At 53.6% G+C, this 57671-nt stretch carries 44 protein-coding genes (2 of these 44 cut by a window edge); 16 read left to right on the plus strand and 28 right to left on the minus strand.

Annotated elements, in window-relative coordinates; all coding sequences use genetic code 11:
* From dnaE to rpsB, 16 genes are all read right to left on the minus strand, one after another.
* Window positions 1-1494, minus strand: partial view of a DNA polymerase III subunit alpha gene (gene dnaE / locus AC07P6_RS24635; protein ID WP_182236460.1) — the 5' end (the start) only. 1989 nt of this gene lie to the left of the window's left edge; only the first 1494 of its 3483 coding nucleotides appear in the window; the start codon lies at window positions 1492-1494; its stop codon lies beyond the left edge, outside the window.
* A 38-nt stretch (window positions 1495-1532) separates the two neighbouring features.
* A complete protein-coding gene (gene rnhB, locus AC07P6_RS24640) occupies window positions 1533-2129 on the minus strand; it encodes a ribonuclease HII (protein WP_478314907.1) in 597 nt (198 codons plus the stop codon).
* Window positions 2126-3274, minus strand: a complete 1149-nt coding sequence (gene lpxB / locus AC07P6_RS24645; RefSeq protein WP_434660062.1) for a lipid-A-disaccharide synthase — start codon at window positions 3272-3274, stop codon at window positions 2126-2128. Before lpxB ends, rnhB begins: the two co-directional genes overlap by 4 nt.
* Window positions 3274-4062, minus strand: coding sequence for an acyl-ACP--UDP-N-acetylglucosamine O-acyltransferase (lpxA, locus tag AC07P6_RS24650; protein WP_434660063.1), 789 nt, complete (start codon window positions 4060-4062; stop codon window positions 3274-3276). The genes lpxB and lpxA overlap by 1 nt, the downstream gene beginning before the upstream one ends.
* A 3-nt stretch (window positions 4063-4065) precedes the next feature.
* On the minus strand, window positions 4066-4521 hold the full coding sequence (gene fabZ, locus AC07P6_RS24655; RefSeq protein ID WP_004145858.1) for a 3-hydroxyacyl-ACP dehydratase FabZ: 456 nt from the start codon (window positions 4519-4521) through the stop codon (window positions 4066-4068).
* A 101-nt stretch (window positions 4522-4622) separates the two neighbouring features.
* A complete protein-coding gene (gene lpxD, locus AC07P6_RS24660; RefSeq protein ID WP_112215833.1) occupies window positions 4623-5648 on the minus strand; it encodes a UDP-3-O-(3-hydroxymyristoyl)glucosamine N-acyltransferase in 1026 nt (341 codons plus the stop codon).
* A gap of 3 nt (window positions 5649-5651) precedes the next feature.
* Window positions 5652-6137, minus strand: coding sequence for a molecular chaperone Skp (gene skp / locus AC07P6_RS24665; protein WP_110272461.1), 486 nt, complete (start codon window positions 6135-6137; stop codon window positions 5652-5654).
* Between the two features lie 124 nt (window positions 6138-6261).
* Entirely contained in the window at window positions 6262-8679 is a 2418-nt protein-coding gene (gene bamA / locus AC07P6_RS24670; RefSeq protein ID WP_182236454.1) for an outer membrane protein assembly factor BamA, read from the minus strand.
* A gap of 31 nt (window positions 8680-8710) precedes the next feature.
* A complete protein-coding gene (rseP, locus tag AC07P6_RS24675) occupies window positions 8711-10063 on the minus strand; it encodes a sigma E protease regulator RseP (protein ID WP_181483502.1) in 1353 nt (450 codons plus the stop codon).
* An 11-nt stretch (window positions 10064-10074) separates the two neighbouring features.
* Window positions 10075-10932: a phosphatidate cytidylyltransferase gene (gene cdsA / locus AC07P6_RS24680; protein ID WP_434660065.1), complete on the minus strand. Its 858-nt coding sequence runs from the start codon at window positions 10930-10932 to the stop codon at window positions 10075-10077.
* Between the two features lie 12 nt (window positions 10933-10944).
* Entirely contained in the window at window positions 10945-11703 is a 759-nt protein-coding gene (ispU, locus tag AC07P6_RS24685) for a (2E,6E)-farnesyl-diphosphate-specific ditrans,polycis-undecaprenyl-diphosphate synthase (RefSeq protein WP_181483504.1), read from the minus strand.
* Between the two features lie 242 nt (window positions 11704-11945).
* On the minus strand, window positions 11946-13145 hold the full coding sequence (gene ispC / locus AC07P6_RS24690; RefSeq protein ID WP_478314908.1) for a 1-deoxy-D-xylulose-5-phosphate reductoisomerase: 1200 nt from the start codon (window positions 13143-13145) through the stop codon (window positions 11946-11948).
* Between the two features lie 227 nt (window positions 13146-13372).
* Window positions 13373-13930 carry a ribosome recycling factor gene (gene frr, locus AC07P6_RS24695; protein ID WP_110272467.1) on the minus strand — a complete coding sequence of 186 codons (558 nt, stop codon included), beginning with the start codon at window positions 13928-13930 and terminating at the stop codon, window positions 13373-13375.
* A 203-nt stretch (window positions 13931-14133) separates the two neighbouring features.
* Window positions 14134-14859, minus strand: a complete 726-nt coding sequence (gene pyrH, locus AC07P6_RS24700) for a UMP kinase (RefSeq protein ID WP_110272468.1) — start codon at window positions 14857-14859, stop codon at window positions 14134-14136.
* 148 nt (window positions 14860-15007) lie between these two features.
* Window positions 15008-15859, minus strand: a complete 852-nt coding sequence (gene tsf, locus AC07P6_RS24705) for a translation elongation factor Ts (protein WP_110272469.1) — start codon at window positions 15857-15859, stop codon at window positions 15008-15010.
* 120 nt (window positions 15860-15979) lie between these two features.
* Window positions 15980-16705, minus strand: coding sequence for a 30S ribosomal protein S2 (gene rpsB / locus AC07P6_RS24710; protein WP_110272470.1), 726 nt, complete (start codon window positions 16703-16705; stop codon window positions 15980-15982).
* Between the two features lie 349 nt (window positions 16706-17054).
* On the opposite strand from rpsB, the gene AC07P6_RS24715 reads away from it, so the two are divergent.
* From AC07P6_RS24715 to AC07P6_RS24740, 6 genes are all read left to right on the plus strand, one after another.
* Complete coding sequence (locus AC07P6_RS24715) at window positions 17055-18782, plus strand: hypothetical protein (RefSeq protein WP_478314909.1); 1728 nt, start codon at window positions 17055-17057, stop codon at window positions 18780-18782.
* Window positions 18783-18914: 132 nt separating this feature from the next.
* Entirely contained in the window at window positions 18915-19709 is a 795-nt protein-coding gene (gene map / locus AC07P6_RS24720; RefSeq protein WP_110272472.1) for a type I methionyl aminopeptidase, read from the plus strand.
* Between the two features lie 62 nt (window positions 19710-19771).
* Window positions 19772-22435, plus strand: coding sequence for a bifunctional uridylyltransferase/uridylyl-removing protein GlnD (gene glnD, locus AC07P6_RS24725; protein WP_478314910.1), 2664 nt, complete (start codon window positions 19772-19774; stop codon window positions 22433-22435).
* Between the two features lie 156 nt (window positions 22436-22591).
* Window positions 22592-23416: a 2,3,4,5-tetrahydropyridine-2,6-dicarboxylate N-succinyltransferase gene (gene dapD, locus AC07P6_RS24730; RefSeq protein ID WP_110272474.1), complete on the plus strand. Its 825-nt coding sequence runs from the start codon at window positions 22592-22594 to the stop codon at window positions 23414-23416.
* 107 nt (window positions 23417-23523) lie between these two features.
* Window positions 23524-23913, plus strand: a complete 390-nt coding sequence (locus AC07P6_RS24735; RefSeq protein ID WP_110272475.1) for a DUF3461 family protein — start codon at window positions 23524-23526, stop codon at window positions 23911-23913.
* Between the two features lie 182 nt (window positions 23914-24095).
* Entirely contained in the window at window positions 24096-27080 is a 2985-nt protein-coding gene (locus AC07P6_RS24740) for a putative mucin/carbohydrate-binding domain-containing protein (RefSeq protein ID WP_478314911.1), read from the plus strand.
* 32 nt (window positions 27081-27112) lie between these two features.
* Here the strand turns inward: AC07P6_RS24740 and cdaR are convergent, their stop codons facing one another.
* The 3 genes from cdaR to dgt form a co-directional block, all read right to left on the minus strand.
* Window positions 27113-28270: a DNA-binding transcriptional regulator CdaR gene (gene cdaR, locus AC07P6_RS24745; RefSeq protein ID WP_110272476.1), complete on the minus strand. Its 1158-nt coding sequence runs from the start codon at window positions 28268-28270 to the stop codon at window positions 27113-27115.
* 190 nt (window positions 28271-28460) lie between these two features.
* A complete protein-coding gene (gene degP, locus AC07P6_RS24750; protein WP_182236443.1) occupies window positions 28461-29900 on the minus strand; it encodes a serine endoprotease DegP in 1440 nt (479 codons plus the stop codon).
* 134 nt (window positions 29901-30034) lie between these two features.
* Window positions 30035-31549: a dGTPase gene (dgt, locus tag AC07P6_RS24755; RefSeq protein WP_478314912.1), complete on the minus strand. Its 1515-nt coding sequence runs from the start codon at window positions 31547-31549 to the stop codon at window positions 30035-30037.
* An 84-nt stretch (window positions 31550-31633) separates the two neighbouring features.
* Here dgt and mtnN point away from each other — a divergent pair, with 84 nt between their 5' ends.
* The 3 genes from mtnN to AC07P6_RS24770 are packed head-to-tail and all read left to right on the plus strand — an operon-like array spanning window position 31634 to window position 33775.
* On the plus strand, window positions 31634-32332 hold the full coding sequence (gene mtnN, locus AC07P6_RS24760) for a 5'-methylthioadenosine/S-adenosylhomocysteine nucleosidase (protein ID WP_478314913.1): 699 nt from the start codon (window positions 31634-31636) through the stop codon (window positions 32330-32332).
* Window positions 32325-33125 (plus strand): vitamin B12 ABC transporter substrate-binding protein BtuF, encoded by an 801-nt coding sequence (gene btuF, locus AC07P6_RS24765; RefSeq protein WP_478314914.1) that lies wholly within the window; start codon window positions 32325-32327, stop codon window positions 33123-33125. Before mtnN ends, btuF begins: the two co-directional genes overlap by 8 nt.
* Window positions 33126-33151: 26 nt before the next feature.
* Window positions 33152-33775 (plus strand): TRIC cation channel family protein, encoded by a 624-nt coding sequence (locus tag AC07P6_RS24770; protein WP_110272481.1) that lies wholly within the window; start codon window positions 33152-33154, stop codon window positions 33773-33775.
* An 87-nt stretch (window positions 33776-33862) separates the two neighbouring features.
* On the opposite strand, the gene erpA is transcribed toward AC07P6_RS24770, so the two are convergent.
* Together erpA and clcA are read right to left on the minus strand one after the other, a co-directional pair.
* Window positions 33863-34207 (minus strand): iron-sulfur cluster insertion protein ErpA, encoded by a 345-nt coding sequence (gene erpA / locus AC07P6_RS24775; protein ID WP_110272482.1) that lies wholly within the window; start codon window positions 34205-34207, stop codon window positions 33863-33865.
* A gap of 81 nt (window positions 34208-34288) precedes the next feature.
* A complete protein-coding gene (gene clcA, locus AC07P6_RS24780; RefSeq protein WP_110272483.1) occupies window positions 34289-35707 on the minus strand; it encodes a H(+)/Cl(-) exchange transporter ClcA in 1419 nt (472 codons plus the stop codon).
* A gap of 305 nt (window positions 35708-36012) precedes the next feature.
* On the opposite strand from clcA, the gene hemL reads away from it, so the two are divergent.
* A complete protein-coding gene (gene hemL, locus AC07P6_RS24785) occupies window positions 36013-37293 on the plus strand; it encodes a glutamate-1-semialdehyde 2,1-aminomutase (RefSeq protein ID WP_478314915.1) in 1281 nt (426 codons plus the stop codon).
* Window positions 37294-37619: 326 nt separating this feature from the next.
* Here the strand turns inward: hemL and fhuB are convergent, their stop codons facing one another.
* The 5 genes from fhuB to mrcB all read right to left on the minus strand — a co-directional run bounded on the left by fhuB (window position 37620) and on the right by mrcB (window position 46561).
* Window positions 37620-39602 carry a Fe(3+)-hydroxamate ABC transporter permease FhuB gene (fhuB, locus tag AC07P6_RS24790; RefSeq protein WP_478314916.1) on the minus strand — a complete coding sequence of 661 codons (1983 nt, stop codon included), beginning with the start codon at window positions 39600-39602 and terminating at the stop codon, window positions 37620-37622.
* Window positions 39599-40489: a Fe(3+)-hydroxamate ABC transporter substrate-binding protein FhuD gene (gene fhuD, locus AC07P6_RS24795; RefSeq protein ID WP_478314917.1), complete on the minus strand. Its 891-nt coding sequence runs from the start codon at window positions 40487-40489 to the stop codon at window positions 39599-39601. Before fhuD ends, fhuB begins: the two co-directional genes overlap by 4 nt.
* Window positions 40489-41286, minus strand: a complete 798-nt coding sequence (fhuC, locus tag AC07P6_RS24800; RefSeq protein WP_478314918.1) for a Fe3+-hydroxamate ABC transporter ATP-binding protein FhuC — start codon at window positions 41284-41286, stop codon at window positions 40489-40491. The genes fhuD and fhuC overlap by 1 nt, the downstream gene beginning before the upstream one ends.
* A 45-nt stretch (window positions 41287-41331) precedes the next feature.
* The gene (gene fhuA, locus AC07P6_RS24805) at window positions 41332-43575 is read right to left on the minus strand and encodes a ferrichrome porin FhuA (RefSeq protein WP_478314919.1); all 2244 of its coding nucleotides are present in this window, start codon (window positions 43573-43575) and stop codon (window positions 41332-41334) included.
* Between the two features lie 430 nt (window positions 43576-44005).
* Entirely contained in the window at window positions 44006-46561 is a 2556-nt protein-coding gene (mrcB, locus tag AC07P6_RS24810; protein WP_478314920.1) for a bifunctional glycosyl transferase/transpeptidase, read from the minus strand.
* Between the two features lie 582 nt (window positions 46562-47143).
* Here mrcB and pulS point away from each other — a divergent pair.
* Entirely contained in the window at window positions 47144-47518 is a 375-nt protein-coding gene (pulS, locus tag AC07P6_RS24815) for a GspS family T2SS pilot lipoprotein variant PulS (RefSeq protein ID WP_304256270.1), read from the plus strand.
* Between the two features lie 29 nt (window positions 47519-47547).
* Here the strand turns inward: pulS and gspB are convergent, their stop codons facing one another.
* Window positions 47548-48087, minus strand: a complete 540-nt coding sequence (gspB, locus tag AC07P6_RS24820; RefSeq protein ID WP_478314921.1) for a type II secretion system assembly factor GspB — start codon at window positions 48085-48087, stop codon at window positions 47548-47550.
* Window positions 48088-48168: 81 nt separating this feature from the next.
* Window positions 48169-51441: a pullulanase-type alpha-1,6-glucosidase gene (pulA, locus tag AC07P6_RS24825; protein WP_478314922.1), complete on the minus strand. Its 3273-nt coding sequence runs from the start codon at window positions 51439-51441 to the stop codon at window positions 48169-48171.
* A 474-nt stretch (window positions 51442-51915) separates the two neighbouring features.
* Here pulA and gspC point away from each other — a divergent pair, with 474 nt between their 5' ends.
* The 5 genes in view from gspC to gspG are tightly spaced (at most 20 nt apart) and all read left to right on the plus strand, a layout consistent with a single transcriptional unit that may run on beyond the window.
* Complete coding sequence (gene gspC / locus AC07P6_RS24830) at window positions 51916-52755, plus strand: type II secretion system protein GspC (RefSeq protein ID WP_478314923.1); 840 nt, start codon at window positions 51916-51918, stop codon at window positions 52753-52755.
* Window positions 52756-54738: a GspD family T2SS secretin variant PulD gene (gene pulD / locus AC07P6_RS24835; protein ID WP_478314924.1), complete on the plus strand. Its 1983-nt coding sequence runs from the start codon at window positions 52756-52758 to the stop codon at window positions 54736-54738. It abuts the gene before it with no gap.
* Entirely contained in the window at window positions 54735-56228 is a 1494-nt protein-coding gene (gspE, locus tag AC07P6_RS24840; RefSeq protein WP_182236415.1) for a type II secretion system ATPase GspE, read from the plus strand. The genes pulD and gspE overlap by 4 nt, the downstream gene beginning before the upstream one ends.
* A gap of 1 nt (window position 56229) precedes the next feature.
* Window positions 56230-57438 carry a type II secretion system inner membrane protein GspF gene (gene gspF / locus AC07P6_RS24845; RefSeq protein ID WP_478314925.1) on the plus strand — a complete coding sequence of 403 codons (1209 nt, stop codon included), beginning with the start codon at window positions 56230-56232 and terminating at the stop codon, window positions 57436-57438.
* A gap of 20 nt (window positions 57439-57458) precedes the next feature.
* Window positions 57459-57671: the 5' portion of a type II secretion system major pseudopilin GspG gene (gene gspG / locus AC07P6_RS24850; protein ID WP_478314926.1), read on the plus strand. Its footprint extends 210 nt past the window's final position; the window shows 213 of its 423 coding nt (coding positions 1-213); its start codon is at window positions 57459-57461; its stop codon lies off the right edge, out of view.

Genomic DNA, 57671 nt, shown 5'->3' on the forward strand with positions numbered 1-57671 from the left:
CGCCATATCGATCAGTGCTTTGACTTCTTCATCGGCTTCGTAAATTTCCGGAAGCTGTGGTTCAGCCTCAAAAGCTTTTGCCAGGGTCATACCCGGATCGGGCGGCACTAGCTTGGATATGCGGTCAACAAACCCGTATGGATGTCCCAGCACGCGGCCCACGTCGCGGATAACCGCTTTCGCCGCCATCGTACCAAAGGTAATAATCTGCGAGACCGCGTCACGACCGTACATCTCCGCCACATGTTCGATAACCCTGTCACGTTTCTCCATACAGAAGTCAACGTCGAAGTCGGGCATTGAAACACGTTCCGGGTTAAGGAAACGTTCGAACAGCAGGTCAAACTCTAGCGGGTCCAGGTCGGTAATTTTCAGCGCATAGGCCACCAGCGAACCCGCACCGGAGCCTCGCCCAGGACCTACCGGCACGCCGTTATCTTTCGACCACTGGATAAACTCCATAACGATCAAGAAGTAACCTGGGAACCCCATCTGGTTGATAACCTGGAGTTCAATATCCAGACGTTCATCATATGGAGGGCGGGATTCTGCGCGCTTTTCAGGATCCGGGAATAAAAATTCGAGGCGCTCTTCCAGCCCCTCTTTTGATTTGACGACGAGAAAGTCTTCTGTCGACATTTCCCCGGTCGGGAACTGCGGCAGGAAATATTCGCCAAGCCGCACGGTAACGTTGCAACGTTTGGCGATTTCAACGGTATTTTCCAGCGCTTCCGGAATATCAGAGAACAGCTCGCACATCTCCTCCTCGCTGCGCATATATTGCTGCGGCGAGTAGTTGCGCGGGCGCTTAGGATCATCAAGGGTAAAACCGTCGTGGATAGCTACGCGAATTTCATGCGCATCAAAGTCGCCGGTCTCCAGAAAACGGACATCGTTAGTCGCGACAACGGGTAAACCGCACTCTTCCGCCAGTTGCACAGCCGCATGAAGATAGCTCTCTTCATCAGCGCGTCCAGTGCGGATCAGCTCTAAATAGTAACGATCGGGAAAATACTGCTGATAAAAAGAGACGCACTGCTCGACCAACGCCATGTTACCGCGCGTCAGGCTTACGCCAACGTCACCCTTGCGCGCGCCAGATAACAGAATGAGGCCTTCCTGATGTTCGACCAACCAGTCGCGATCGATCCACGGCCCCAATGCGCCGTAACCGCGTTGATAAGCGCGGGAGATTAGCAGCGTCAGGTTTTGATAGCCGACGTTATTCGCTGCCAGCACCGTTAGCTCAGTCAGCTCATCACCCATCAAATCGCTCTGGACGTGAAAATCCGCACCGACAATCGGTTTAATCCCGGCGCCATGTCCCGTTCCATAGAACTTCACCAGCCCACAGAGGTTGGTAAAATCAGTGATCGCCAGCGCTGGCATGCCAAGTCCGGCTGCCTTTTTCACCAGTGGTCCGGTTTTCGCCAGCCCATCAATCATGGAATAGTCGCTGTGCACCCGCAGGTGTACGAAACGTGGTTCAGCCATCTTCAGATTCCGCGTTACTTAATTGCTTGCGTGTCGGTTCAGGACGCCAGGCCCAGCGCGCGTTTCACCGGGCCAAAACTACGCCGATGATGCTCGATTACGCCATGTTCCAGCAGTTTTTGCAGGTGGAAAGCGGTGGGATAACCTTTATGTTGGGCAAAACCGTACTGGGGGTATGCCCGATCCAGTTCGGTCATTTCAGCATCGCGCGTCACTTTAGCCAGAATAGACGCAGCGCTAATTTCCGCCACCCGGCTATCGCCTTTGACAACTGCCAGTGAAGGTACAGGCAGCGGCGGACAGCGGTTGCCATCAATCAGGACATACTCTGGGGGAATACTCAAACCGCCAACAGCGCGCTGCATTGCCAGCATGGTCGCGTGCAAAATATTCAGTTCATCGATTTCATGCGGCTCAGCACGACCGAGGCTCCAGCACAGCGCTTTTTCTTTGATCTCATCGAATAGCGCCAGGCGGCGTTTTTCGCTTAACTTTTTGGAGTCATTAAGACCCACAATCGGTTTTGCCGGGTCGAGAATGACCGCGGCAGTCACCACCGCGCCAACCAGCGGACCGCGTCCGACTTCATCAACTCCGGCAACCAGATGGGTATGCGGATAAACGAATTCCATCATTTTGCTAGCTCCAGTACTGCATCCGCCGCCTGTTCATCAGCGTTACAGCGGATCTGCTGATGCAGCGCACGGAAGGTTTCATGCATATCGTGGCTGGTTTTACCATCGGCCAGCAGCGGCTTCAGCGCGTCGGCTAACGCCTGCGGCTGGCACTCATCCTGCAACAGTTCTTTGACCAGTTCGCGCCCGGCCAGGAGATTTGGCAACGACACATAGTCAGTTTTAACCAGCCGCTTAGCTAACCAGAAGGTAAATGGCTTCATACGATAACCAACCACCATCGGACACTTCGCCAGCATGCACTCCAGCGCAGCCGTTCCGGAAGCCAGTAGCGCGGCATCGCTTGCTATCATCGCGTCTCGCGCCTGGCCGTCCAGCATATGCACCGCAAGATCCGGTGCCGTTTCCGCTTTGATACGCTCGAACTGCTCCCGCCTTTTCGCATTGACCAGCGGCACAACAACTTCCAGGTCAGGATAATAACCCCTCAGGATCTGCGCCGTTTTCAGGAAATCGGCGCTAAGCATCTCGACTTCAGCGCCGCGGCTTCCCGGCAGTAGCGCCAGGCAGTGCACATCCAGGGCGATCCCCAGACGCTCGCGCGCCGCGCCTTTGTCCGGATCCAGCGGCATCGCGTCCGCCATCGTGTGGCCGATAAACCGACAAGGGACATTAAATCTGTCATAAAACGCTTTTTCGAAAGGCAGAAATGCCAGTACCAGATCGGTCGATCTGCCAATTTTGAAAACGCGTTTTTGCCGCCATGCCCAAACGGAGGGACTGACGTAATGGATAGTTTTGATACCCTGCTTCTTCAGATTACCTTCAAGAGTGATATTGAAATCAGGCGCATCGATTCCAACGAATACATCGGGCTTAAGATCGGTGAATCGGCGGGTAAGATCGGCACGGATATGCAGCAGGCGACGCAGGCGTCCGAGCACTTCGACAATGCCCATTACCGCCAGCTCTTCCATCTCATACCAGGCTTCACAGCCCTCGGCCTGCATCAGCGGCCCAGCAACGCCGACAAAGCGTGCATCAGGTATACGGGCTTTAAGCGCACGGATAAGACCTGCGCCAAGAATATCGCCGGAAGTTTCTCCGGCGACCAGGGCAATAGTCAGGGGACGCGATTCAATCATTAACGAATCAGGCCGCGCGTTGAGCGGGCAAAAAAGTCAGTGAATGCCTGAACTTCAGGGTGCTGAATCGCCAGTTCGGCGATCTCAGGTTTTGCTTCGTCCAGCGTTTTGCCACTGCGATACAGCAGTTTATACGCGTTGCGAATGGCCGTGATCGCTTCACGGCTAAAGCCACGGCGTTTCAGCCCTTCGATATTGACGCCAAACGGCGTTGCGTGGTTGCCCTGAGCAATAACAAACGGCGGAACGTCTTGCGCAACACCGGAGCAGCCGCCAACCATGACATGTGCGCCGATGATGCAGAATTGATGTACTGCGGTCATGCCGCCGATGATAACAAAATCATCCAGCGAGACATGGCCAGCAAGCGTCGCGTTATTGGCCAGAATACAGCGGTTGCCAAGCGTACAATCGTGCGCCACGTGCGCGTTGATCATCAGCAGGTTATCGCTGCCCACCTTCGTTAATCCACCGCCCTGTACTGTGCCACGATGAATGGTGACGCTTTCGCGTATGCGGTTGCGATCGCCAATTTCCACGCGGGTTGGTTCACCAGCATATTTCAGATCCTGGTTAACTTCGCCGATGGAAGCGAACTGATAGATCTCGTTATCACGGCCAATTTTGGTATGACCATTAATGACAACATGAGACTTCAGTACGGTGCCTTCGCCAATTTCGACATTAGCGCCAACAATACAAAACGGACCAATGTGAACGTTAGCACCAATAACGGCGCCTTCTTCTACAATGGAGGAAGGATGAATAAAGGCGGTTTTATCAATCACGTATCAGGCCTCCCGGCTACGGGCACACATCATCGTTGCTTCGCAAACCACTTTTCCATCAACCAGCGCAACGCCTTTGAAACGAGTCAGGCCGCGACGGGTTTTCTCAAAAGTGACTTCCATAATCATTTGATCGCCAGGTACGACCGGACGTTTGAAACGCGCTTCGTCGATCCCGGCAAAATAATACAGCTCGCCCGGCTCCAGTTTTCCCACGCTTTTGAATGCCAGAATGCCGGTGGCCTGCGCCATTGCTTCCAGAATCAGTACGCCCGGTAAAATCGGCTTACCAGGGAAGTGTCCCTGGAAAAACGGCTCATTTACAGAAACATTTTTTACTGCGCGCAGAAAACGACCTTCTTCAAAATCCAGCACGCGATCTACCAGCAGGAACGGGTAACGGTGAGGGAGAAGTTCCAGAATCTCTTCAATGTGCAGAGTATGAGTGTCAGTAGTCAAAATACTCTTCCTGTCTAAATATACTAAAGGGCAATAATAACACGGCCTGCGGCAATCTCATGAATGCAACAGGCCGAAAATTTAATGTGTCGGGTGAAGCACTAATCTTGCTGATTAACCTTGCGCTCAATAGCTTTGAGACGCTTGCTCATATCATCAATATTCAGCACCAACGCAGCCGTTTTTCGCCAAACCTTATTCGGTTGCAGCGGAATACCTGAAGAGTAAACTCCCGGCTCGGTGATTGGACGCATAACCATTCCCATCCCCGTTACGGTAACTTTATCGCAGATTTCCATGTGTCCGTTGATCACGCTGGCGCCGCCAATCATGCAGTAACGGCCAATTTTCAGGCTGCCCGCCATGATCACACCGCCAGCAACGGCAGTATTGTCACCAATCGTCACGTTGTGCGCAATTTGACATTGATTATCGATGATCACACCGTTGCCGATCACAGTATCGTCCAGCGCACCACGATCAATGGTAGTACAAGCGCCAATCTCCACACGATCGCCAATAATAACGCGACCCAATTGTGGGATCTTAACCCAATTACCACGATCGTTGGCGTAACCAAAGCCATCCGCACCAATTACCGTACTGGACTGGATCAGACAATTCTCGCCGATCTCAATATCGTGGTAAACGGTCACATTGGCCCACAAACGCGAGCCAGCACCAATTTTCGTATTTTTCCCAACGAAGCATCCCGCGCCGATAACAACGTTATCGCCGAGCACAACGCCCGATTCAATAACAGCATTCGGGCCAATAGCAACGTCAGTACCCAGCTTAGCCGTGGCGTCAATAACCGCGCTGGGCGCGATATTCTGCGCCGGCTGCGGCGTGGTATCAAGAATTTGAGCCATGCGCGCATATGTCAGGTAGGGATTACGCACTACCAGCGCGGCACTATGGGCAAAGGGCAAATCATCCTGCGTCATCACGACAGCAGACGCCTGGCAAGCGGCCAGGTGTTCACGGTACTTAGGATTTACCATGAAAGTAATATGGCCCGTTTTAGCGGATTGCATGGACGCAACGCCGGTGATGACGATATCGCCATCACCGTGTAGTTCTGCATCCAACTGTTGTGCTAAATCAGCCAGTCGAATTGAAGGCATTACTTATTTAACCTGTTTCAGCACATCAGCGGTGATGTCTTTTACATCGCTGCTGTTGTATGCCACGGCATTAGAGTCAACAACCAGATCGATGCTCTGATCTTTAGCAACGCTCTGTACTGCGCTCTGGATACGAGTCACCAGCTTGCCACGTTCTTCGTTAGAACGACGTGCGCGGTCCTGCTCGAAAGACTGGGCTTTCTGGGAGAAAGTCTGGCGCTGAGCCATCACGTCTTTTTCCAGTTTGGTACGGTCAGCACCGGCTTTCATGGACTGCAGACGCTGCATTTTAGACTGCAGGTCGCCTTCCATACGCTGCAGCTCGCTTGCGCGGCCTTTAAACTCGTTTTCCAGCGTGTTAGAAACGCCTGTTTTCTGGGCAACCTGTTGGAACAAGTTGTTCATGTTAACCATTGCAATTTTATCTGCCGCCTGAGCGGAAGTTACCATTGCTAAACCCAGACCTGCAGCTAATAACCACTTTTTCACAATAAACTCCTTACCATCCCATGAGTACCCTGAGGTACCGTTATTTGCGTGGCCAGGCGATAACCTCAGTTATCGCCAATAGTCAGCGCTATACTGCTCTTGCATTCCATTGCAGCCAACACAATTACCAGGTTTTACCGATGTTAAACTGGAACTGTTCAGCTTTGTCTCCATCGTACTTTTTAAACGGCTGGGCGTAGGAGAATACCAACGGCCCTAACGGCGACATCCACTGAACTGCGATACCCGCAGACATACGAATGTTGTTCGGATCGCTGTAGTCAGGAACTCCAGCGGCTCTCGTCGCCGCAGTATTCTGCCAGTTCGTATCCCACACGGTACCCATATCCCAGAAGAAGGAAGTACGGACCGAGTTCGCATATTTATCGCTAATAAACGGCGTTGGGGTGATAAACTCGAGGCTGGCAACCGCCATGGCGTTACCGCCCACCGCATCATCTGATTTACAGTCTTTACCGTCAGAATTGGAGCACTCTTCGTAGTCATCATCATCCCCAGCATAGGCCCCTGATTTATAGACCGCCTTCGGACCGATGGTATTAGACTGGAAGCCGCGCACGGTGCTGGAACCACCCGCATAGAAGTTCTCATAGAACGGCATCTCTTTGCTTCCAATACCGTCACCATAACCCAGTCTGGTACGTCCCAAAACTACCCATTTGTGATCGTCATCAATCGGCACATAGGTTGCCGTATCCAACGTCGCTTTGTAGTATTCGTTGTCAGAGCCCGGAATTGTCACTTTACCATTCAGGTTGACACGTGAACCTTCGGTCGGGAAGAAACCACGATCGAGCTTGTTATACGTCCAACCGTAGTTGAAGGTGAAATCATCAGCAGAGAAGCTGTTGGTATTATCTGCCCCCATTGATGCAAGGTAACGATCCATAGCGACCTGAGGCTGCATATTGGACAGCTTGTTATGCACGTAGCCCAGACCCGCGCGCAGCGAATTGTATTCGTTGACCGGGAAGCCCAGCGTGATGTCTGTACCATAACTTTTGTTGGTATAGTCAGACAGGTCCGCATCGTTAGCATCGAAGTCGTTATAGAAGACACGACCACCGAGGCTGACGCCATCCACGGTAAAGTACGGGTTAGTCACCGACAGTTCAGTATAGGTCTGGTAATCGTTTTTGGTGCCGTTAATACCAACAGAATAGCCGGTACCGAGCCAGTTATCTTGCTGAACGCCAGCCTGGAAGCTAACGCCGCTTTCAGTACCGTAACCAACACCAAAGTTAAAGCTACCGGTATTACGTTCTTTAACCTTGTAAACTACGTCAACCTGATCCGGGCTACCCGGTACGCGCTGCGTATCGGTATCAACCGTTTCAAAATAGCCCAAACGGTTCAGACGATCTTTACCCTGGTCAACCAGGTCGCTACCCAGCCAGGCACCTTCCATCTGACGCATTTCGCGACGCAGAACGGAATCTTTCGAGGTATCGTTACCTTCAAAACGCACTTTACGCACGTAATAACGGTTACCCGCATCCACGTTAACGTGTAGCTTCACAGTCTTGTCGGTATCGTTAATTTCCGGCTGGGACTGAACGCGCGGATAGGCGTAGCCATAGCGACCGAGGAGTTTCTTAATGTCATTCTCCATTTTGGTCACTTTGGTGCCGTTATACAGCTCGCCCGGCTCCACTTTGGTCAGCGCTTCGATTTCTGCCGAATGTCCCGCCAGATCGCCTGTCACCTGCACACCAGAAAGCTTGTACTGATCGCCTTCGGTAATGTTGACGGTGATGTAGATGCCCTTTTTGTCCGGCGTCAGGCTAACCTGCGTGGAATCAATGTTGAAACGGGCATAGCCGCGATCCAGATAGTAACTACGCAGAGTTTCGAGGTCCCCTGCCAGCTTCTGTTTCTGGTATTTGCGATCGCCAACCACGTTCCACCATGGCACTTCATCGCGCAGTTGGAATGTCGAAATCAGTTCATCAGTGCTGAAAGCATGATTGCCGACGATATTGATCTGCTGGATTTTAGCCGATACGCCTTCCTGGAATACCAGTTTCAGGTCGACACGGTTACGCGGCAGCGGCGTCACGACAGCTTTTACGCTGGCGCTGTACTTGCCGACGCTGTAGTAAAAATCTTCCAGCCCTTTTTCAATATCAGCGAGCGTGGTGCGATCGAGAGATTCCCCTACGCGTACGCCGGATGCCTCAAGGTTTTGCTTGAGCATGTCATCTTTCACCGACTTATTGCCGGAGAAAGTGATGCTGGCAATCGTTGGACGCTCTTTCACCTGCACCAGCAGGGTATCACCATCGCGCAGGACGCGGACATCCTCAAAGTTGCCAGTGGCAAACAGAGCACGGATGGTGTTACTGATATCATCATCGGTTACGGTATCGCCAGGACGCACTGGCATACTGAGGAGGGCCGCACCAACAGCGACACGCTGCAAGCCGTCGAAATGAATGTCCTTCACCACGAACCCTTCAGCACCGTATACGGTTGCGCTGCTAAACAGCAGCGACGCTATGAGCAACTTTTTCATCGCCATCGTTATTATGCGTTCTTCCTAACAAACTCTCTTACAACCGAGAGAAATCATTGAAAAGTGCAAGCCCCATTAACAACACCAGCAATATTGAGCCAATGCGATAACTAAAGTCTTGAACTCGCTCGGATACCGGTCCGCCCTTCAGCTTTTCAATCGCCAAAAACAGCAGATGCCCCCCGTCAAGAACGGGAAGCGGGAACAAGTTGATTATTCCAAGGTTCACGCTAATCAGCGCAAGGAACATCAGATAGTAAATCAACCCAAATTCCGCTGACATTCCAGCCCCTTGGGCGATAGAAATCGGCCCGCTGAGGTTGTTCAGTTTGACATCACCGGTTATCAATTTGCCCAGCATCCTGACCGTTAACGACATCAGTTGCCAGGTTTTATCCGTGGCTTCAGCGATGGCGGCAAACGGTCCGTACTGACGCACTGTCTTATATTCATCAGGCAGCGGGATGACCTTAGGTACGACCCCTGCAAACCCCTCAGATTTACCTTTGGCAGACTTCGTATCTGGCGTCAGCGTCACGGACAAGGGATTCCCCTGCCGTTCGATCTCCAGAACTAAGGCCGTGCCCGGATTATCACGCACCAGATTAACAAACGTCATCCACTGCGTTAACGGTTGACCATCGACTTTAACGATCCTGTCGCCCGCTTGCAAACCCGCCTTTTGTGCTGCCGAGTCAGATTGTACTTCCGCCAGGACCGTATCAATCTGTGCACTACGGGGCTGAATGCCCAGTGATGCGACCGGATCTTGTTTATCCGGCTCGAACGCCCAATGCTGCAGATCGAGGATTTTATCCTGACGTTGATTGGTCCCGAAAGGGGCAACGGTAAGTATTGTTTGCCGATCGCCTATCTTCGCCACCAGCGCCATACGCACAGCATCCCAATCAGGCGTTTCGATGCCATCTATCGCTTTAAGTTCCGTTCCTTTTGCAATTTGTGCTTGCGCGGCTATCGAGTTGGGCGTTATATCGCCAACAACCGGACGAACGCCAGGGACACCAATAATGAAGACCAACCAGTAGGCAAAAATGGCAAAAAGGAAGTTGGCGATAGGCCCAGCGGCAATAACAGCAGCACGCTGACCAACGGTTTTGTTGTTGAAAGCGTAGTGGCGCATCTCTGGCGCCACCGGCTCGACGCGTTCGTCGAGCATTTTGACATAGCCACCTAACGGGATAAGGGCAATAACAAATTCCGTGCCCTGTTTATCAAAGCGCCGCCAGAGTGCCTTACCAAAACCGATGGAGAAACGCTCAACGCGAATGCCACAGCGACGAGCTACCCAGAAATGGCCAAACTCATGGACGGTGATCAACACGCCCAGCGCAATAATAAAAGCAGCCAAATTCCAGAGAACGCTCAGCATAAAATTTTCCGTCAAATCGTCCTGAAAACTAACAAAAGCAGACACGCAAACACAGGGACCGCAGCCGTCAGGCTATCGATACGATCCAGAATACCACCATGTCCAGGAATCAGATTTCCACTATCTTTAATACCCGCTTCACGTTTGAACATGCTCTCGGTCAGGTCGCCAAGCACTGAAGCCAACGCGGCAACGACAGAACAAACCAGCAGGACCGTCGGCGTCACATCCAGATGCGCCCACCAGCCGTAAGCCCAGGAAATCACCGCGGCCGTCAGCAGACCGCCGAAAAAACCCTGCCAGGTTTTACCCGGGGAAACCTTCGGCGCCAGCTTATGTTTACCGAACATTTTACCGAACATATAAGCGCCGGAATCAGCTCCCCAGACCAGGATCATCACATACAGCAACCACAGCGCACCGCTGTAATGGTCATCGGCGTAATGCCAGGCCCGCAGGGCCAGCATGCCCCAGAAGAATGGCACGATAGTCAGGACGCCAAAAATCAGGCGCAATGTTTTTGAATTCCGCCAAAATGTTGCAGAAGCCGGGTAGGTCAGCACCAGAAGTAGCGCGACAATCCACCAACCAAATGATGCCCAAAGCGATCCTTCAACCAGCGGTTGATGGACGTCATAATGGTATTCCGGCATCAGGAAAAGCATCAGCGCCAGCAGCAGGCCGCATAGCACCGACAGCCAGACTCTCTGCGTAGTTGAAGTGAACCCGCTAAATTGCCCCCATTCCCACGCGGCGAGCATACACACGACCAGCGTGACGATGGCAAAACCCGCGGGCGGCAATAGAAAAAGCGCCGCTATAACGACGGGGATTAAGACGAAAGCAGAAATCAGGCGATACTTCAGCAAAAGTGACCCCCATCAGGCATTGTTGCCACCCGGCTCAGTGCCGCCGAAACGACGCTCTCGATTAACAAAGGCATGGAGTGCACCTTCAAAGTCCTGTTCAGCGAAATCGGGCCAAAGAACATCTGTAAAGTAAAGTTCGGCATAGGCAATTTGCCAAATCAGAAAGTTACTAATGCGATGCTCTCCCCCGGTCCTAATAACTAAATCTACGGGTGCAAGCTCATTCATACAAACCTGCTGGCTCAGCATCTCTTCCGTGATTTGATCGGGTTGCAGCACCCCGTCCTGTACCTGTTGAGCCAAATGGCGAACGCCCTGGACGATATCCCAGCGGCCGCCATAGTTCGCAGCAATGTTCAGGGTCAAACCTGTATTGTTCTCAGTCAACGCCTCCGCTTTACGGATACGCTCCTGCAAACGTGCGTTAAAACGTGTTGTCTCGCCGATAATGCGCAGACGAACGTTGTGCCTGTGCAGGCTTTTCACTTCGCTATCCAGCGCCCAGACAAACAGCTCCATCAGCGCACTGACTTCCTGCGCCGGACGATTCCAGTTTTCACTACTGAATGCGTATAACGTCAACGCTTCAATACTATTGTTCGCCGCGAAAGAGACGGCTCGACGAACAGATTTCGCCCCGGCTTTATGGCCAAAGGCGCGAATTTTTCCTTGCCGTTTCGCCCAACGACCGTTGCCGTCCATAATAATGGCAACATGACGACAGCCATGTGCGGACGACATTTCGCTGACAGTTTGATTAGCAGACAACATAACGCGTTTTAAGTCCATAATAAGGATTAGCTAAGCTACCAAACACGGGTCACCGGTCAGCGCTGGATACGCATTTTTATCCGGTACCGGAGCTACGGCCAATCGCAGAGAACAACCAAAAGCTTTACGCAAAAAAGCCGTGTCTTGCCACGGCCACCGTAATCTTTCACAACAAAATGCAACGATCGGATGGCGCAGACTATATCACTGAAGCCCAGCGCCCACAAATATCACAACGAGTATCAGAATTTGCTTCGGGACGCCAATATCTGGCTTGCGCAAGCCCGAGCCATAGCGTCAATCACCAGTACTTCATCAATACTTTGCGGTTCATTCAACGCTTGTTGATCCAGCACTGACTGGTTAACCGCCGCGATATCGGTAAAACGAATATCGCCATTCAGGAATGCGGCTACGGAGACTTCGTTCGCCGCATTAAGCGCCGTTGTCGCCGCCTGACCAACATCAAAGGCATCCATCGCCAGCTTCAGGCACGGATAACGCCCGTAATCCGGCGTCGAGAAATTCAGGTTACTTAATTGACAGAAATCCAGCGGTTTTGCCCCTGAGTTCAGACGATTAGGCCAACCCATTGTGTGGGCAATCGGCGTACGCATATCCGGCTCACCGAGCTGTGCCAGGACGCTACCGTCCTGATAACGCACCATCGAATGAATCACTGATTGCGGATGGATAAGCACTTCCATTTGCTGCGCCGAAGCATTAAACAACCAACGGGCTTCGATATACTCCAGCCCTTTATTCATCATGGTGGCAGAATCGACAGAGATTTTACGCCCCATTGACCAGTTTGGATGACGACAGGCCTGATCCGGTGTCATTGCCGCCAGTTCGCCAATTGCCGTATCCCGGAAGGGTCCGCCTGAGCCGGTCAACAAAATCGACAGCACACCATTCTGCGTTAAATCAGCGTATCCCAAATTATGTTGAATTGTTTCCGGCATACTCTGAAAAATCGCATTATGCTCGCTATCAACAGGCAATAGACGCGCGCCATGTTGCTGAACAGCATCCATAAACAGACGCCCGCAGGTTACCAGCGACTCTTTGTTCGCCAGCAGGACCGTTTTTCCTGCGCGTATTGCCGAGAGAGTCGGTACCAGACCTGCGGCACCAACAATTGCCGCCATAACCTGATCGACATCGTCCAGCGCAGCAACATCTGCCGCAGCCTGTTGACCGCTCATCACTTCAGTACGACTGCCGTGCCCGCGCAACCTGACCCGCAGCGACTCAGCGCTTTGCGCATCGTCCATTACCGCGTAACGAGGGGCGAACTCCAGACATTGTTCAACCATACGGTCGACATTTTTCCCCGCGACCAGCGCGGCGATGGAAAAGCTACCGGGGTTATGGCGCACCACATCCAGCGTGCTGCAGCCAATAGAACCCGTCGAACCGAGAATGGTTAATTGCTTCATGAGACGTCCAGAAGAATTATGACAAAATAAAAAGCAAAACGCCGCCAGCAAGCCCCTATGCATCAATCATCGGGTTACAGAACGGAAGCATTGAACCTTTGACATGGCGCCAAAGGCTACAAGGCCAGCCGTCTAAACGCAATCCCGAAAATTGAGCGTACGGTCTCCTGTACGGCGTTTCAGACTTTACGTAGATCCATACTTCGAATCTACGTGTCGGCAGAGGATCAGAACTGCATCAGTTCCGCTTCTTTATCCGCCAGCGCCGCATCAACTTTCTTGATAGCAGCATCGGTCATTTTCTGCACATCATCCTGAGAGCGGCGATCGTCATCTTCACTGATCTCTTTCTCTTTCAGTAATGCTTTCACTTTATCGTTGGCATCGCGGCGAACGTTACGTACGGCAACGCGCGCCTGCTCGGCTTCGCCGCGCACAATTTTGGTTAAATCTTTACGACGCTCTTCAGTCAGCGGCGGCAGCGGAACGCGGATATCGGTGCCCGCAGAGCTTGGGTTCAGACCGAGGTCAGATGCCATAATCGCTTTTTCAACGGCCGGGCTCAGCGAGCGATCGAACACGTTGATTTTCAGAGTACGGGAATCTTCTACCGTTACGCTTGCTAGCTGACGCAGCGGCGTCGGCGTGCCGTAGTATTCCACGACAATGCCATCCAGCAGGCTGGGAGAAGCACGACCCGTGCGTATTTTGCTGATTTGGGTTTTGAACGCTTCGACGCATTTTTCCATGCGTACTTCAGCATCTTTTCTGATATCGCTAATCACGTTACGAATCCTTGAAAACTTGTCTCAGACAGACCAGACGGTCGCCCACACAAAAGTGAGCTAAGTATAGTCATGTTTATGCTCAACGTCTTTCATACTACGGGTCAGCCGCAGTATTCCATCCACAAGCATGTTGAAAACCATCGGGCCATAAACCCGTAAAAGTAAGGCCGAATATTACCCGCATTTGACGCTGACGGGAATTATTCCGTAATTAATGTGCCTTCTTTTTCGCCCATCACCACACGGCGCAGCGCGCCCGGCTTGTTCATGTTGAACACGCGAATCGGCAATTTATGGTCACGGGCCAGGGTGAAGGCTGCAAGATCCATCACTTTCAGCTCTTTATCCAGTACTTCGCTGTAGGTCAGCTGATCGTACATGGTGGCAGAAGGATCTTTGGCCGGGTCAGCGGTAAATACGCCATCAACTTTCGTCGCTTTCAACACAACATCAGCTTCGATTTCGATACCGCGCAGGCAAGCTGCGGAATCAGTGGTAAAGAAAGGGTTGCCCGTACCGGCGGCCAGAATCACCACGCGGTTGTTACGCAGCAGACTGATGGCTTCCGCCCAACTGTAGTTATCACACACGCCGTTCAGCGGAATAGCTGACATCAGGCGGGCGTTCACATAGGCGCGATGGAGAGAATCACGCATTGCAAGGCCGTTCATGACCGTTGCCAGCATGCCCATGTGGTCGCCCACAACGCGGTTCATACCTGCTTTCGCCAGACCAGCTCCACGGAACAAGTTACCGCCACCAATCACTACGCCAACCTGAATACCCAGTTCAACCAGTTCTTTGATTTCCTGAGCCATACGGTCAAGTATGCTTGCATCAATACCGAAGCCTTCTGAACCTTGCAGAGCTTCGCCACTTAATTTAAGCAGAATACGTTTGTAGACGGGTTTTGCATTGGTAGCCATGTTTCTTTCCTGAGACTGTCAACGAATGAGATGAATTATTTCCGGCGACATTGTACGTCGCTTTCCAGCGTAGCCACCAGAGCGGTTGGCTGAATTTACAAGTTAGGCACAAAAAGAAGCCGCCCTCAGGCGGCTCCTTTTTTGAAAATTAAGACTGCTTGGACATCGCAGCAACTTCTGCTGCAAAGTCAGTCTCAACTTTCTCGATGCCTTCACCCACTTCAAAGCGGATGAAGCCAGTCACGTCAGCGTTGTGCTCTTTCAGCAGCTGAGCAACAGATTTGCTCGGATCCATAACGAAAGGCTGACCAGTCAGAGAAACTTCGCCGGTGAATTTCTTCATGCGGCCTTCAACCATTTTCTCTGCGATTTCTTTCGGCTTGCCAGACTGCATGGCGATGTCCAGCTGAACCTGGTACTCTTTTTCTACTACGTCAGCAGAAACATCTTCCGGCTTAACGAATTCAGGCTTGCTTGCAGCGATATGCATAGCCAGCTGTTTAACCAGCTCAGCGTCAGCGCCTTTAGCCGCAACCAGAACACCGATACGCGCACCGTGCTGGTAAGAACCCAGAACTTCGCCTTCCAGGGAAGAAACGCGACGAATGTTGATGTTCTCACCAATTTTAGCTACCAGCGCAACGCGTTCTTCTTCGAACTGTGCCTTCAGTACTTCAACATCAGTGATTTTGCCTGCAACAGCAGCGTCCAGTACTTTGTTAGCGAATGCCTGGAAACCACCATCTTTAGCTACGAAGTCAGTCTGGCAGTTAACTTCCAGAATGATGCCGTAGGTGCCGTCAATTTTAGTGATGATCACGCCATCAGCAGCAACGTTGCCTGCTTTTTTCGCTGCTTTAATAGCACCGGATTTACGCATGTTTTCGATTGCCAGCTCGATGTCACCGTTAGCTTCGGTCAGCGCTTTTTTGCAATCCATCATGCCTGCGCCAGTACGCTCGCGCAGCTCTTTTACCAGGGATGCGGTAATTTCAGCCATTCTTTAATCCTCGGGAGATTTGACTCGCCCGGTTCCAGGAACCAAACGAATTTAAAAGTGAAAAAGGGGCCGCTAAGAGGCCCCTATTTATACACGGTACTAAATAAGGGGATAACCTTATTATTCAGCTTCTACGAAGCTTTCTTCCGCTTGAGAAGCCAGATCCTGCGAACGACCTTCACGCACGGTAGTCGCTACAGCACCCAGGTACAGAGTAACTGCGCGGATTGCGTCGTCGTTACCCGGGATAACGAAGTCAACACCGTCCGGATCGGAGTTAGTATCAACGATAGCAAATACCGGAATACCCAGGTTGTTTGCTTCTTTGATAGCGATGTGTTCGTGGTCAGCGTCGATAACGAACAGTGCGTCCGGCAGGCCGCCCATGTCTTTGATACCGCCCAGGCTGTTTTCCAGCTTGCCCAGCTCACGAGTACGCATCAGCGCTTCTTTCTTGGTCAGCTTGTCGAAAGTACCGTCCTGAGACTGAATTTCCAGATCTTTCAGACGTTTGATAGACTGACGAACGGTTTTCCAGTTAGTCAGCATACCGCCCAGCCAGCGATGGTTCACGAAGAACTGGTCGCAGCTGTTAGCAGCTTCTTTCACCGCTTCGCTTGCAGCGCGTTTAGTACCAACGAAAAGGATTTTGCCTTTACGAGAAGAGATCTTGTTCAGTTCAGCCAGAGCTTCGTTGAACATCGGTACAGTTTTCTCAAGGTTGATGATGTGAACTTTGTTACGTGCGCCGAAGATGAAAGGCTTCATTTTCGGGTTCCAGTAACGAGTCTGGTGACCAAAGTGAACACCAGCCTTGAGCATGTCGCGCATGGAAACAGTTGCCATGTTTAAAACCTCTATATTAGAAAGTTGGGGTTAAGCCTCCACGTATCCCATATTACCGACCCCAAGGGGCACCCCGGAATATGTGCCGATACGTGTGTGTTGTTACACAAAGTGAGATTTATCGCTTCAGTCCATCTTGTGTATCTGAGAATGGAACAGAAGTCCGGCGCGCTTTATACCACAAAACGGGGCTGGAAACCAACAGTTGTTCAACCAAAGGACGCTTCAGGTGGTCCGATTTAGGCTCAAAAGAAGCATAGCAGAGCTTTATCAGGATCAATTCACCAACAGGAGGGTTCATCTACAATCGCGGCACATGGAGTAAAAAGATTCATAAAGGATTTAGTTAGTGAATAAAAATATATTTATCAATACATTAATATTATTAACAGTGAACTGTATCTCTTCCACTTATGCTACAGCGCAGACTTACCTCACAGACGAAACTCACGTTGATTTCAGTGTTAACACCCAACACATCAGCGCAGAAACACAACAGCGTATCACTTCAGCCTTTGAGAAAAGTAAAGAACAGGTTTGGTTTAACCTGACGCCAGAGGCGCTGACAGCTAATCGCTGGAATACAACTTCACGCTATGAGATCAAAAACCAACAACTAGAAATCGAGGGGGTAACCTACTCCCTCAAAGCGGAAAACAACGGTAAGACGTTACGCCTGATTAGCGCACCAAACCTCGCCTGCGGCTTTTTTGACTGTGTTATTACGTTGAAGCTCCAGCAGGCCGATGACAACACCCCGGCACTGCAGAAAATCAAAACACGTTTCGCTGAGCGGCAACAAAAATGGCAGGGCCGCCTCGCTCAGGAGCGCGAACAGCTGGCCGCCCTTCCGCATAAAGATGATTTTCCCGGCGTCATTTTTTCCATCACCCCAAATCTGGCGATAAAACTCCCTTTGCCAATCTATAGCTCCCTTGATTTATGGGATACCGGCGTCTATTTCCGCCGTATGGGAAATAAAGGGCTTTATATCAATATAGAAGATGAAGGTACCCGGGTTTACAGTTTTAAAGAGCGTGGAAAAAACACACCACATCATGGGTCGGCAGAAATCATTGACGGCGAGATTTTTGTGGTTCAAACGGCAAAAGACCCAGCCTATCTGGACAGATGGCTTGCCAGCCAGAAAGGCATTATTTCCCGCACCGACAACGGCGCTATCTACTACAACGAAGACAACAATCCGGAAGCCGTTTATTTTCAGTATGACGATGCCACCGGAACCTGGCTTGTCGCCCGAGCCAGTGCCGTAGACGGCGAGCTTACAACCGTTGCGCGAGCCTGGGCTATTCTGCGCACAATGGATCCACAATATCGCGGTAAGGATGTACTGTCGCTAGCCGACCTGTCTCTGCCGGAAAAAGAGCTAGAATCGCGTTATCAAACCAGCATGAACCAGCTATTCGATATTGCTGAAACCCAGCGCAGTCTCGAAAAGACATTAATGCCGCTATTGGAAAAACCACAGCGTTTTATTAAGCCTCTTTCACCGCGAATGTCAGTAAAATACAACAGTAATTTTTCCAATTATGTTTATGTTGATATCAACGTTCATCATGCCAGTCTTGACGAGGTGATGGCGAAAAACCAACAGAAACACGCCAACGGTAAGCGCCTGGAAAACGTTTTTATTTTTGCGATGAACGGAGATAATGCTGATTATTCCTGGTACTACCAACTGGCCGATAATCTGACGCTGGAGTTTCCGGGCCGGGATGCAACATCGCTGGAGAGCCAGCTATTTCTGGCTCAGGTATTTAAGCATCTCGATTTCAGTAAGCTGCCAAAAATACCCGCCAGCGAACAGAAAAACCTCTTTAAATATAAACCTTTCCCTGAAGCTATTGCCGATATCGGGTTTGAGGTTGGCGATGGTTTTATCGATAATGACGGTAATTTGCTCATTCCTATGCCTAAAAATGGCGTTTATTCGTTCAAATGGCAACCACCCTATATTGTTGCCACCTTTTCTAAATCTGAAGGGGAAGGTGTATACAGCAGAACCGACCAACATTTTAGCTTTGACCGCCACGGTAAGGCCGTTAAAAAACCCTAATCAACCTGATGAACAATGCAGACGTCGGCGTTACCAGAATGTTCAACATCTGGCACTGACGTCGCTGCGCTGTTAACATTGATGTGACTTACCTATTATTGTCGAAAAAATCGACACTGCTGGACACTATCCATGGCTATTTCTATCAAGACATCTGAAGACATCGAAAAAATGCGCGTCGCCGGTCGCCTGGCCGCCGAAGTGCTGGAAATGATTGAACCTTACGTAAAACCGGGCGTCAGCACCGGCGAGCTGGATCGCATCTGCAACGATTATATCGTTAACGAGCAAAAAGCCGTTTCCGCCTGCCTGGGCTATCACGGTTTCCCGAAATCCGTCTGCATCTCTATTAATGAAGTGGTATGCCACGGGATCCCGGATGACGAAAAATTGCTGAAAGATGGCGATATCGTCAATATTGATGTCACTGTGATTAAAGATGATTTCCACGGCGACACCTCGAAGATGTTTATCGTTGGTAAACCAACAATTCTCGGCGAGCGCCTGTGCCGCATCACCCAGGAAAGCCTGTATCTGGCGCTCAAAATGGTCAAGCCAGGTATCAACCTGCGCACCATCGGTGCTGCAATTCAGAAATTCGTTGAAGCGGAAGGTTTCTCCGTTGTCCGCGAATATTGCGGTCACGGCATCGGTCGCGGTTTCCATGAAGAGCCGCAGGTTCTGCACTATGATTCAGCGGAAACCAACGTGGTTCTCAAACCGGGCATGACCTTCACTATTGAGCCGATGGTCAACGCGGGCAAAAAAGAGATCCGCAGCATGAAAGACGGCTGGACGGTAAAAACCAAAGACCGGAGCTTGTCTGCACAGTACGAGCATACTATTGTGGTGACAGACAACGGCTGCGAAATTCTGACGTTACGCAAGGATGACACCATCCCGGCGATAATCTCGCACGACGAATGATGAAAAGCCGGCGCCAGCCGGCTTTTTTATGACGGGCGATAGTTTTTTCTTATGGTGGCGCGATGAGCAACTCTTTACCTGACACTGTCTCCCCTGCTCTGTCCGGTCAGCCGGATAATCCAGACGACTGGTCGCAAAGCGATTTCAACTGTGCCGCCATTAAGGCGCATATCGATACATTCCAGCGCTGGCTGGGCGAGGCTTTTGATAACGGCATCGCCGCCGAACGATTAATAGAAGCACGTACCGAATTTATCGACCAGTTGCTCCAGCGACTATGGGTCGAATACGGCTTCGGCTCGGTCAACGATACCGCCCTGGTCGCGGTAGGCGGCTATGGTCGTGGCGAGCTCCATCCGCTCTCCGACATTGACCTGCTAATTCTAAGCCGCAAAAAGCTGCCCGATGAACAGGCGCAAAAAGTCGGTGAACTGCTGACGCTACTGTGGGATATCAAACTGGAAGTCGGCCACAGCGTGCGCACCCTCGAAGAGTGCCTGCTGGAGGGGTTGTCAGATCTCAGCGTCGCCACCAACCTGATCGAATCGCGCCTGCTCATCGGCGATGTCGCGCTATTCCTTGAATTACAAAAACACATATTTAGCGACGGCTTCTGGCCATCAGAAAAGTTCTTCGCCGCAAAAGTCGAAGAGCAGAACATTCGCCATCAACGCTATCACGGCACCAGCTATAACCTGGAGCCGGATGTCAAAAGTAGTCCCGGCGGACTGCGCGATATTCACACTCTTCAGTGGATCGCACGCCGTCATTTTGGCGCCACTTCTCTTGATGAAATGGTCGGCTTCGGCTTCCTCACCGAGGCCGAGCGTAACGAGCTTAACGAATGCCTGCACCAGCTCTGGCGGATTCGCTTTGCCCTGCATCTTGAGCTAAACCGCTACGATAACCGCCTGCTTTTCGACAGACAGTTCAGCGTCGCCCGTCGCCTGCGCTATGAAGGCGAAGGCAACCAGCCCATCGAGCACATGATGAAGGATTTCTTCCGCGTCACGCGCCGGGTGAGCGAGCTGAACCATATGCTGATCCAACTGTTCGAAGAAGCGATTCTCGCTCTCACAGAGGACGAGAAGCCACGACCGATTGATGATGATTTTCAATTGCGCGGCACGCTTATCGACCTGCGCGACGACACGCTGTTTATCCGCGAGCCGCAGGCCATTCTGCGCATGTTCTATATGATGGTGCGTAACAGCAGCATCACCGGTATTTACTCCACCACGCTTCGCCATCTGCGCCACGCCCGTCGCCATCTGACGCAGCCGCTTTGCTACATCCCGGAGGCGCGAACCCTGTTCCTCAGCATGTTGCGCCATCAGGGCGCGGTAAGCCGCGGTCTGCTGCCAATGCACCGCCATAGCGTGCTGTGGGCGTATATGCCGCAATGGTCACATATTGTCGGTCAGATGCAATTCGACCTGTTTCACGCCTATACCGTCGATGAACACACCATTCGCGTCATGCTGAAGCTCGAGAGTTTCGCCAAAGAAGAGACCCGCAGCCGCCACCCGCTATGCGTTGAGCTGTGGCCACGCCTGACGCATCCAGAACTGATCCTTATTGCCGCCCTGTTCCACGACATCGCCAAAGGGCGTGGCGGCGACCATTCGATCCTCGGCGCCCAGGACGTACTCAAATTTGCCGAACTTCATGGTCTCAATTCACGTGAAACGCAGCTTGTCGCCTGGCTGGTGCGTCATCATTTACTGATGTCGGTTACCGCTCAGCGTCGCGATATTCAGGACCCGGAAGTGATCAAGCAGTTCGCCGAAGAGGTACAAACGGAGAACCGTCTGCACTATCTGGTCTGTCTGACCGTCGCCGATATCTGCGCCACTAACGAAAACCTGTGGAACAGCTGGAAACAAAGCCTGCTGCGCGAACTCTATTTCGCCACCGAAAAACAGCTGCGCCGGGGAATGCAAAACACTCCAGACATGCGCGAACGAGTACGCCATCACCAGCTTCAGGCGCTGGCGCTGCTGCGGATGGAAAATATTAATGAACAAGCTCTGCACCTGATCTGGAACCGCTGCCGCGCCAACTATTTCGTACGCCATACGCCGAATCAGCTCGCCTGGCATGCGCGCAACTTACTCCAGCACGATCTCAGCAAACCGATGATTTTACTGAGTTCTCAGGCAACGCGTGGTGGCACCGAAATTTTTATCTGGAGCCCGGACAGACCGTACCTGTTCGCTGCCGTTTGCGGTGAACTGGACCGCCGTAACCTTAGCGTCCACGATGCGCAGATCTTTACAACACGCGACGGTATGGCAATGGATACCTTCATTGTTCTTGAACCGGACGGCAGTCCGCTTTCCGCCGACAGGCACGAGATGATTCGCCTGGGCCTGGAACAGACCATTACCCAACGTAGCTGGCAGCCACCAGCCCCGCGTCGTCAGGCGGCAAAATTACGGCATTTTTCCGTCCCGACGGAGGTTAACTTCCTGCCAACGCATACCGATCGAAAATCATTCCTTGAGCTGATCGCCCTCGATCAGCCTGGTCTGTTAGCGCGCGTCGGCCAGGTGTTTGCCGACCTCGGAATTTCGCTCCACGGAGCGCGAATTACGACAATTGGTGAGCGAGTAGAAGATTTATTTATAATCGCCACGGCAGACCGGCGTGCCCTTAATAATGAGCTGCAACAAGAAGTGCAACAACGGTTGACAGAGGCCCTCAATCCAAACGATAAAGGGTAGCGAATTTAAATGTACATACACAAAGTCATTCGAGCTGCATCAAGGCGGCCAGGGAGAGAGTCTCAGGAGCTTACGATAGTAAGTGACTGGGGCGAACAAGCGCAGCCAACGCAGAGGCAGCTTGAAGGATGAAGTGTATAAATGGAAAGAGAAACGATGCAGCAATTACAGAATATTATTGAGTCCGCCTTTGAGCGTCGCGCCGACATCACGCCGGCAAATGTGGATACCGTAACCCGCGAAGCGGTTAATCAGGTGATTTCTCTGCTTGATTCCGGCGCACTGCGCGTCGCTGAAAAAATCGACGGCCAGTGGGTAACCCATCAGTGGCTGAAGAAAGCGGTTCTGCTCTCTTTCCGTATTAACGATAACCAGGTTATCGATGGTGCGGAAAGCCGCTACTTCGATAAAGTTCCGATGAAATTCGCGGATTATGATGAAGCGCGTTTCCAGAAAGAAGGTTTCCGCGTGGTTCCACCGGCAGCCGTCCGTCAGGGGGCGTTTATCGCTCGCAACACGGTTCTGATGCCGTCTTACGTGAACATCGGCGCATACGTTGATGAAGGCTCCATGGTTGATACCTGGGCGACCGTCGGCTCCTGCGCGCAGATCGGTAAAAACGTTCACCTGTCCGGCGGCGTCGGCATCGGTGGCGTACTGGAGCCGCTGCAGGCGAACCCGACCATCATCGAAGATAACTGCTTTATCGGCGCGCGTTCTGAAGTCGTCGAAGGCGTGATCGTCGAAGAAGGTTCCGTGATCTCCATGGGCGTGTACCTGGGCCAGAGCACCAAAATCTACGATCGCGAAACCGGCGAAGTGTTCTATGGCCGCGTACCGGCTGGCTCCGTAGTCGTATCCGGCAACCTGCCGTCGAAAGATGGCAAGTACAGCCTGTATTGCGCCGTTATCGTGAAGAAGGTCGACGCCAAAACGCGCGGCAAGGTCGGAATCAACGAACTTCTGCGTACCATCGACTAAGCAGTATAAAAAGCGGGAGGCATCCCGCTTTTTTTATATATTAAGCTGGCGAAGATAGATTTTTTCGTTAATTATTCAAAGATTACGATGATATCAAAGGTACCGTTATGTACGATAATCTGAAAAGTCTTGGTATTACCAATCCTGATGAAATCGATCGCTATAGCCTGCGGCAGGAAGCCAACAACGACATTCTGAAAATCTATTTTCAGAAGGACAAAGGCGAGTTCTTCGCCAAAAGCGTCAAGTTTAAGTACCCGCGTCAGCGTAAAACCGTTGTCGCAGACGGCATTGGTCAGGGATATAAAGAAGTCCAGGAGATCAGTCCAAACCTCCGCTATATCATTGATGAGCTGGATCAGATCTGCCAGCGCGATCGCACTGAAATCGATCTTAAGCGTAAGATCCTCGACGATCTGCGTCATCTGGAAAGCGTAGTTACCAATAAGATCAGCGAAATTGAATCCGATCTGGAAAAACTGACGCGCAATAAATAAGTCTGCTATGGGCCAAATACTGGCCCTGTTTTCCACCTTTCAGTCTCTTCTCCTATATTTGCTCATCATCAAATCTCAATTTTTCTTCTCAAGCATCATTTCACATCACCTTGCTATCCATATGAATTAATTAATTAAATATTTCATGTATGTTCATTTCCCACCTAAAAGGAGGTCATACGATGACACAGGAAATTGAACAAACATGTTATACGCTGCAATCTGCCCCCTGGCTGGATAATGCAGGTTTTCAAAAAGGGCGAGAACACGATCGTCAGGCGCTAGGCTTTATTCTGCCTGCCAACGTGCAATTACAGATTCGTCAGCCGGACGTCAGCAAGGGCAAAGCAAGGTTGCGCCTGCTATGCAACGATTCAGAAGGAGAGAAAACCATCACGTTGAGCACCAGTTGGCAAACGGTGAGTACAACTGTCGATACCGTCCCCTTTATTGATACGCTATTTACAGAGCAACCTGGCGAGTTCATCGTCACTTACCAGCAACCCGCCACGACAAAACTGCTGCCGTGCTGGAAAATGGGGCAATCCGAAGATGAATTTTTCCTCTCCTGGGAGAAAAACAGCTCGGCGTTCGCGCTGGTGGATTTAGACGTTATTAACATGCTGCTGCCCTACGCCGATCGTGATAATGCGCTCAACGCCGGCCTGTCAACACTGCACAGCTACTACACCCAGCTCTTCAAGTGCTATAACGAATGGGCTGGATTAAGTGACAATCCAGACTCGCCGCTGAATCAGGATATTGCCAACCGCTACTTTATCCATGCGGATAAACATGGTGTTGGCGCGGCCTACTATTCCTCTGGGTGGTGTGCGCAAACCTCCCCAACGATTGGTGAAGGCTGGATCGACAGCGTCTCAACACAGTGGGTTATTCTTCATGAGATTGGTCATGGGTATCAAGGCTCCTTTATGCAAGATACCGACCTTCCCACTGGCGAGGTATGGAACAATATTTACGCCTCTTACTACCAGCAGCTCATGCTTGGCCAGGATAACCGTCTTTATACCGGCGGTTGGCTATATAACTACGGCAAACTGGCCGCACAGGAACAGCAGTTAATCACCCATATTACCAATCAGGACCCCGTCACCAGTTGGGGGCTACGTCCGCGCTTGCAATTCCTGATGCTTATGTTGCTAAAAGCTGGCACTAAAGCCTTTGTTGCCTTTAACCAAAATTATCGTCAACTGGCCAACGGAGACAACTTTCAGCCGACAGAACATCGTCTTGCCGATATGCTGGCGACAGCCATCGCCACCGCTTCAGGCTATGACGTCACTGCCTTTATCAACCTGTGCGGCTTGAAACTGAAAACCACAACCCAAGAAAAGGTCGCGTCACTGGCAACAAAACCGCTGTGGCCACTTTACGATTTATTGCCACAAAGCGAATGGGAAAACGCGCGCCAACAATTAGGGCTGGATTCCTCCGTATGGCTGGTCGATAACAGCCAACTGACGATATTAAACAAAACGGGAACGCTGGTTCTGACGTTCGATATCGATGATGCGCAACAGATTTATGGCCGCACGATAATCATCAAAGATAACTGCGGAACCCAATATTCCGTGCCGATCAATGATGATACTTTGACACTAAACAGCATTCCTGTTGGCGTTTATCAGGTCGATTTGCCACAGGGCCGTTCGCAAAAATATCTGCCAAATATCAGCCACATTACTATCCGGGAAGGTGTTAATGCCGTTAGCGTAGTCTATAGCCAACGAAACGACACAAGCAGCCGTAATGTGACGCTGCGCTTTTTAGGTCTTGGTGACGACCAGTTTGCAACCCTTGACGTTGATTACGAAAATAAGCAACTGATTCTGGATATTACTGACGCCACTCCGCATAGCTACTTCCCGAATACGCTTTACGCCAGCATCGCAGTGCTCTCCGCCAACGGCGAAAAAGTCTTTGAGCGAAAAATGAATGGGACCAGCTGCACCACGGGTAAAGTCATCGTTCCATTCAACACGGAATATCATTTATATATTTATCATGCTGAGCCTGGACGCCTGAAAGCCTCTCCGACTTATCTGGCACTGGTCGCGCGTGAGAAATACCAGTTGCTACGTATCGATGATAATGGGCTCTACAACTTTATCCTTAACAATAATCCGGAAGAAGATTTACTGGCGACATTCCACCAGCAAGCCCAGAAAATACGTAACCAGCCTTCACTGCTGGCACAAGAGAACTCCACGGCTAAAAACGATCTCTGGCTGACGCTGTCCCATTTCGAGGAACCTACCTATAGCGCGCAGCTCAAAGAGTATGCCGATGTGCTCCCTCAGGATAACGGCGAACCTAACGAGTTGACGGGAAAATGCATCACATTGGATCTGAAAGGACAAGGTAATAAGACGTTTTGCCAGATAGCCATTGATAACAAACAGCACATGATGACCATCGCGACACGTTCCGGCACGCCGCATGCGTACTACACCGCTAATACCTACGCCAATATCACGGTGACAGAACCGAACGGTACCATAGCCTTTAACCGTAACTACACAGGCGGTACAGACAATCTGGCAAAAAGTGAGGCGCTCGTCTTAGAGGAAAATATGATTATTGATGTTTTCCATGATGAGCCGTTTAGATGCAGCGCAAACAATGACACCACCCAGCGCGCCGTGACGCTGAAGAAACACAACCGCTGGCGCGTGGTGAGCGATGGGCTGGAAGTCTATTCGCTAGCACCGGTTGATGAAGAGGAGGCTGCAGATACAGAGGAAGAAACGCGAGATGTGACCGTATTGTACGGCGATCAATTCACATGGCAGCTGCTTGGCGACAATGATATCTGTTTTGCCAGCATGGATATGGATATCGGCAGCAGACAGCTTACTTTTACCGCCAATTCCGTTGTACCACATAAAGACTTCACTACGACGTATACAACGGTCAACGTCTACAACACACGCGGTAGCGTCGTTTATCGTCAGTCAATTAAAGGCTCGGCGCAGCTTGGCGATTATATTGATACGGCAATACTGGATGAAGGCTACACCATCGAGGTATTCCATGCTGAAGCAGGACTTCGCTCGGCTATCATCAATCCGTTAAATAACAAAACCTGGCAACAACCTAATACCGTGACCTGGCAAGTCACGGCCCTCGGGTTGCAACGCCTGTAACATCAATCGCTCCCGCCCGTGGCGGGAGTTTTTTAACGTTGCTCGTCCAGCTGTAAAGCAATATACAGCAACAAACGGTCGTCAAAACTTCCCAGGTCCAGCCCAGTCAGTTCAGAAATACGATTCAGACGATATTCCAGCGTATTACGGTGAATAAACAGTGCCTTCGAGGTCGCCAGCGGTTGCACGTTGTGGCGGAACCACGCTTGTAGGGTACGCCGCAGCAGGCCGTTATTATCCATCGCTTTCAAACGAACCAGCGGACGCGCCAGCTCGTTGGCCTGCCAGCCGCCGCGCAGGCTATCCAGCAGCACCGGCAGCATCAGGTCCTGATAAAAATAGCTCCGACTCTCCGGCATTCGCTGTTTACCGACCATCATTGTGGTTCGGGCGGTACGGTAAGAACGTGCGATGCTACCGGGTCCGGTAAAGAAGTTACCCAGCGCCACACGAAAACGCAGCTGACCATTCTCTTTCATCCTGCTGATCAACTGCTCGACCCGTTTACAGTGATCTTCCGCATCCCAGCGGCCAAAAGCATTCAACGCGGGCTTCAGCACCACCATTTCAGTCAGCGAGACAATGGCCACCAGATTATTACGGTCCGGCGTCGTCAGCGCGGTTTGTAGCTGCTGTAGCTCCGCCATCGCGCTGTCTACGCCCAGTTGGCCACTATCTACTTCAATCATTGCGACAACACGCGGCTGATTCAGATCGATTCCCAACCGCTGCGCCCATTCGGTCAGCGCTGGGGTGTTCTCCTCCGCCTGAATCAGGTTCATCACCAGCTCTTCACGCAGACGGCTATCCTGGGCCAGAAGGTGCATCAGCCGCGACTGCTCCAGCATCATTTCAGCCGTCATACAGACCAGCTCACCGTATTTGCGCAGCGATTCCGGCTCGCCGGTCAGACCGATAACGCCGACGATTTCCCCCTCCAGACGCAGCGGCAAGTTGATGCCCTGGCGCACGCCGTGCAGATGTCGCGCCACGGCATCATCGATATCGACAACGCGCCCTTGTGAAAGGACCAACAGCGCACCTTCGTGCAATTCACCAATTCGCTCGCGATCTCCGCTGCCGATAATGCGCCCGCGAGCATCCATTACGTTGATATTGGTATCAATGATGCGCATCGTGCGCGCCACGATATCCTGCGCCATTTTGGTATCAAGATGCCAGCCAGCCATGTAACCCTCCCGTGAGCAGGTTACCAGCATAGAAGAGTTGGCAAAACGCTGCATTGTGCATTCGCACAAAGCAGGGGTGAGAAGTATGGAGTTGTGGAAGGGGTCACAGAACGCCAGATAGAATGACCCGCAGAGCAAAAAAAGCCCCTTGCCTCACAAGGAGACAAGGGGCTTTACGATTCGCTAGCGATTACTGCATCAGCAGGTAGATAGAGGTATCACCACGCTGAATGTTCAGCGCCAGAACCGAAGGTTTAGCATCGAAGATTTTGCGCAGGTCAGCAATATTTTTCACCGGCTGCTGGTTAGCGCCAACGATAATGTCGCCTTTCTTCAGGCCAATCTGCGCAGCCGGAGTCCCCGCCTTCACGTTGCTCACCGTGACGCCTTTATCCTGACCCTTGTTGCTCATTTCCGCACCTTCAATACCGTTGAAGATGGTGCTTGAGTCAACCTGAGTCTGATTACTTTGCTGCAGCTCTACGGTTACCGTTACTGGTTTACCGTCACGCAGCAGGCCAAGTTCAATTTTGCTGCCGATAGGCATGGTGCCGACCTGTGCACGCAGTGCGGCAAAGCTGCTGATTGGCTTACCGTTCAGCGTGGTGATCACGTCACCGGCTTTGATACCTGCTTTACCCGCCGCAGAACCCGGCATAACCTGGCTGACGAAAGCCCCGCGCTGAGCGTCGACTTTCATCGCTTTCGCCAGTTCGGAGTTCAGCTCGGTTCCCATGATACCCAGCTCACCGCGCTTAACCTGGCCAAACTTCACCATCTGATCGGTCAAGTTTTTCACCATGTTGCTCGGGATCGCAAAGCCGATACCGATATTACCGCCGTCCGGTGCCAGGATCGCGGTGTTGATACCGATCAGCTCGCCGTTCAGGTTAACCAGCGCGCCGCCGGAGTTACCGCGGTTAATCGCCGCATCGGTCTGAATAAAGTTCTCGTAATTTTCAACGTTCAGGCCGCTGCGGCCCAACGCGGAAACAATCCCGGAGGTCACGGTTTCACCGAGGCCAAATGGGTTACCGATCGCCACGGTGTAATCACCGACGCGCAGGGTATCAGAGTCCGCCAGCTTGATTGCGCTCAGGTTTTTCGGATCCTGAATTTGAATCAGCGCGATATCAGAACGCGGATCTTTACCGACCACTTTTGCCTCAAACTTACGGCCATCGCTCAGTTGAACTTTGATCGTCGTCGCGTTATCCACGACGTGGTTGTTGGTGACGACATAACCTTTAGCGGCATCAATGATCACCCCAGAACCGAGGGCCATAAATTTCTGCTGCTGGCCGCCATCGCTACCCGGAGCGCCACCCTGCCCGCCGCCCTGACAGAACGGAGAGCTTTGGAACGGTGAACCGTCCTGGCAGAACGGTGAATTATCACCAAAGAACTGCTGGAAGTTACGCGGCATCCGCGGGGTATTAACGGTGGTGCTCCCCTCAACGTTGATGCTCACGACAGACGGCATCACTTTTTCCAGCATAGGAGCCAGACTCGGCATCTGCTGTGCATTAGTAGCCGAAGAAGCTGTTTCCGCCGCGCTCGCAGAGAGAGGGGACAACGCCAGACCTAAACTAAGAGCCAGAGCACTCATTGCTAACGTGGTTTTTTTCATATGTTTCAATCTCGATTTCAGATAACGAATAGTTGCTGTTTACGTGACTATCAGAGTCATTTTATAGCGCGAAGTTCCGGAATGAAGTTTTGGTAAAAGTAAAAATTTATTGTTCGTCTTTACAAAACTCATGCTTATTCTACGGCCATCAATCGCCGATATTCATCCCATGCATACAAGTCCGTCATTCCGCTGATATAGTCCTGAATGAGACGACAGCGATAATAATATTCCCATAGCGGAAATTCAGCGCTATCGCGCGGGATCTTATTTACGGCTTCTACGTAGGCCAGACGATGGCGAGTCGAAAGTTTCTGGAACAAGCGTGAAGCGATCGGTAAACTTCGTACCCGTTCTTTTTCCACCAACAGACTAAACTCATCCAGCGATAATTTTAACAACGGCTGGTAGATATCCAACAGGCCGCTAATAACACGATAACCTTGCAATTCCAGCTGCTCAACATCCGGATGGCTAAACACATGTTTTACAGCAAGATTTTTATAAAGCTCAAGCAACTGGCTGCAATCACTTTCGTCTTCAAGCAGCGCGTGATTAAAATCACCGGTAAAGATCCTTGGCAAATTATCAATAAAGCGACGCGCCGCATACGGTACCAGCTTATTCAGCGTATTGACCCGTAAATACATAAAGAACTGATCTTCGGTACTTCGACTAAGAGAATTCGCACGAGATTTATCCCAGGCATTTTCAACAACCATGTTAAATAAAGAGCCTTTTTCGTGCTCCCCCCAGGCCTCGTAAAGATGCTGATATAGCTGCTCCACGCTGAAAATACGTTTTTCTACCGCATCCTCAAGGTCAGCAACGCAATACGAGATGTCATCTGCGGCTTCCATAATCCACGTTAATGGGAACCGATTGTAAGGAGCCAGATCCAGTTCTTTACGCAACCTCGCAACATAGCCCTCTTCGGCTAAATAATAACCAGGTTTCTTCATTAAATAACTGTGGCTGGCAGGCGGATCCCCTCGCCACCACGCCGGACGGGTATATTTAAGTATACAGCCCACCTGCGCCCAGGTCAGATTCATCCGCATCAGGGTATGCACTAAACGAATTCCCTGCGCATTTCCTTCAAACCAGCACAAATCCTGGCGAACCTTGCGGCGTAGCTCATTTAATTGGCTATCCCCCTCCTGCAAACGCAGCGCTTCAACCACGCAACGGTCTTCGGTTAGGGGCTGGCTGGCGGCATCGCCGGGAAACAGCCGCTGGCTAAACCAGTCGTTGATTGCCGCTTCGCCAAAATGACCAAACGGCGGATTGCCGATGTCATGCATCAAGCAGGCCATCTCGACGATACTTTCAAATGGACCGGTTAGCTCATCCAGCCCATAGCTCTCCAGCAGCTTCTGTTCTTTCAGACGGCTTAGCACTTCTTTAGCGATATAGCGGCCAACCTGCTGAACTTCAAGAGAGTGGGTCAGACGTGTACGCACCGCCGCGTTACGCTCTAGTGGGAATACCTGAGTTTTTTGCTGCAATCGGCGGATCGCGGGCGAGTTAACAATACGCCCGCGATCACTTTCGAAAATGCGCAGGATTTCATGTTCCGTCTCAACCCCTTGCGGTGAACGATAGCGGCGACGCCAGTTAATCTTGTTGCGAAAATCGATCTTTGCCATGGCCTTCCCCGTGCGAGCAATAACGTTTCCTTCTAAGCGCATGATAGACTATGCCGCTAAAACCCACACATCGCGAGTAAATCTATGAAAATCGGCATTATTGGCGCTATGGAAGAAGAAGTTACCCTTCTGCGCGACAAAATCGACAACCGCCAGACCATCACTATCGGCGGTAGCGAAATCTATACCGGACAACTTCAAGGTACCGACGTCGCTCTGTTGAAGTCGGGTATTGGTAAAGTGGCCGCCGCCATGGGCGCAACCCTGCTGATGGAGCGCTGCAAGCCGGATGTGATTATTAACACCGGTTCGGCGGGCGGGCTGGCATCTACCCTGAAGGTTGGCGATATCGTTGTTTCTGACGAAGCGCGCTACCACGATGCTGACGTCACCGCATTCGGCTATGAATATGGCCAGCTGCCAGGCTGCCCTGCCGGTTTTAAAGCTGATGAAAAACTGATTGCCGCCGCGGAAACCTGCATCAAAGCGCTGGATCTTAACGCAGTACGCGGTCTGATTGTCAGCGGCGACGCCTTTATCAACGGTTCCGTCGGCCTGGCGAAAATCCGTCAGAACTTCCCGCAGGCCGTGGCGGTCGAGATGGAAGCAACAGCCATCGCTCACGTCTGCCACAGCTACGGCGTGCCGTTTGTTGTCGTTCGCGCCATTTCCGATGTTGCCGACCAGCAGTCCCATCTGAGCTTCGACGAATTCCTCGCCGTTGCCGCAAAGCAGTCCACCCTGATGGTGGAAAACCTGGTGCAGCGCCTGGCTCGTGGCTAAGTCACTTCAAACGGCTCTTGCCGCCCTGCTACTGCTCGTCCCGGCGTGGCTATTCGCTGCGCCGCGGGTGATTACGCTCTCCCCCGCCAATACCGAACTGGCGTTTGCCGCCGGTATTACGCCGATTGGCGTCAGTAGCTATTCTGATTACCCGCCAGAAGCCGCAAAGATAGAGCAGGTCTCCAGTTGGCAAGGGATGAATCTGGAACGGATCGTCGCACTTAAACCCGACCTGGTACTGGCCTGGCGCGGCGGTAATGCCGAGCGGCAAGTTAACCAGCTAAATTCGCTCGGTATTAAAGTTATCTGGGTCGAAACGACGACTATCGAAGATATCATCACCACGCTTCGCCAGCTGGCGCAATGGAGCCCACAACCGGAAAAGGCACGGCAGGCGGCCCAAAAGATGCAGGATGATTATCAGACGCTGAAAGCCCGCTATGCCAGCGCGCCAAAAAAGCGCGTCTTTTTACAGTTTGGCGCTAACCCGCTCTTTACCAGCAGCAAAGGGTCGATTCAGGATCAGGTTTTGACGCTATGCGGAGGGGAAAATATCTTTGCCGCCAGTCGGGTTCCCTGGCCGCAGGTCAGCCGTGAGCAGGTGCTGGCAAGGCAGCCGCAGGCCGTTGTCATTACCGGTGATGCCAGCAAGCTTCCCGCCGTTGAGCGCTACTGGCAGAATCAGCTAAAAATTTCGTTTATTGTCCTACATGGTGACTGGTTTGAACGCGCGAGCCCACGTATTATCCTCGCCGCAAAACAACTCTGTACTGCGCTCGAGCAGGTAAAATAATTACCTGATAACCCAGGGAACTCACGATGCTTGTCTATTGGCTGGATATTATTGGCACCGCGGTGTTTGCCATCTCCGGCGTCTTGCTGGCAGGAAAGCTGCGCATGGACCCTTTTGGCGTACTGGTATTAGGCGTGGTGACCGCGGTAGGCGGCGGAACCATTCGTGATATGGCTCTCGCCAACGGCCCGGTATTTTGGGTGAAAGACCCGACCGATCTGGTGGTGGCAATGGTCACCAGTATGCTCACCATTCTGCTGGTGCGCCAGCCGCGGCGGCTGCCTAAATGGGTGCTGCCGGTACTGGATGCCGTTGGGCTGGCGGTATTTGTTGGTATCGGCGTCAATAAAGCGTTTCTTGCCCATAGCGGGCCGCTGGTCGCCGTCTGTATGGGCGTTGTCACCGGCGTTGGCGGGGGGATTATCCGCGATGTGCTGGCGCGCGAAATCCCGATGATCCTGCGCACGGAAATCTACGCCACAGCCTGTATCGCAGGCGGTATCGTTCACGCAACGGCGTACTACACTTTCCACGTTCCGTTAGAAAACGCGGCAATGCTAGGAATGGTGGTCACGCTGGTAATTCGCCTGGCGGCAATCCGCTGGCACCTGAAGCTACCGACGTTTGCGCTAGATGAGAATGGGCGTTAATAAAAGCAAAACGGTAACTTTAAGGTTACCGTTTTTAGTTGCTTGCTCCCTCTCCCTGCGGGAAAGGGCTGAGGTGCCGCACTCACTTTAGACGCTGAATGAAGAGCCGCAACCGCAGGTGCTTTTCGCATTCGGGTTGGTCACGATAAAGCGTGAACCTTCCAGACCTTCAGTATAATCGACAGCCCCGCCGACCAGATACTGCAGGCTCATTGGGTCAACCACCAGGCCTACGCCCTGCTTCTCGATAGTCATATCCCCATCGTTTACCTGATCGTCAAAGGTAAAGCCGTACTGGAAACCGCTGCAGCCACCGCCGGTGATATACACGCGCAGTTTCAGGTTCGGATTATCTTCATCCGCGATCAGGTCTTTTACTTTAATCGCTGCGGCTTCGGTAAACTCCAGCGGCAACGCTACGTCATCACTCATTTTATGCTCCCATTGCTACTTCTGACCGGTTAAAGAATAACCCGACCTTTTGAGCCATTATCCAATACCCGAGTAAATCGTTCAAGTATTCTCCCCGCCAACCGGCTGTGCCTTTGCCGCCCGCTCGGCTTCCTGTTTCGCCAGGGTGCGCTGCAGGATTGTCGAGTATAAAGGCTTGCCGCCAAGGAATTGTGCCAATAGTGTTGCGCCCAGGCAGGTAATAATCATTGGCAAAATGAGCTGATAGTTATCGGTCATCTCCAGCACCAGCACGATGCCGGTCAACGGCGCACGAACCGAGGCGGCGAGGAGTGCGCCCATACCAGCAATGGCAAACGTCCCCGCATCCAGATGATACGCCGGAAACAGCGGCGTTGCCGCCATGCCGAAGGCCGTTCCCAGCAATGTTCCCAGCGCCAGCATCGGTGCGAAGATACCGCCGGGTGCGCCGGAAGAGAAGCAAAGCAGCGTGGTAATCACCCTTGCGATAAAAATAAACAGTAGCAGGCCAACGGAAAAGTTGCCCGCAGCAGCGATGGGAATCAGGTTAAATCCGCCGCCTGCCGCCGTTGGCTGAATTAGCCCAAGCACGCCGCAGCTGCCGCCGATTAATCCGCCAATCAACACCCACTTTTTGATATTTCCACCATGAATACGCTGGAACATATCCTGGGTACGCAACACCAGAGTGTTAAATAGCGGGCCGATACAACCGAAAATCATCCCCAGCACCAAATATAACCACAGCGTGTTAACCGGCGCGTTGCTCAGCTTGCCAACCTCGATAACCGCGTGATCGCCATTAAAAATACGAAAGACAATCGTCGACATAATCACGCCGGTAAACACGGCTTTAATGGAGATCAGGTTGTAGCGAAACTGCGGACGCATCTCTTCAATAATAAACAGAATACCGGCCAGCGGCGCATTAAACGCGGCGGAGAGACCCGCTGCTGCACCGGTCGCCAATAGCGTATGGCGCGCCTCCGGGCTGCGCATGCGGAACACATCCACCACCATGCGGCCAAGATTGCCGCCCAGTTGCACCATCGGCCCTTCACGACCCAGCACCATTCCTGCGCCCAGCGTCCCCATCCCGCCGATAAACTTCACCGGCAGCACGCGCCACCAGCGAACGGGACGCAGCTCTTCCAGCGCTCCCTCTATTTCCGGGATCCCCGATCCGCCCGCTTCCGGGGCAAAACGACGTACGAGGAAATACCCCACCATCGCCAATAGCGCAGAGAAAATAAAAGCCAGCGGCCAGACCAGAAACCAATGGTCTGCTACCGCAACCAGCGCGCCAATACGCAGGTTTTGCACCCAATTGACACTTTTCTCAAACGCGACGCCTACCAGCCCTGCCAGCGTCCCTACAACGGCCGCCATCAATAAGACCGCCAGCGGCGTTTTATCTCGCTGTATCAACCGGCGCACGGCATCACCACGGCGAATCCGCACAAACTGATGTGTTGAAGAAGAGGGATTTTCTGCTTTCATGCCATTATCAATGATTAGTAATACAAATGGAAAGAAGGGCATTCTAGCCAACCGAACAGGCCCCGTCGTCAAAAAAATGCGCCGTGACCACATTGTTTCAATTGGGCAAAACTTTCATACCCTAAATAATTCGAGTTGCAGGAAGGCGGCAAAGGAGTGAATCCCGATGAGCTTACTCTGGTAAGTGATTCGGGTGAACGAGCGCAGCCAACACACCTGCAACTTGAAGTATGACGGGTATATAACCTTCCTGGAATAACCTAGAATAGCCGACAAAACATTTTTCACGAACCAGGACCCTGGCTATGAGCAAATCTGAAAATCTGTATAACGCTGCGCGTGAACTTATCCCCGGCGGCGTGAACTCTCCGGTACGCGCCTTCACCGGCGTCGGCGGTACGCCGCTGTTTATCGAGCGCGCCGACGGCGCATATCTCTACGACGTCGATGGCAAAGCGTATATCGATTATGTTGGTTCCTGGGGCCCAATGGTACTCGGTCACAACCATCCGGCAATTCGCAACGCCGTGATCGAAGCGGCGGGACGCGGTTTAAGCTTTGGCGCACCAACGGAGATGGAAGTCAAAATGGCGGCACTGGTCACTGAACTGGTGCCGACCATGGATATGGTCCGCATGGTGAACTCCGGTACCGAAGCGACGATGAGCGCCATTCGTCTGGCGCGCGGTTTTACCGGCCGCGACAAAATCATCAAATTTGAAGGCTGCTACCACGGCCATGCCGACTGCCTGCTGGTGAAAGCCGGTTCCGGCGCGCTGACTCTGGGCCAACCGAACTCTCCGGGCGTTCCGGCAGATTTCGCCAAACACACCCTGACCTGCACCTATAACGATCTCGCATCTGTGCGCGCCGCGTTCGAACAGTATCCGCAGGATATCGCCTGCATCATCGTTGAACCAGTCGCCGGTAACATGAACTGCATCCCGCCGCAGCCTGAATTCCTGCCGGGCCTGCGCGCGCTGTGCGATGAATTCGGCACGCTGCTGATTATCGATGAAGTGATGACCGGCTTCCGCGTGGCGCTGGCCGGCGCGCAGGATTACTACGATGTGGTACCGGATCTGACCTGCCTGGGCAAAATCATCGGCGGCGGCATGCCGGTTGGCGCATTCGGCGGCCGTCGCGAAGTGATGGATGCGCTCGCCCCGACCGGCCCGGTTTACCAGGCGGGGACGCTATCCGGTAATCCGATCGCCATGGCGGCGGGCTTCGCCTGCTTAACCGAAGTGGCGCAGCCTGGCGTGCATGAAACCCTGACCGACCTGACCAATCAGCTGGCTCAGGGTCTGCTGGACGCCGCCCGTGATACCGGTATTCCGCTGGTAGTGAATAACGTCGGCGGCATGTTCGGCATTTTCTTTACCGATGCGCCAACCGTGACCTGCTATCAGGATGTGGTGAAGTGCGACGTGGAGCGCTTTAAGCGCTTCTTCCACCTGATGCTGGAGGAAGGCATCTACCTGGCGCCGTCAGCGTTTGAAGCGGGCTTTATGTCTATCGCCCACAGTGAAGAAGATATCGATAACACCATCGCCGCAGCGCGTAACGCCTTCGCGAAGCTGTAACCCTAAACGCCGGGGCAACGCTGCCCCGGCGAGACGTCTGGCGTCCTGAAGCAAAGCCTCAATTTGCGCGGGTTCACGCATAACAATATGTAAACGCGATCGCTTCGAAAGATAAGACGGCTATCAGATTGCTGACAAAGTTCGTTCTTGTGGAATTGCCCGGTGGCGGCTAACGCCTTACCGGGCCTACGGGGAGTACATAAATTGATGATATTATTGGTTTTTCAGGTCGGGTAAGGCGTTAGCCGCCACCCGACAAGAATACGGCACCTTATCTAAATCAAGTTTGCCGATTGTTGATCAGATAGCACCGCGATGTTGAAAAGTTATCGGCTCTGCTTTCTTAACAGATAGATAAAGTACGGTGCGCCAATAAAGGTCGACAGCAGCCCCGCCGGGATCTGGTAAGGGAACATCATCATCCGCCCGCACCAGTCGGCAAACACCAACAGCACCCCGCCAATCAACCCGGACATCACCATATGCGGCATCGTACGGCGGAAACCCATCATACGAGCGATATGCGGTGCCATCAGACCTACGAAGCTAAGCGGGCCAATAGTTAGCGTTGCGCTGGCGGTTAAGCACGCCGCCAGCAGCAGTAACGCGATGCGAGACGGCGTCAGCGCCACCCCAACGGCCCTTGCCGCCTCACTACCCAACGGTAGAATCGTCAGCCAACGTCGACAAAGCGGGGCCAGCGCCAGCAGGATGATCATCACCACGCCGCTGCGCACCACTAATTCCGGCGTTGCGCTGTAGGTTGAGCCGGAGATCCACGTCAGGATCTGCGCCATTCTCGGGTCACCGCTGGCCTGGAGCATCATCAGCAGCATGGTAAACGCGGTGCTCAGCGCCATCCCCGCCAACAGCATACGATGCGGCGAGAATCCGCCGCGTCCGGCAGCAATCAGGATAACCAGCAGCGTCGCCGCGGCCCCGATGCTACCGGCAGGCAGCAGCCAGCCAAACGCATTACCCGGCACAAAAAACAGCATCACCACCACGCCGAACGCCGCGCCGGAGCTGATCCCAAGCACTTCCGGGCTAGCCATCGGATTACCGGTCAGACGTTGAATGATGCAGCCTGCAACCGCCAGCATCATTCCGGCAAACAACGCCGCCAGAATACGCGGCCAGCGCCATGGCATCAGTTGATCCAGTAACGTACCGCTAGCCCAGTGCCAGCCCTGCGCGTCGCGGCCAAAGGTCAGCGCAACGACAATTGCCAGCAGCAGAATCACCAGGCCGCCCAACGCAAACCACAGCACATTTTGCCGTTCAGCCAATACCTTATCACCGCCGTTCATCACCGGAGCACTAATGCTGCGCAGGCGCGGCAGCAGCCACAGCAGCAGGGGCGCGCCAATCAGCGCAGTTACCGAACCGGTGGAGATTTCCATCCACACCCGGGTGAGCCACAGAATAACCTGATCGGAAATCCACAGCAGCAGCGCACCAATCAACGCTGCCAGCAACAAGCGCGATAACAGACGACGAGCGCCCAGCATCTTCGCCAGCAACGGCGCAAACAGGCCGATAAAGCCGATAATCCCTACTGCATTGACCAACAGCGCGCTAATGATAATCGCCAGCGTCAACGCCCCCAGCCGCGCCAGAGATAACGCCAGTCCGAGGTTGCGCGCCACGCCGTCATCCAGCCCCATCAAGGTCAACGGACGCAGCAACAGTAGCGTTAGAATCGCCCCGCCGAGCAACTGCGGCCACAGCCGCTGCACTACGCTCCAGTCGGTCTGCGTCAGGGTACCGGTGCTCCACAGGAACATGCTTTGCAGCTGATCGTGATGGAAAATCGCCATCAGCTGGTTGAGCGCACCGCAGTACAGACTCACCACCAGCCCCGCCAGAATCAAGGTTACCGGCGAGAGCCGTTTACCCCAGGAGACGCCAAATACCAGCGCGCCGACGAGACACGCCCCGGCCAGTGCGGCAAACTGCGAAGCCAGCACACCGGGGATCGCCCACAGCGTGGTGACCGTCATCCCTAACTGCGCGCCGGTCGCGACGCCAAGCGTTGTCGGCTCCGCCAGCGGATTACGCAGCACCTGCTGGAACAGCACGCCCACCAGCCCCAACCCGGCACCAACCAGCAGCGATATCGCCAGCCGTGGCAGCAGGCTGTAGTGGAACAGCATCTGGGAAATATTATCGATATCCGGCTGCCAGAGCGCCTGTCCCCACTCGTTTCGCGGCAGCGCCACGTTGAGGTTGAACAGCGTTAGCGTAAAAGCGGCGATCAGCAAAGCAGAGAGCAACAATACCGCCAACGGAGAAATTCGCTGCCTCATGCCGGGCCTCCCTGCGCATCGGCCAGCACGCGGGCAAAATACATCGCCGATAGCGTCGCGCCATAGAACCACACCGCCGGGACGCGCTGAAAACGCCCGGAGCGAACAAAAGGCATCGCTCGCCATAACGGCGTCGCCATTAATTGCGCCATTTCCCGCTCGTTACCATGATCGAAACAGAGGACATCGGCATCTTTATAGGCCGCCAGCCGGTCGATCCCGACGGTGACGCTGCCCCAAAAGGTGGTTTCGCCCTGCCAGGCATTTGTGATATCAAAGCGATCGAGCACTTCCTGGAACAGGCAGTTTTGCGCAAAGACCAGCACGTGACGGGTATCAAGCAGGGTAATCATCAGCAGAGGGCGATCGCCACGCCGGGCAAAGCGAGGCCGCAGGCTTTCCATCAGCGCGTCAAACTCCGCCAGATGGCGCTTCGCTTCCTGTTGCTTGCCAATCAGTTCAGCCATTTCATTGAGCGACTGTTGCGCCATCATCAGCGGACGCTTGCCATCGCTGAAGGTGAATCCTCGCCCGGGCGCAATGCGCGCCAGCTTTTCCGACGAGGGGCCGTATCCTGCCGACCAGACCAGAAACGACGGCTTCATTTGCGTCAGCAGTTCAAGATTCGGCTCGGTGCGCAGTCCAACATCAATCACCGATGGCGGCAACGCAGGTTCGTTAACCCACAGCCTGTAGTTCGGGATATCGGCGACGCCATAGGGCGTGACGCCCAGCGCCAGCAGCAGCTCGACCGGCAGCCACTCCAGAGCGACAATGCGCTGCGGGTCAACTTCCGCCGCCTGCGCGCCGCGCATCTGCCACAGTAGCGGCGACAGAGCCATCGCGGTCAGCAGGCGCCGCCGCGTGATTAAATTCAGGTTTTCCATCAATAGACAAAACTTACCGGCGCTGCGCCAGCCGGATGCGGCAGGATCCCCATCGGGATGCCGTAAATTTGTTCCAGGGTTTCACTACGCATTAATTCCGCAGGCGTTCCCTGAGCAATCATTTCACCACCGCGCAGGGCCACCAGATAGTCGCAGTAACGGGCGGCCATATTGATATCATGCAGTACGGCAATAACCGTCAGTCCGCGCTGCTGGCTAAGACGGTGAATCAGTGCCAGAACATCCACCTGGTGGGCGATATCCAGCGCCGAGGTCGGCTCGTCGAGCAGCAAGCAGCGGCTATCCTGGGCTACCAGCATGGCAATCCACGCGCGCTGACGTTCGCCGCCGGAGAGGCTATCCACCAGCCGATGGGCCAATGGTTTCAGGCCAACCAGCGCGATCGCCTCTTCGACTTTTTCCCGGTCCGCCGCGCCAAAACGCCCCAGCGCTCCGTGCCACGGATAGCGGCCGATAGCCACCAGTTCACGCACCGTCATGCCTTCCGCCGGCGGCAATTGCTGCGGCAGATAGGCCACTTTGCGGGCAAACGCTTTGCTGCTCCAGCTATCGAGCGGCTGGCCGTCCAGCAGGACATCGCCTTCCGAGGGCGGCTGATGGCGACCCAGCATTTTTAGCAGCGTCGATTTTCCGGAGCCGTTATGGCCAATCAGGCCAGTCACTTTTCCCGCCGGGAAGGTTAATGAGAGAGGATGCAATAGCGTGCGACCGGGCACGCGGAAGGTCACGCGGTCCAGCGAAAACGTAGTATCAGAGTGCGGAGTGTTTTCCTGCATAACGGGACCTGGTAAGAGGCGCGGCGAACCGCGCCCATTAAGTGGTTAGAAACGGAAAGTTGCGGTCGCCACGACCTGACGCTCTGCGCCCCAGAAGCAGCCATAAGTATTGAAGCAGCTTGCAACGTACTCACGATCGAACAGGTTGTTCACGTGAAGCGCCACGTTAGAACCAGCCATGCCCACGCGAGCGAGGTCGTAACGGACTAATGCATCCACAACCGTGTAGCTACCCACCTTGAAGGAGTTCGCAGGATCGCCGTAGCTGGAACCTGTGAAACGAGCACCAGTCCCCAACGTCAGGCCAGACAGCGGACCGTTAAATAAAGTGTAATCGCCCCACAGTGATGCCATGTGTTTTGGCACCTGTGCTGGTGTGTTGCCTTTGTAGTTAGTATCCGTGGTGTATTCAGCATCGGTATAAGTGTATGAACCAACCACATTGACGCTAGCAGAGAGTGCCGCTTTCGCTTCAATTTCCACACCGCGCGAGCGAATCTCACCGCCTTCAACTGAGAAGAATGAGCCAGCCGGATCGGCCATCAGGTTGTTGGTTTTGGTCAACTGATAGACGGCGCCAGTAATCACGATTGGACGATCGTTCGGTACGTATTTCACACCAGCTTCGTACTGTTTACCTTTAGACGGAGCGAAAATATTGCCAGTAGCCCCTGTCTGCGAAGCCGGTTCGAACGATTCACTGTAGCTGAAATAAGGCGTTACACCATTATCGAACAGGTAGTTAACACCACCGCGCCAGGTGAACTGCTTATCATCACGGTTAGCAGTAGTACCATAAACGCGATTCAGAGAGTCCTGCTTCGCCCAGTCATAACGGCCACCCAAGGTAACCAGCACTTTATTCCACTGCGCCTGATCCTGCACATACAAGCCAGTTTGCTTTTGCTTATTCAGGACTTGATACGGGCCAGTAATGACCGGAACTTTAGAGTTGAAATCAAAATCAGTAGATACAGGATTGTAAAGGTCAAGCAACGGAACAGAGTCGTCATAACCAAACCAAGAGTTGATATCATTGCGCATGCGCATAAAGTCAACGCCAGTCAGCAATATGTGATCGATCGAGCCTGTTGCAAAGCTACTCTGCAACTGAGTATCCACGGTGAAGTTTTGCAACTTTTCATCATCAATGACGTATTTACGCGCTAGATAACGCCCCTTATCCTCAGGCGCTAATGCTGCGCACTGCTTACTATCCTTGTTCGCTGGATCAGAACATACCCCGTAGCCATACACACTGTTTTGTGAGGTTTTGTTCTCAGCATAACGCAGGTTCTGACGCACGGTGAAAGTGTCATTAAATTCGTGGTCGAAGCTGTAGCCAACCATTTTCTCGTTACGAGAGTAGGTATTGTTGTTAGCTCCTTCGTTGAAATCGGTTGGGAGACGTTTACCGTTCGGTAACGGCGTCACTGTTCCCTCTTTTGGCAACCAGCCGTAGTAGCCAGTCTCCGGCTCATTCTGGAAGTAGGAGAGAAACGTAAAGTTGGTTTTATCATCCGGACGCCAGCTGAATGATGGTGCAATGGCATAACGCTGTTCTTCTGCTCCCTTCTGCTGTGCGTTCGCTGAACGCGCCAGACCGGTAAGGCGATAGGAATAAACGCCGTCATCATCGATGGCATCACTGAAGTCAAAACCGGTCTGCCATAGATTATCGGTGCCCATTTTAAACTGAACTTCTTTTAGCGGCTCCGTAGTGGGACGTTTGCTGACCATATTCAGCAAACCACCCGGGCTGCTCTTTCCGTAAAGAACGGAGATCGGGCCACGCATGACTTCTGCACGCTCCAACATATACGGGTCGACCACCGCATCGTTGTAGAAGTTACCCTGCATCTTCAAGCCATTTAGAAAGTTATTCTGGCTTTGGCCATCAGCGGCGAATCCGCGGATGATCAGATAATCGTAAGTATTAGAAGCACCACGCGTGCCCACCGCAACACCAGGCGTATAGCTCAACGCTTCTTTAACTGATTTCGGCTGGTGGAGAGCCATCTCCTCAGCGGTCACCACGGATATAGACTGTGGTACCTTTTGAATAGGGGTATCCGTTTTAGTCCCCGTGGCGGATTGTCTCGCCGCGATGGTCGCCGCAGGTCCCCAAGCGCTCTCCTGCGGAGCTGGAGCTGCGGTTACAGTAATCGTTTCTTCTTTCGGTTCAACTGCCGCCTGTGCATAGACAGACATGCCGCTAACCGCCGTGGCTACTACGACTGCGATCTTACGCAGCGAGTGGTTTGGCTGAGCAGTTTTTGGACGCGCCATGGGTATATCTCTAATAAAAGTGAATGATAACGTAAACGAGAATTATTATTATGACGGATGCCATGATAGGCGAAACGCAGAATATATGGCAAGAAATATGCCCCTGATTACGTGTCAAAGGCTGAATTAATAACCAGACGGTAATTGTGGAGTTAAACTGCTGTTAAGTTTTTTACAGATATAAATAAGCCCTCTAATACTGAGGTATTAGAGGGCTTATTTATAATCCGCAAAATCATTCAAGCCGCATCGAGGCGGCAAGAGAAGAAATCCCCAGTCACATAGATAACTATGTGACTGGGGTTTCTGACAAATCTGCCGGGAGCAGATTTGAACGCTTTTTGCAGCGGCCCCGTAAGGGGCGAGGCCCAGGGACGGGCCGAGTAATCCGCAGCCAACAAAGAGGCGGCTTTAAGGATGAAGCGGATAATTAATTGCTGCCGAACATATCCTTAATCCAGCCCGCTACGCCATCGCTCTTCTCCTGCTTCGGCGGTTGCTGCTGATTTTGCTGCTGTTGCGGCTGCTGCCCGGACTGATTGAACGGGTTATTCGCCTGCTGCTGTTCGAGCTGCTGCTGTTGCATCTGCTCGCCCTGGCGGCACAGCGTATCCGGTGAAGTCGTCCATACCGGAAGCGAACGCATTCCGCCGCCGCAGACGAAGTTACCGCTGCCATCGACGCCCATATCCACCACGTCTTCCGGCGCGGTTAGCACCAGCGGCGTCGGGGTCTGGTTAGCCAGATAACGCTGATAAATCGACATCGCACCGCTGGCACCGTACAGCTTGGTCGGCTGGTTATTATCGCGACCCACCCAGGTAATCGTCACCTGACCACCGTCAATACCGGCAAACCAGGTATCAACGTTGTTGTTGGTGGTCCCGGTTTTACCCGCCAGATGCAGACCCGGATACTTCGCGCCCAGTTGGCGGCCGGTACCACGCTGCACAACCTGCTGCATGGTCCAGAGCGTCATATACGCCGCTTGTGCCGGAACCGCGCGTTCAGCCTGCGGATAGCTCTGATACAGCACGGTACCATCTTCGGCAATAACCGAACGCAGCGCCGAGAGCGGTGCGCGGTTGCCGCCGCTGGCAATGGTCTGGAACGCCTGAGCCACTTCAATCGGCGTCAGGTTCAGCGCCCCCAACAGCATTGCCGGAACTGCATTGAGCTGATTCTTCGGTGCGCCCAGTTTAGTCCAGGTATCGACCACCGCCGGTAGGCCCAGCGCCATCCCGAGGTTCACCGTCGGCACGTTCATTGAACGGGTCAGGGCGTCAACCAGCATCACTTTACCGCTATCGCTGTAGCGACGATCGTCGTTCTGCGGCGACCACGTCTGTCCGTTGGACAAACGAATCGCGATTGGCGCATCGGCAATCCAGGTGTTGAGTCGATACTGATTCGGCTGGCTCAGGGCGGTCAAATAGGTCGCCGGTTTTGCCAGAGAACCAATCGAACGACGCGCCTGCATCGCACGGTTATAACCGGCAAACTGCGGCTCCGCCCCGCCGACCATCGCCCGCACCTCACCGGTGAAGCGATCGACGACGACCATTGCGGTTTCCAGATCCGGCAGCTTACGCTGTTTCTTCAGCGCCGGAATGCCTTCTGTCGCCGCTTTTTCCGCCGCATCCTGCGCGACTGAGTCGAAAGTGGTAAAGATCTTCACGCCGGAGAGCTCTTTCACTTTATCGCCCAGCTTCGCCTGCAGCTCCTGACGCACCATCTGCATAAACGCAGGCTGCGGAGAGATAACCCCGCCGCGCGGTTGCACGCCCAGTGGACGCGCGCTCAGCATGTCATACAGTTCCTGATCGATAACCTGCTGCTGTTGCAGAAGACGCAGCACGAGGTTGCGTCGCTCCAGCGCCAGCTTCGGGTTACGCCATGGGTTATAGACCGATGCGCCTTTAACCATCCCTACCAGCAGCGCCTGCTGATCGAGGCTCAGCTCTTCTACCGGGCGGCCAAAGTAATACAGGCTTGCCAGCGGGAAGCCGCGGATTTCGTTATCGCCGCTCTGCCCGAGGTACACCTCGTTCATATACAGCTCAAGGATGCGATCCTTGCTGTAACGCGCATCAACGATCAGCGCCATATAGGCTTCGTTAATTTTACGCCAGTATGAACGTTCGCTGGAGAGGAACAGGTTCTTCACCAACTGCTGGGTCAGCGTACTCGCCCCCTGCACCGTACGACCAGCGGTCAGGTTAGCCAGCACCGCACGGCCAATCGAGTAAAGGCTGATACCGTCGTGCTCGTAGAAATGGCGGTCTTCGGTCGCCAGCAGCGTATCGACCAGCAGATCCGGGAAGCCGTTACGCTTCACGAACAGGCGCTGTTCGCCGTTGGCCGACTGCAGCATGGTAATCAGACGCGGATCGAGGCGGAAGAAACCGAACTGGCGGTTGTTATCCATATTCTCGATGGTGTCCAGACGATCGCCGGAAAAGCTCAGACGCGCGCGCACCTGGCCTTCTTTACTGTCCGGGAAATCGAACGGACGGCGGATCATCTCGATACTGTTGGCCTGCACGGTGTATTCGCCCGGGCGCGTCATCGTGCTCACCTGACGATACTGCGTGGCGTTAAGCAGCCGCACCATTTCGTTTTTGCTGATCTGCATATCCGGTTCAAGGTTAACCATCCGGCCATATACCGCGGCAGGCAGATCCCAAACTTTACCGTCAATGCGGCTACGGATTTTCTGATCGAGATAGACGCCGTAGGCGGCAATGATCACCGCAAAGACGATACCAATCTTAATCAGCAACCATAGCCAGGTACGTTTACGACGAGGGGGTTTACCGCCTTTGCCTTTTCCTTTCTTCGGCATCGGTTTTTCATCCTCATAGTCATCATCATCGTAATCGTCGTCGTAGTCCTCTTCCCGAACCCGACGACGAGTTACCTTTTGTTTTGTCGGACGCGTGGGTTTCCCCTTACGTCCGATCGGCTCGCGGTCATCTCCCGCCATGCTTTTTCTCCGCAACTTTCAGGCGTAAAAGCCTGATTCTCAATGTTTCCCCCGACAGGAGGAAGAAGAAATCTCTCAAATTGACGCCTGAATGTCTTCGTTTTCAGGCATCCATTTATGGACTGCGCGACGTCTTATCATGTCGCTCGCATGATTTTCACTTTAAAAATTCACCATACAAATCACATTGTTACACGCTTCATTGGCAGAATAATTCGGGACACAGCATTTATTGTCCAGGAGACACAGGATAGCACTAAACCGCGACATTCTTAACCAGCATTTTACATGCTCATCGGGTAACAAAAGGGAAATTAGTATGTTTTTTAATAACATAAATAGTTAAGCCTGTACCCATCGCAACAGCAGCTGACTGCCAGCGGAAACGGGAATCACAGCAGCAGAAAATATTATTTTAGTCAGGAAAAGAGAGTCATCTCGGCCGAAAGAAAAAGAGTTTTAAAAGACCGCAATGATAAAAACGAGAGCCACTTAACATTTATAATTTGGCAGATTTTGTGATGACTCCACATAAATATTTGTTAAACTGTCAGCCAATTAATTTTTCCCGATTAATATATTATGCGCAATTTCGTTATATTTCCGTTTCTGGCGGTCGCCCTGCTCGCAGGCTGTCAGCAAAATCGTTCGACATCCCTTAGCCCTGCCGTTAGCGGCCAGGCCCAGCTTGAGCAACTCGCCTCCGTTGCTGCCGGGGCACGCTATCTAAAGAATAAATGCAACCGTAGCGATCTTCCCGCCGATGATGTCATTAACCGCGCGGCAATAAATGTGGGTAAAAAACGTGGATGGGAAAATATTGATGGAAATATGCTAAGCCAGCGCAGCGCGCAGCTATATCAGCAGCTTCAGCAGGACAGTACGCCAGAAGCCACAAAATGCAGTCAATTTAATCGCCAGTTAGCACCATTTATTGATAGTCTGCGCGGAAAATAGCTATTTTCTTAATTTCGATCGCGATATTTTTATTCTCCCTGCTGGCTCTCCTCAATGGTCCCGCCCGGCCAGTCGTCCAGCGCCGCCAGGGTAAAAGTTTGACCATTAAAACTAAACACGGTGACATCCTGTTGAATCTGCTCGATAACCAGGTTCGGCAGCGGCGAATCGCCCTCCTTCCAGGATTGTCCGTTCAATACAATGCTGCGCTTCTCCGCCAGCGAGGCGTAGACGTGCGCGCTGTAGCGCAAAGGCGGCAGATTTTCTTCATCAACCTCAGTTTCCGCCTCGGTCTGTATTTCTGCCTCAGCTTTAACCGGCACCGCCGCTTTTTTTACCACTGGTTGATCGGGAGGCTGACTGAGCGGCATCAGCGCCGCATGGGCTACCGGCAGCGTCATCGGCTGCGGCTCAGGTTTGTTACGCCATTGCTCACCGCCAAACCAGCCCAGCGCAATCAACAATGCGGCATACAGTGGCACGGTTACATACGGGATCTGCACCATTCTCCCGATCACCACCGGGGGCTCATCAGGTTGAGGAAACGGCTCTTGCTGGTGAACAAGCACTGGCTTTCTCCTTAATAAAGAAACGCCATCCCGGCCTGCGTTTTTCACACCGCAGACCGGGAGGCTCAGGACTAACTTAATTTACTTACTGCTCACCGGCAGGCCAGCGCCCTGGGCATCGCCTTGCGGCAGTTCCAGTACCGCAACGGACCAGGCCGGAAGCGTAACGGTACCGTCGGCAGCAATCTGCACGCCATTTGCCAGCGAAGATTCGCCCGCCGTCTGCTGGATAGCGCTCAGCTGCAGCGTTTCCCCGGCAAAATCATTCAGCGTCCGGCTTTCCGGTCCGGCGTTAATCGCCACCACCAGACCATCAAGGCGGCTATCCAGGCTGGCACCCGCTTTCACGCCGTCATCCACGGTCATAACCAGCAGACCTGCCTGCTGATCAGAACCGGTATTGCGGAAATCAACGCGCTTCATCACTGCGCTACCGTCGCCCAACGTGAACAGCGGCGAGGATTTACGCAGCTCGGTCAGTTCCTGGTAGAACGCGGTCATCTGCTTCAGCTCAGCTTCGCCCGGCGTGGCAACCATATCTTTGACGCGAGAAATCACATCATAGTTGCTACCGTCATCACTGCTGCGCGGCATCCCGACGTTGTAGTTGTTATCCTGCATAGAATAATCAACGCGGTTGAACCAGTCGCCGGAGTCGTAGGAGTCGCGGGTGAAGGACTTCGAGCGCAGCAGTTCAGAGCCCTGCTGGTCGAACGCAATCCCCTGCCCCAGCATCACCGTCGCCAGTGAAACCGCCTGCATGCGAACGCGGGTCGACAGGTCGGCTTCCTGGGACGCTTTATAGCTGATCATGTCCCACAGGGTCTGGTTGTCGTGCTTCGAAACATAGTTGACGACTTCCGTCGGGTCTGCGGCATAACCGCCAGGCGCGCCGTTATAGTCAATTTCGCTGCCTTTCTTCACCGCGCCGTCTTTATCGATCATCACAAAATCGGCAAGGTTACCGGCCATTCCCAGTCGGGTCAGGTCGGCCAGGTGGCGAACCTGATCATCGCTCAGGCTGGTAATTTCGTTTGGTAATACGCCCGCGCCGCTGCCGACGCCCTGGTTCTGACGCAGCGCATCGCCGGAGTCGAACGGCCCGCCGCCGCGCACGGAGTCGCGCAGGCGATCGGAGAACGTACCGATACCGGTGCCTTTCAGGTTGATCTGCGAAGCGATTTCAAAGCGATCGCTCTGGTTAGAGTCCCAGCCTTCACCGAAGAAGTAGATATCCGGGTTCAACGCTTTGATGCGATCCCACGCCGAGATAATTTGCGCTTTCGGGTGATAGCCCATCAGGTCGAAGCGGAAGCCATCGATTTTATAATCGGTGGTCCATACCGCCAGAGAGTCGGCGATAAGCTTGGCGAACATCCGATGCTCTGGCGCGGAGTCTGAACAGCAGGTAGCGGATTCAACGCTGCCGGTGGTTTCATTCAGGCGCTGATAGTACCAGGGGACAATCTTATCCAGCACCGAGGTGCGATCGGTCGGCCCAGCGGCATTGGTGTGGTTGTACACCACGTCCATAATGACGTTCATCCCCAGATCCTGCTTGATCGCCTGAATCATGGTGCGGAACTCTTTAATACGCGTCGTGCCTTCCGGATCGGTCGCGTAAGATCCTTCAGGAACCGTGTAATGGAACGGATCGTAACCCCAGTTATAGGAGTCAGTCTGCGCCACCAGCGTATTAAGCGCCTGTACCTGCGGGTTATCCTGGCTATCGCTCTGCTTGAGCTGATTCAGCACCTCTTCCACCGTGGAGCCGCTGTCGCAGTACCCGGCGAATTCGCTGCTTTTCACCGCGCTGTTCACTTCACACAGGCGGCTGAACGGCTGCTGAATATCAGCCACTTTATCGCTGAACTCATTGACCGTCGCCAGATCGAAGACCGGCAGCAGTTCAATGTGCGTGACGCCTGAAGCCGAGAGCTTCTTCAGGTGCTGCACCATATTGCTGTCACCGGCGGTCAGTGCGAGGTATTTACCGCGCAGTTCTGCCGGGACGGTCTGATCCCAGGCGGAGAGATCGCGAATATGCGATTCATGGATCGTCATCTTCGCTAGATCAGTTTTGGTTTTCTGCGCATGCGGCATGGTCAGGCTGTCCCAACCGTCAGGCTTGAGCGCGCTGTCGTTGAGGTCAACAACCTGGCTGTACTCCGAGTTGGTCGACAGGCTGTGCGCGTACGGGTCGGTAACTTCGTACTGTTCAACCTTACGCGACTGCGGGTGATACACCGTCATCGCATAGCGGTAGAATGCCCCTTTCAGGTCGCTACCGCCCTGCCACGACCATGCGCCAGAAGCGCTGTCGCGGGTCATCGGATGGCTGCCGGTCACTTTCTTATCGGCGCTGTACACCACCACATCCACCTGCTGAGCGGTCGGTGCCCAGACGCGGAAGTTCACGCCGCCGTCGGTCAGAAGCGCCCCGTAACTCTGCGCTTCTGCCGCTTCAGCATAGGTGTCATCCAGTACGCCTGCCGTCTGTACCTGGGTGGCGGAAATCAGGATCCCGTCCTGCTCTGCGGCAATGGCAACCGTTTCACCCTGCAACAGTTCATCAACGTTGGCGTTTTCCGGCAGCTTAAAGGCCGCATAGCTGGAAAGATGCGGGAAGCGCATGCTGACCTGCTGGCTAACGGTGGTCGGCGTCAGCTTCAGATAGCGGTCGGTAAATTTACCTTCGCTATCGGCCGCCACTTTACTGCTATGGCTGTAGTACAGGCGCACGATGGGCTTATCCTGACCGCCCGGCCACAACAACGTGTTTTTATCGACCCAGTGGGCTTCGGCCAGCGCCACGCCAAACGCGGCGCGGAAGGCATCGGCGCGGGAATCGTAGACCGCGCTGTTACCAGCGATAACGGAAACCGTGCGATCGGTAAAGTCGCCAAACGACACTTGCAGATCGCTGTCGATCAGCTTATTGGTGCCGTCGCGAACAATCACGTTAATACAGCCGCTTTCTTTATTGAGCGGAACCACCCAGTACGGGCCATATTTGTCGCTGCCCGTCGGCGTGGTGCTGACATCGTTCCAGTCAGCAACCGGCGAGCTCAGCGCGTCGCAGGTTTCGTTATTCCACAGATAGAGGTTTTTACTGCTGTAGTCCGCCGCGCTGTTGCTGGTGATCCCGGCAATATCCACCAGGTGGATGACCGCCTGGTTTTCTACCGCCGTGACCGCTTCACCGGGCACCGCAACGTCAGGTAAACGTACAACGACATCCTGATTATCAGGCGTGTCAGGATTTCCAGAGGAAGAAGAAGAGGATCCGTTATCGCAGCCGCTAAGTAAAACCAGCGATCCCAGAACCAGGGCATTACGGGTATATCTGAGCATTCGATAGTCCCTTTAATACCCGTCATACTTCAAGTTGCATATGCGTTGGCTGCCTCGCTCACCCCAGTCACGTACTTAAGTACGCTCCTGGGGACTCACTGCGTTGCCGCCTTCCTGCAACTCGAATTATTTAGGGTATATGCTGATTAATTATATGAAGTGATCTATGAACGAAATTATTCAGAGTGCATTACAGCACCATGAAAAATGACGAGCATATCTTTAAAGCGTCGATAATTAGATATTCTTGCCCTCTTCGGTTCAATCATCCATTCACTCATTCCCAGGGGGCGTAGGCGGCCGGGGGAGAAAAAATAAAAAGGGAATGACGACCGCAATAGCGAAACTCATTATGATTCGCAGCGACCAATACAGATTCCCGCAATAAGCATACTTAGAATAAAAAAACGCCCCACCAATATCGGTAGGGCTGTACCTTTTGCTGAGGGAAATAGAATGAACAAAGGAATGAAAATGCATAATTCCGTGATGAGATTAACAATATCAAATAAAAAAATAATTAATTACATGCCTCATATTGTGACCTCCATCATATTATTAATTCTCTGCCAACAGCTCGCTCAATTAACCTGGAAAATAATTTTCCCGGTAAACTTTACGGATAACGAACGCCCTCATAGCAACCTGACGGCACCTCCCGATGTTCCATCTAAAACAGCGCTTCCGCGCTTTACGCTGTTTGGCATCGCGGAGAAGACCGCCGCGCCCGCAAGCGTTAATGACCTTCAGCAGGCCCCCATTTCAGCTCTAAAACTGCGCGTGACCGGCCTGCTCGCCAGCACCGACCCGACCCGCGCCATTGCTATTATGATGAAAGGCAATCAACAGGTTAGCCTCGGCGTTGGCGATAACACGCCGAGTGGAGAGGCCAAAATCGTCGCTATTTTTCCCGACCGCCTGATCGTCAATTATCGCGGCAGCAATGAGGCCATCCCGCTGTTTAACGACCAACCTACTGGCGCAAAAAATAGCGCGATGACCCCAACCCAGCAATTGGCTCAGGAACTGCGCAAGCAACCGCAAAATATTCTTCACTACCTCAATATTTCGCCGGTGATGACCAATGACAAACTTAGCGGATATCGCCTGAACCCAGGCAAAGACCCGGCATTATTTCGCGAGGCCGGTCTCCAGAAAAACGACTTAGCTATTGCCCTGAACGGCCTGGATTTACGCGACAGAGAACAGGCTCAGCAGGCGTTAACTCAGCTTCCGGAATTAAGTGAAATAACCCTTACCGTTGAACGCGATGGTCAGAAACACGATATTTACCTGGCCCTGAGGGACGAATAATTGAACATCACCACCGTTATCCGCCCATTTTTTCTGGCGCTACTTATATTCTCATCCCTGTTATTCAGACCGGCTGGCGCGGAAGAATTCTCTGCCAGCTTTAAGGGAACCGATATTCAGGAATTTATCAATACAGTGAGTAAAAACCTGAATAAAACGGTGATTATCGACCCCAGCGTACGCGGCACCATTACAGTGCGCAGCTACGATATGCTCAATGAAGAGCAATATTATCAATTCTTCCTCAGCGTCCTCGATGTGTATGGCTTCGCCGTGATTAATATGAATAACGGCGTGCTGAAAGTGGTGCGTTCGAAGGATGCGAAAACCGCCGCCGTGCCGGTCGCCAGCGATGCCGCGCCGGGAATCGGCGATGAAGTCGTCACCCGCGTGGTGCCGCTGACCAACGTCGCCGCCCGCGATTTAGCACCACTGCTGCGCCAGCTCAACGATAGCGCCGGAGCGGGCAGCGTGGTGCATTACGAACCCTCCAACGTCCTGTTGATGACCGGCCGCGCGGCGGTGATCAAGCGCCTGTTGACCATTGTTGAGCGCGTCGATAACGCCGGAGACCGCAGCGTGGTGACCGTTCCCCTCTCCTGGGCTTCCGCCGCCGATGTGGTCAAGCTGGTGACTGAACTCAACAAAGACACCAGCAAATCGGCGCTTCCCGGCTCAATGGTCGCCAACGTAGTGGCCGATGAGCGCACCAACGCGGTGTTGGTCAGCGGCGAACCGAACTCCCGTCAGCGCATTATCGCGATGATTAAACAGCTCGACCGCCAGCAGGCGACGCAGGGCAATACCAAAGTCATCTACCTGAAATACGCCAAAGCGTCCGATCTGGTGGAAGTGCTGACCGGCATCAGCAGCACGATTCAGAGCGAAAAGCAGGCCGCGAAGCCGGTGGCGGCGCTGGATAAAAACATCATTATCAAAGCCCACGGTCAGACCAACGCCCTGATTGTCACCGCCGCACCGGACGTGATGAACGACCTTGAGCGGGTGATCGCCCAGCTTGATATCCGCCGCCCGCAGGTGCTGGTGGAGGCGATTATCGCTGAAGTGCAGGATGCCGACGGTCTTAACCTTGGTATCCAGTGGGCCAACAAAAACGCCGGGATGACTCAGTTCACCAACAGCGGCCTGCCGATATCCACAGCGATTGCCGGAGCCAATCAGTACAACAAAGATGGCACCCTCACCAGTTCGCTGGCCAGCGCCCTGGGTTCCTTCAACGGCATTGCCGCCGGATTCTATCAGGGCAACTGGGCGATGCTTTTAACCGCCCTCTCCAGCAGCACCAAAAACGATATTCTTGCCACCCCGAGCATCGTCACCCTCGACAACATGGAGGCCACTTTTAACGTTGGCCAGGAAGTCCCGGTACTCACCGGCTCGCAAACCACCTCCGGAGATAACATCTTCAATACCGTTGAGCGCAAAACAGTCGGCATCAAGCTGAAGGTCAAGCCGCAAATCAACGAAGGTGATTCGGTACTGCTGGAGATCGAACAAGAGGTCTCCAGCGTGGCGGATGCCGCTTCCAGCACCAGCTCGGATCTCGGCGCTACCTTCAATACCCGCACGGTGAATAACGCGGTGCTGGTCGGCAGCGGCGAAACGGTAGTGGTCGGCGGCCTGCTGGATAAAAGCGTCACCGACACCGCCGATAAAGTCCCGTTACTCGGCGATATTCCTGTGATTGGCGCGCTGTTCCGCTCCACCAGCAAAAAGGTCTCCAAGCGCAACCTGATGCTGTTTATTCGCCCGACGGTGATCCGCGACCGCGACGAGTACCGCCAGGCATCATCCGGCCAGTACACCGCCTTTAACGACGCCCAGACCAAACAGCGTGGCAAGGAGAGCAACGACGCGATGCTGACTAACGATCTGTTGGAAATCTATCCGCGCCAGGACACCGCCGCATTCCGTCAGGTGAGCGCCGCTATCGACGCGTTCAACCTGGGAGGAAATCTATGACCCCCGCCGCCGAACGCCGTCCGCTGCTGCCTTTCAGCTACGCCCGCATGCATAATGTGATGCTGTTGAGCAACGGCGAAAGCTGCGAGGTTTTCTGCCTCGCCGCCACCGCGCCGCAGGCGCTGCTGGAAGCCCGCCGGGTCGCCGCGATGCCGTTCAGCCTCGAAAGCCTGGAGGAAGAGGCGTTCGAAAAGCTGTTAGTACTGAGCTATCAGCGCGATTCCGCTGAGGCACGGCGCATGATGGCGGATATCGGCAACGAGCTGGATTTATACACCCTTGCCGAAGAGCTGCCGGACACCGACGACCTGCTGGATAGCGAAGACGACGCGCCGATTATTCGCCTGATTAACGCCATGCTCACCGAGGCCATCAAAGAGAAAGCCTCGGATATTCATATTGAAACCTATGAACGCCATCTGCAAATTCGCTTTCGCGTCGACGGCGTCCTGCGCGAAATCCTGCGCCCCCAGCGCCGCCTCGCCGCGCTGCTGATCTCACGCATTAAGGTGATGGCGAGCCTCGATATCGCCGAAAAACGCATTCCTCAGGACGGACGCATGGCGCTGCGCATTGGCGGACGGGCCGTCGACGTGCGCGTCTCCACCCTGCCCTCAAGCTACGGCGAACGGGTGGTACTGCGCCTGCTCGACAAGAACAGCGTTAATCTCGATCTGCTGACCCTGGGGATGTCGCCCGCGCTGCTTCAGCAGGTGGATGGGTTGATCGCCCGCCCGCACGGCATCGTGCTGGTGACCGGGCCAACCGGTTCGGGAAAAAGCACCTCGCTTTACGCTGCGCTGAGCCGCCTCGACGCCCGCGAGCGCAACATCATGACCATTGAAGACCCTATCGAATACGAGCTCGAGGGCATCGGTCAGACCCAGGTTAACAGTAAAGTCGATATGACCTTTGCCCGCGGGCTGCGCGCCATATTGCGCCAGGATCCCGACGTGGTGCTGGTGGGTGAAATCCGCGATGGCGAGACGGCGCAGATTGCCGTCCAGGCCTCGCTAACCGGCCATCTGGTGCTCTCTACGCTACACACCAACAGCGCGCTGGGCGCTATCTCGCGCTTGCAGGATATGGGCGTGGAACCTTTTCTGCTCTCCACCTCGCTGCTGGCGGTGATGTCGCAGCGGCTGGTGCGCCGACTCTGCCCGCACTGCCGTCAGCAGGAACCGGCAAATATCGACGCTGCCCGCCAGATGGATATCGCCCCCGGCACTGCGCTTTGGCGGCCTCAAGGCTGCGCCGAGTGCGGTTTTACCGGCTATCGCGGGCGCACCGGCATTCACGAACTGCTGCTGGTGGACGATCGCGTGCGCATGGCTATCCATCGTGGTGAAAACGAGGTGACGCTGATCCAACAGTTGGGGGCGGACTATATGACCCTGCGCCGTTCCGGGCGGGAAAAAGCGCTGGCGGGGATCACCAGTTGGCAAGAGGTGCTCAGAGTCACCGAGCAGCAGACCACGGAGGCCTCCTGAGATGGCGCTTTTTCGTTACCAGGCCCTCGACGAAAACGGCAAAACCCGGCGCGGCGTTCAGCAGGCTGACTCCGCCCGCCACGCGCGCCAGCTGCTGCGGGAGCAGGGCTGGCTGGCGCTGGAAGTCGACCCGACAACCAACGGTAGCAGCGGACGTCCACGCTTTATCCGCCGCACGAGCGCAAGCGATCTCGCCCTGCTGACCCGCCAACTGGCAACCCTGGTCGCCGCCGCCATCCCGCTGGAAAAAGCGCTCGACGCGGTGGCCCAGCAGTGTGAGAAACCGCAGCTAAAAACGATTATCGCCGGGGTGCGCGGCAAAGTGCTGGAAGGCCATTCCCTGGCGGAAGCCATGCGCGGCTATCCTGGCTGTTTCGACGCGCTCTACTGCGCGATGGTTGCCGCCGGGGAAGCCTCAGGCCACCTCGATGGCGTACTCAATCGGCTGGCGGATTACACCGAACAGCGCCAGCAGCTTCGCGCCAAACTGCTGCAGGCGATGATTTACCCCATCGTACTGACCTTTGTTGCCGTCAGTGTGATTGTGATCCTGCTCTCAACGGTGGTGCCGAAAGTCGTCGACCAGTTTGTACATCTCAAACAGGCGCTGCCGTTCTCTACCCGCCTGCTGATGGCGATAAGCGACCTGGTACGCACCACCGGTCCATGGCTGCTGCTGGTCATCGTGCTAATCATTCTGCTGCTGCGCTACCTGCTGCGTCAGCCCGCAAAGCGGCTGGCCTGGCATAAACAGCTGCTGCGCCTGCCGCTGATTGGCCGGGTCGCGCGCAGCATCAATAGCGCCCGCTACGCCCGCACCCTGAGCATTCTCAACGCCAGCGCCGTTCCGCTGCTGCTGGCAATGCGCATCAGCGCAGAAGTGTTAAGCAATGCCTGGGCGAAGCACCAGTTGGAAGCCGCCAGCGACGCGGTTCGCGAAGGCGTCAGCCTGCACCGCGCCCTCGAAATGACCCAGCTATTCCCACCGATGATGCGCTACATGGTCGCCAGCGGCGAACAGAGCGGCGAGCTCAACGGCATGCTGGAACGCGCGGCGGATAATCAGGACCGGGAACTGAGCGCGCAAATCCAGCTGGCCCTCAGCCTGTTTGAACCCCTGTTGGTGGTGGCGATGGCCGGAATGGTGCTGTTTATCGTCCTCGCCATCCTACAACCGATACTGCAACTCAACACCCTGATGAGTATGTAATTGTTCTAATGGAGAAAAATATGCAACGACAGCGCGGATTCACCTTACTGGAAATCATGGTGGTGATTGTTATCCTCGGCGTGCTCGCCAGCCTGGTGGTGCCCAATCTGATGGGCAACAAGGAAAAGGCCGACCGGCAAAAAGTGGTCAGCGACCTGGTCGCGCTGGAGGGGGCGCTGGACATGTACAAACTGGACAACAGCCGCTATCCAAGCACTGAACAGGGGCTTCAA

The sequence above is a fragment of the Klebsiella sp. GFKo11 genome, assembly GCF_056490265.1.

Excerpts from the sequence above, each read along its gene's own strand:
- rnhB (WP_478314907.1), bottom strand. The coding sequence starts at position 2,129 with ATGATGGAATTCGTTTATCCGCATACCCATCTGGTTGCCGGAGTTGAT.
- lpxB (WP_434660062.1), bottom strand. The coding sequence starts at position 3,274 with ATGATTGAATCGCGTCCCCTGACTATTGCCCTGGTCGCCGGAGAAACT.
- lpxD (WP_112215833.1), bottom strand. The coding sequence starts at position 5,648 with ATGCCTTCAATTCGACTGGCTGATTTAGCACAACAGTTGGATGCAGAA.
- bamA (WP_182236454.1), bottom strand. The coding sequence starts at position 8,679 with ATGGCGATGAAAAAGTTGCTCATAGCGTCGCTGCTGTTTAGCAGCGCA.
- rseP (WP_181483502.1), bottom strand. The coding sequence starts at position 10,063 with ATGCTGAGCGTTCTCTGGAATTTGGCTGCTTTTATTATTGCGCTGGGC.
- ispU (WP_181483504.1), bottom strand. The coding sequence starts at position 11,703 with ATGTTGTCTGCTAATCAAACTGTCAGCGAAATGTCGTCCGCACATGGC.
- ispC (WP_478314908.1), bottom strand. The coding sequence starts at position 13,145 with ATGAAGCAATTAACCATTCTCGGTTCGACGGGTTCTATTGGCTGCAGC.
- pyrH (WP_110272468.1), bottom strand. The coding sequence starts at position 14,859 with ATGGCTACCAATGCAAAACCCGTCTACAAACGTATTCTGCTTAAATTA.
- tsf (WP_110272469.1), bottom strand. The coding sequence starts at position 15,859 with ATGGCTGAAATTACCGCATCCCTGGTAAAAGAGCTGCGCGAGCGTACT.
- rpsB (WP_110272470.1), bottom strand. The coding sequence starts at position 16,705 with ATGGCAACTGTTTCCATGCGCGACATGCTCAAGGCTGGTGTTCACTTT.
- map (WP_110272472.1), top strand. The coding sequence starts at position 18,915 with ATGGCTATTTCTATCAAGACATCTGAAGACATCGAAAAAATGCGCGTC.
- glnD (WP_478314910.1), top strand. The coding sequence starts at position 19,772 with ATGAGCAACTCTTTACCTGACACTGTCTCCCCTGCTCTGTCCGGTCAG.
- dapD (WP_110272474.1), top strand. The coding sequence starts at position 22,592 with ATGCAGCAATTACAGAATATTATTGAGTCCGCCTTTGAGCGTCGCGCC.
- AC07P6_RS24735 (WP_110272475.1), top strand. The coding sequence starts at position 23,524 with ATGTACGATAATCTGAAAAGTCTTGGTATTACCAATCCTGATGAAATC.
- AC07P6_RS24740 (WP_478314911.1), top strand. The coding sequence starts at position 24,096 with ATGACACAGGAAATTGAACAAACATGTTATACGCTGCAATCTGCCCCC.
- cdaR (WP_110272476.1), bottom strand. The coding sequence starts at position 28,270 with ATGGCTGGCTGGCATCTTGATACCAAAATGGCGCAGGATATCGTGGCG.
- degP (WP_182236443.1), bottom strand. The coding sequence starts at position 29,900 with ATGAAAAAAACCACGTTAGCAATGAGTGCTCTGGCTCTTAGTTTAGGT.
- dgt (WP_478314912.1), bottom strand. The coding sequence starts at position 31,549 with ATGGCAAAGATCGATTTTCGCAACAAGATTAACTGGCGTCGCCGCTAT.
- mtnN (WP_478314913.1), top strand. The coding sequence starts at position 31,634 with ATGAAAATCGGCATTATTGGCGCTATGGAAGAAGAAGTTACCCTTCTG.
- AC07P6_RS24770 (WP_110272481.1), top strand. The coding sequence starts at position 33,152 with ATGCTTGTCTATTGGCTGGATATTATTGGCACCGCGGTGTTTGCCATC.
- erpA (WP_110272482.1), bottom strand. The coding sequence starts at position 34,207 with ATGAGTGATGACGTAGCGTTGCCGCTGGAGTTTACCGAAGCCGCAGCG.
- clcA (WP_110272483.1), bottom strand. The coding sequence starts at position 35,707 with ATGAAAGCAGAAAATCCCTCTTCTTCAACACATCAGTTTGTGCGGATT.
- hemL (WP_478314915.1), top strand. The coding sequence starts at position 36,013 with ATGAGCAAATCTGAAAATCTGTATAACGCTGCGCGTGAACTTATCCCC.
- fhuB (WP_478314916.1), bottom strand. The coding sequence starts at position 39,602 with ATGAGGCAGCGAATTTCTCCGTTGGCGGTATTGTTGCTCTCTGCTTTG.
- fhuD (WP_478314917.1), bottom strand. The coding sequence starts at position 40,489 with ATGGAAAACCTGAATTTAATCACGCGGCGGCGCCTGCTGACCGCGATG.
- fhuC (WP_478314918.1), bottom strand. The coding sequence starts at position 41,286 with ATGCAGGAAAACACTCCGCACTCTGATACTACGTTTTCGCTGGACCGC.
- fhuA (WP_478314919.1), bottom strand. The coding sequence starts at position 43,575 with ATGGCGCGTCCAAAAACTGCTCAGCCAAACCACTCGCTGCGTAAGATC.
- mrcB (WP_478314920.1), bottom strand. The coding sequence starts at position 46,561 with ATGGCGGGAGATGACCGCGAGCCGATCGGACGTAAGGGGAAACCCACG.
- pulS (WP_304256270.1), top strand. The coding sequence starts at position 47,144 with ATGCGCAATTTCGTTATATTTCCGTTTCTGGCGGTCGCCCTGCTCGCA.
- pulA (WP_478314922.1), bottom strand. The coding sequence starts at position 51,441 with ATGCTCAGATATACCCGTAATGCCCTGGTTCTGGGATCGCTGGTTTTA.
- gspC (WP_478314923.1), top strand. The coding sequence starts at position 51,916 with ATGCATAATTCCGTGATGAGATTAACAATATCAAATAAAAAAATAATT.
- gspE (WP_182236415.1), top strand. The coding sequence starts at position 54,735 with ATGACCCCCGCCGCCGAACGCCGTCCGCTGCTGCCTTTCAGCTACGCC.
- gspF (WP_478314925.1), top strand. The coding sequence starts at position 56,230 with ATGGCGCTTTTTCGTTACCAGGCCCTCGACGAAAACGGCAAAACCCGG.